Below are 57,671 nucleotides of genomic sequence, written 5' to 3'. Positions count from 1 at the left end.
CCACCCGCTGTTTCATGCCTCCGGAAAACTGGTGGGGATATTCATGGATGCGCTCCCGGGGTATGCCCACGAGTTCCAGCATGTCTCCCGCGATGGCGAGGGCCTCTTTCTCCGAGACCTTTCTGTGGAGTTTGACGACCTCCGCGATCTGTTTTCCCATGGTCATCACCGGATTGAGGCTGGTCATGGGATCCTGGAAGATCATGGCGATCTTGTCCCCCCGGATGGCGCGCATTTCCGCCTCGCTCTTCTCCAGGAGATCCTCGCCTTCAAAAAGAATCTTTCCCGATTTGATCACTCCCGGAGGGGAGGGAATGAGGCGCATGATGCCGAGGGCCGTGGTGGTCTTTCCGGCTCCCGTTTCTCCGACGAACCCGAGGGTCTCGCCCCGCTTGAGCCGGAGATCCAGGTTTTCCACGGCGTGCACCGTGCCGTCGTCGGTTTCGTAGTGGATCACGAGGTCCCGGATTTCCAGAAGAAGACGTTCCTCGGGCGCGGGAATGCGGTCGTTTTTCGCTGTCGGCTTCATCTCCGGGTCTCCTTAACGTTTGAGTTTGGGATCGAGAGCGTCCCGAAGACCGTCCCCCAGGAAGTTGAGCGCGAGAATGGTGATCATGATGGCAAGCCCGGGGTAGAGGGTGAGGTGCGGGTAATCCCGGATGTACTGGCGCCCTCCGGAAAGCATGGCGCCCCATTCGGGATAGGGGGGCTGGATTCCCAGCCCGATGAAGGAAAGCCCTGCGGCGTTCAGAATGGCGAAGGCCACTCCCAGAGTCGCCTGCACGATGATGGGGGCCATGCTGTTGGGCAGGATATGCTTGAAGATGATGCGCATGTCCGAAGAGCCCACCGCGTGGGCCGCTTCGATGAACTCCATGCCCCGTATGGAGAGCACCGAGCTTCGGACGATCCGGGCATATTGCGGCATGGAGGAGACCCCCACGGCGATCATCAGGTTGAAGAGCCCGGGACCGAGAGACGCCGCGATGGCGATGGCGAGAAGGGTCTGCGGAATGGAGAGCAGCACGTCCATCACCCGCATGATCGCATTGTCGATCCACCCTCCGTAGTACCCCGAAATGGCCCCAGCACTCCCCCCGCCAAAAGGGCGATGCTCACCGCGATGAAGCCCACCATGAGGGAGATGCGCGCTCCGTAGATGAGGCGGCTCAGGATATCCCGGCCGAACTCGTCCGTCCCCAGGAGAAAGTTCTTCGACGGGCCTTCGAACATATGCGTCAGATGTTGTTTCGAATAGCTGTAGGGAGCCAGGACGTTCGCAAAGAGCGCGACGACGACCAGAAGGATCACCACCAGGAGCCCCACCATGGCGAGGGGGCTTTTCTTCAGGCGAAAGAGCACCTCCATGAGGGGAGTTCGTTTCTTTCTTTGTTCTATGGCCGTATTCATCTTTTTCCCCCCTACTTGTACTGTGCCTTGATCCGCGGATCCAGATAGGCGTAGACGAGATCCACGAAGAGATTGACCAGGCTGAAGGTTATCGCCACGAAGAGCACGCCTCCCTGTACGACGGGATAATCACGCATTTTGATGGATTCCACCATGAGGCGCCCTATGCCGGGAATGGCGAAAATGGATTCCGTGAGGATGGCTCCCGCGAGGAGCACGCCGAATTGGAGGCCGCAGACGGTCACCACGGGAATCAGGGCGTTGTACAGCGCGTGCACCCAGATGACGACGGATTCCTTCTGACCCTTGGCGCGGGCGGTGCGTATGTAGTCCGCCCGGATGACTTCGAGCATGGAGGAGCGGGTCATGCGGGTGATGATGGAAATGGCCTGGGCGGAAAGGGCCAGGGAAGGCAGTATCATGGCCTGCCACGTGTCGAATCCCGATGAGGGAAGCCAGTGAAGCTGCACGGAGAAGAGGAGGATCAGCAGGAGCCCCAGCCAGAAAACGGGCATGGAGAGCCCTATCATGGCAAAGATCATGGTGACCACGTCAAAGATGGAATATTGTCTGATGGCGGAGAGAATGCCGCAGGGGATGCCGATGAGAATGGAGATCAGCATGGACAGGGCTGACAGCTTTATCGTGTAGGGGAAGGCCGTCAGGATTTCCTCCATCACGGGGCGTTTCGTGATGTAGGAGCGCCCGATGTCCCCCTTGGTCGCCGCTTTGTAGACGTAGCTTCCGAACTGCACCAGAAAGGGATCGTTCAACCCCTCCTTGTCCCGGAATTCCTGCACGGCCTTTTCCGTCGCCAGATCCCCGAGGACCATTCGTGCGGGGTCTCCCGGAGTGAGATAAAGCAACGTGAAAACGCAGAACGTCACCCCCAGGAAAACAGGTATCAAAAACAGGATGCGTCGAACGACGTAGCGTAGCACGAAGTGTCCCCTCCTTTGTTCTTTTTACGACTCGGGAAACGGCGAGGGGGGTTTCCCCCCCCTCGCCGTAAAACCGCACCCTCCCGAAAACGGAAAGGATGTGCGGAACAACGTGCGTCGCAGGTGCGTTACTCCTCGATGGAGGCCTGCCGGAAAGAGTGCACCTCGTTGCCGCGGATCTCGAAGCCCTTCACGTTTTTCTGGGCTCCCGCGATGGATTCGTCGTTGTGGATGTACACCATGGGATGCAGCTCGTTGATGTAGAGCTGGAGCTCCTTGTAGATTTTGGCGCGTTCCTCTCCGTCCGGCGTGCCGCGCCCCTTGGCGAGGTATTCGTCGAGCTTCGCGTCACTGGTGAAGGTGAAGTTCGTTCCCGAGGTGGACTCGAGAAGCCCCGAAACGGCGAAATTGGGATCCGGCACGGTGGAAACCCAGCCGAGCAGGAACATGTCATGCTTCTTCTCCTGCAAGCCGCTGAGGTAGGCTCCCCACTCCAACACCTTGATCTCCGACGTGATGCCGATTTCCTGCAGCTGTGCTTGGATGATGGTGGCGGAATCCACGCGCTCCTTCCGCTCGTTCGTCCAGATTTCCATGCGGAGATCCTTCATGCCCGCTTCTTCCAGGAGCTTTTTGGCCGCTTCCACATCCTGCTCGTGCTTGGGAAGCTCGGAATCGATGGAGTATTTCACCGCTCCGGGGACAAGGGACGTGGGCACTTTGCCGACTCCGCGATACACCGCCGCCTGAATGCCCACGGTGTCCAACGCCAGATCGATGGCCTTGCGGACGCGCACATCGTCGAAGGGCTTCTTGGAGAGGTTGAACCCCATGTAGGTCACGGACGTCTGGGGTACCCGGTAGAGCACCAGGTTTTTATTCTCTTCGATACGCTTGATGTCGTTCGTGGTGATGGGGTAGGCGATATCAACTCCGCCGGTTTCGAGCTCGATGGCGCGGCTCGTGGGTTCCGGTATGGAGCGGACTTCGAGCTTCGCGACCCCCGCCTTGGGACCCCAGTACGCGTCGAAACGCTCGAGAACGTACTTGTTCCCCTTCTGCCAGCTCACGAACTTGAAAGGCCCGGTTCCCACGGGCTGCATGCCGTAGTTGTCCCCCGCCTCCTCCACGGCCTTCTGGTTGAGGATGGAACCCCAACTGTGGCTGAGGGAGGGGAAGAAGGAGTAGTCCGGGTGCTTCAGGTGAATGATCACCGTGTAGTCGTCCACGATCTCCACGTTGTCGAGGTTCTGGGAGTAGGTCTTGATGGACGCTCCGAGATCCGTGGTGGCCCGCTCCAGGGAGTATTTCACATCCTTGGCGGTCATCTTCTCTCCGTTGTGAAACACCACGTCCTTGCGAAGATGCATCTTGTAGGCCGTGTCCGACGGAAATTCCCAGGATTCCGCGAGTCCGGCGCGAACCGTCCCGTCACTGTTAAGGAAGACCAGCGTGTCGTAGATGGAATGGCACGCTCGGGCACTCGGCATATCGTTGTGACGGATGGGATCCATGGTCGTGGCATCGTACTGATCCGCCACGACGAGGGTGTCCTTGGCCCACCCGATGCTGCAAAGACCGAAGACGAGAACAGAGACCAGTACTGCGAAAACGCTTTTCTTCATTCCGTTCTTCATTCGATTCACCTCATCATCTCTCCACAATCGGACTTCGTTCGACACCCCTACTTTCCAAAGACAGCGTGCCTTCTCAAGAAAAGGCCCTGCTCGCGAAAATTCCTTTCCGGGCATCCCCCCTGTCGCAGGCAACGTTCCGCCGCGTCGCACCCACTCAGGCGTTTTCGCTCCGGCGAACGTAGAGTTCGAGAATCTTCAGCACCATCTCCGTGGCTTTCTCCATGGACTGCACCGGAATGAATTCGAAGCGTCCGTGGTGATTGTAGCCCCCCGCGAAAAGATTCGGCGTGATCAGCCCCCGCCAGGAAAGCGCGGCTCCGTCGGTACCGCCCCTCATGGGAATGATCCGGGGCTCCACCCCGATCTCTCTCATGGCATCCATGGCGGTTTCCACGATGTCCATGCGCTCCTTCAGTTTCTCCCGCATGTTTCTGTACTGATCCGACATGGAGAGCGAAAAGCGCTCTTCTCCGTATTTCTCGTTCATCCAGCGTATCGCTTTTCTCATGAAGTCCTTCCGGGCCTCGAACTTCTCCGCGTCGTGATCCCGGATGAGGTATTTCAGCGTCATATGTTCCACTACCCCGCGCATTTCCATGCAATGATAATAGCCTTCATAGTTTTCCGTGGTGCTCGGGGTCTCCGCGGGGGGGAAAAGGGCATTGAATTCCTGGGCCAGGGTGATGGCGTTCAGCATCAATCCCTTGGATTTCCCCGGATGCACCGCCCGCCCCCGGATTTCCACGGTGGCGTTGGCGGCGTTGAAGTTTTCGTAACAGAGTTCCCCCAGAGGTCCTCCGTCAAGGGTGTAGGCAAAGTCCGCACCGAACGCCTCAATGTCGAGCAACTTCGCCAGGTGTCCCACCTCTTCGTCGGGAGTGAACGCCACCTTCACGGTGCCGTGTTCCACCTCGGGATGCGCGACGAGATAGTCCAGCGCGCCCATGATCTCCGCGATTCCCGCCTTGTTATCCGCTCCGAGCAGGGTGTTGCCGTCGGTCACCACGAGATCTTTCCCCACACAGTCCTTCAGAAAGGGAAAGTCCCGCGGCGAAAGCACCTGTCCTTCCGCCTCGTTCAGAATCACGTCTCCTCCGTCGTAGCCTTTCACTACCCGGGGTTTCACGTTCTTTCCCGTCACCTCCGTGGCGGTATCGAGGTGCGCGATGAAGCCGATGGCGGGCACCTTTTTCCGCTTGGCGGGATCCGCGATGTTGGAGGGAAGAGAGCCCGTGACATAGGCGTTCTCCGTCACCACAACGTCCTGCACGCCGAGCTGCTCGAGTTCCTTCGCCAAAACCTCCGCCAGCACCATCTGGCCGGGAGTGCTGGGCACCCCCGCAGCTTCATCCGTGGACTGGGTATCATACGTAACATAGTTCAAAAAGCGCTCCAACGTAGAATACATCCGACATCACTCCTTTTCCATCCTCATGCTCATCTTCGTCCTCAGCTTCATCCTCGTCCGAACGCAGCCTTTCCGCAACACTCCCCTGAGGTCCCTTTTCGCATACCCCGACGGCCGTCGCAATCGCAGCGACCACCGCAACGGTCACCCTCACCACCACCACAAAACGGCTGCGAAAAAACCGCGACGCCCGGAGCAGTTTTTTCTGAAATGCCGCTTCCACCGGGCCTCTGTCGCCGGCAGGGAGCGGCACGCTTCCTCACCGGTCCGAACGATGTCCCGGCAAACGTTCCCGAACCCCGATCCGGAACGTCATGTCTTCAACACACCTGCGCAAGCCCTCCCGTGCATTGCCCGAAGAGAGCGCAACACATCCCTTTCGCCCTGACGGAACGGAATGTCCTAATCCGGCCAGGAATTGGCCTCGATCTCGGTGACGGCGTCGCGGTAATACCGGATCACGAGGTTCGTGTAGCCGCTCTCCGTCTCGTAGAGGAGCACTCCCTCGTCCTCGCCGGTGGGCTCGCCGAGGAGAGCGCGAACCTGCGACAGGGACGAACCCACCCGGAGCCCTCCCGGAAGCGTCATCTTCGGCGAAAAGACGCGCACCGTAAGGGGCAGCTCGCCCCCGGCCTCCATGCGATAGAAAGAAACCTCCGCCTCGGAATAGAGAAGGGTCACCACCACATCCGTGAGGGAGGCGTCGTGGCGGTTCTGCTGCTTCCGTTCTCGGACCAGCCGGGGCTCGCCGAGTTTTGCCCGCACCGCCTCCTCGTTACCGCCGAAGAAGGTGAGCACGCCGTTGATGTAGGCCTCCGTGTCCGCAGCTCCCGCAGCGGCGGGAGGAGAGAGGAATCCCGCCCCCAGGGCCAGGCAGAGCACGCAAAGCACCGCCGCACGCCACGCCCCCGGCGGGACATTCCGCCGGAATGCGCACCCTCCGGTCTCTTCCGATCCGAAGCGTCCTTTCCTGCGACCCGTCCCCGTCATGTTCTGAACACCGCCTTTCGCCCCGACTACGTTCTGAACACGCCCCGACTGCACTGCCCTGCGGCAAACCCCTGCTCAGTATAGCGCGTTTCCGCAAGGGACGCACAGGCCTCCACGGTGCGCCGCCTCCGGCCCGACCATCTGTGCAGAAACAGGCATAATGGTCGTTGACAAGGTGGAAAACGAAGCGTAAAATTGCGCCTCGCAACCCTTGGTCATTTAAAAAAACATCGGTCATTTTCTTACGGCGACGTGCGGCGAAGATGTGCCGCGACCGGAGCGCCGGTACCGTTGAGATTCTCGATACACCGTGAGGGGAGGAAGAGATGGCGCGTCTCTCGGAGAAGAAGAAAGCTCTTGTGGAATCCATGATGCGGGAGTCCCTCCTGGCCGCCGCGGAGGAGTTGCTGACTCAGGAGGGGTGGAAAGGGGCGACCATGGAGCGCCTCGCCCAGGCGGTGGGCATCGCCAAGGGCACGGTCTACAACTATTTTCGGGACAAGCGGGAGCTTCTCTGGGCCGTGGTGGAGCGCAACACCGCGAATCTGCGGCACCTCGTGGCCTCTCTGGACGTGGAGAAGGGCGACCCCGTCGCGCTCCTGACCCGGGTGCTGGAGGAGACGCTCTCGGGCTTTCACCGGGACCGTCACGTCATCGCCGCGCTGATCCAGGCCTATCACGAGGATCGGGAACTCGGCCATGACTGTGCCGCGCACCATCCGCCCCTGACGGAGGTGCGGACTTTCATCCGGAAGGTCATCGCCCGGGGTGCCGCGGAAGGCATTTTCCGCCCCATCGACCCAACGCTGGGCGAGGCGGTGGTGAACGCCACCATCGTGGGACTGGCGAAGCAGCTCGTCTTCGACAAACTGGACATTCCCGGAGAGGGGTTCGCCGAGGCCGTGAAAACCATTCTGCTCCAGGGACTCTGCGCGCACGGCGCCATTGCCGCGGAGGCGCCCGGAACAGGATGTGGCGCCTCTTCCGAAAACCGCGGAGATGCTTCCCGCAAAGCGACACGCCACCGGGCCCAGGACGGCGGAACGGAACACCACGACGCAAGAACGAACGCGACGACGGAGGCTCTCCGGAGCGACGCGACGAACCGACAGGACGACAGGAAGGGAAGGTGCACCACAGCATGACAGCGCCGGAACAGCACAGCGGACACGGAACGAACGGCACCAGCGGAACGGGCAGGCCGAAGCGCAGAACGGGAAGAACGCTCTTCCTTCTGATGCTTCTTCTCGCGGCGGGGATTTACTTCGGGAGACCCTACCTCGAACCGTACCTCCCCCCCCAGCTCAAGAGCGCTCTCGCGGTGCTCCCCGGCGGCGACAAGGCGGCGAAACCGCAGGCGACCATGCCCATGGCGCCTCCGGCGCCCACGGTCATTCTCCACACCGTGGAGAAGGCGGACCTCGCGGTGGGCCGGGAGTACGTCGGGCGGGTGGAGCCCATCCAGACGGTCTCCCTGCTGCCCCAGATCAGCGGCATCATCGAGGAGGTTCATTTCAAGGAAGGCTCCATGGTCAAGGCGGGGGATCTCCTCTTCACCATCGACAGCAAAGAGTACCGGACCACCGTGGCGCTCCGCAAGGCGGAACTCGCCAAGGCGGAGGCGACGCTCGACCGGGCGTCCAAGTACCTCAAGCGCCTGAAGGCCGCGGACGCACGGAGCGTCTCCGCGACGGATCTCGACCAGGCGGAGAGCGACGTTCTCCAGAACCGGGCCGCGGTGGAACAGGCCAAGGCGTCGCTCCAACTGGCCCAGATCGACCTGGGCTACACCCGGATCGCCGCGCCCATCTCGGGAAAGGCCGGCAAGGTCAACTTCACCAGGGGAAACTACGTGACGCCTTCGAGCGGCACGCTCACTTCCATCGTGCAGATGGATCCGGTGCGCGTCACCTTCTCCCTCCCCGACCGGGACTATCTCGACCAGTTCGAGGCGTTCCGCTCCGCCGAGAACGTCTACGACGCGGCGATCCGCCTTCCCAACGGAGACGCCTACCCTGAAAAGGGCACCCGGGATTTCGAAGACAACGTCATGGACGCGAAGACCGGGACGATTTCCGTGGCCCTGCGCTTCAAAAACGACCGGGGGGCCCTGGTTCCCGGCAGCATGGTCCGGGTGAGCGTCAAACCCGTCACCTCCCGCACCGTGCCCGTCATTCCCCAGGAGGCGATCCTCGCGGACAGCGCGGGGGACTTCGTCTACGTGGTGGACGGAGAAAACGTGGCACACAAGCGCCCCGTTCGGCTCGGCGCGGCCTTCGGCCGGGTGAGCGAAGTCGCCTCGGGGCTCGAACCGGGCGAGCACATCATTCTTCTGGGGCTGCAGTCCGTCCGCCCGGAGATGAAGGTGAGTCCCGCCCAGGTGGCGACGAACGGAAACGGCACCAAGACACCCGCGGAGCGCGCCCGGGAATCGGACTACGATCCGCAGACGGTCTCCGCCGACGTGAGCGGTGACAAGACCGCCTCCGCAGAGGGGAGCGACTGATCCATGTTCTCCAAATTCTTCATCGAACGACCCCGCTTCGCCATGGTCATCGCGGTGGTCCTCGCTCTGGCGGGGGTCATCGCGGCGTTCAATCTTCCGGTGAAACAGTATCCCGACGTGGCGCCCCCCCAGGTCACCGTCTCGGCGAGCTATCCCGGAGCCGATGCGGAGACACTGGCCAACACGGTGGGCATCCCCCTCGAAGAGGCGATCAACGGCGTTGACGACATGATCTACATGAGCTCCACGTCGAGCAACACCGGGGATTACTCCCTGACGGTCACCTTCAAGACGGGGACGGACACGGACATGGCCCTCGTGAAGGTGCAGAACCGCGTCCAGCAGGCCTCACCCCTGCTGCCCGGAGAGGTGACGTCCCGGGGGATCACCACGGAGGCCCGTTTTTCGGACATGCTGGGCTTTCTCGCGGTCATCTCCCCCAACGGCACACGAGACGCCCTCTTCCTTGCGGACTACGCCTACAACAACGTGCGGAACGCCCTGAAGCGCGTTCCCGGCCTCGGCGACGCGGAAGTCCTCGCGGCGAAGTACAGCATCCGGGTCTGGCTGGATCCGGAACGCCTCGCCTCCCTGGGACTCGGGACCTCCGACGTGGCCGACGCCATTTCCAGCCAGAACCGGCAGGCCTCTCTGGGCGCCATCGGCGCCGCGCCGGCCGGCGAGTACACCCCCCTGATCTACACGCTCACCACCCGGGGGCGTCTGGAAAACGTGCGGCAGTTCGAGAACATCGTCCTCAGGACCACCGCCGACGGCGGCATGGTCAAGCTGAAGGACGTCTCCCGGATCGAGCTGGGAGCGGAGAGCTACACCTTCGAGGCCGCCTTCAACCAGTCTCCGGCGGCGCTCATGTCCCTTTCCCAGGCGGCGGACTCAAACGCCCTGGAGACCATGGCGGCCACGGAAAAGATGCTCGCCGAACTGGAGAAGAGCCTTCCCGCGGACACGCAGTTCGTCATCGGCTACGACTCGACGGACTACGTGAAGGAGACCATCCACGAGATCCTCTTCACCCTCGGCCTTACCTTCTCGCTGGTGGTGCTGGTCTGCTATGTCTTTTTGCAGGACTGGCGGGTCACGCTGGTTCCCGTGGTGGCCATTCCGATCTCGCTTTTGGCCACCTTCATCGGGCTTCTGGTGCTCCGCTTCAGCATCAACATCCTCACCCTCTTCGCCTTCGTGCTCGTCATCGGCACGGTGGTGGACGACGCCATCATCGTGGTGGAACGGGTGCTCTACATCATGGAGCGCGACCGGGTGAAGGCCGTGCCCGCCACGATCCAGGCCATGAAGGACGTGACGGGGCCAATGACAGCCACGACACTGGTCTTTCTCGCCATTTTCGTTCCCGTGGCCTTCATGGGGGGCATCACCGGCGAGATCTACCGCCAGTTCGCCGTGACGGTCGCCTTCTCGGTGGTCTTCTCCCTGGTGGTGGCCCTGACGCTGAGCCCCGCCATGTGCGCCCACATGCTCGAGGGCGTCCGCCCCAAGACGCGGGGTCCTCTGGCCTGGTTCAACCGGGTGGTCTCCAGCGCCTCCAGCGGCTACGTGGCGGGTTCCATGTGGATCGCCCGCCGGACCCTCGTCACTCTGCTCTTCTTCGGCCTGGTGGTCGCCACGGCAACGGGAATCATGAAGACCACCCCCACGGCCTTCGTCCCCGACGAGGACCAGGGAGCGGCCTTCATGATCGTGCAGCTTCCCGAAGGTGCCTCCCAGGCACGGACCCGGGCCGTCATGGAGAAGGCCCTTCCGCCGCTCCGGCAGATCCCGGGGGTCAAGTTCGTCATGGACATCGTGGGTTACAGCTTCATGGGAGGCTCGGGAGAGAACGTGGCCTCGATCATCGTCGCCCTCGACACCTGGTCCGAGCGAAGCACCCCCGACAAGAGCCTCCAGAGCATCGTCGGCAAGATCCGGGGTATCGCCGCCTCCATTCCCGAGGCGAACATCAACGTGTTCACGCCTCCGGCCATCCAGGGGCTCGGCATCGCGGGCGGGCTGGACGTGCGGCTCCAGTCCAGGCTCGACAACGATCCCCAGCGGCTCGCCCAGGTCCTGAGCGAGTTCACGCTGCGGGTCATCCAGTCGCCGGAGTTCCTCTACGCCTTCAGCCCCTACACGGCGGACACGCCGCACATTCACCTGGATCTCGACCGGGAGAAGGCGGAGATGCTGGGCGTCTCGGTGCAGAACGTCTACAAGACACTTCAGACCTATTTCGGCACTGCCTACGTGAACGACATCAACATCGGCACCACGGTGAACAAGGTCATCCTCCAGTCCGACTGGCCCTACCGGAACCGGGTGGACGCCATCGGCAGCATCTACACCACCGGCGCCGCGGGGGACCGCGTGCCGGTGCAGAGCCTCGTGGCGCTCCACAAAACCCTGGCACCCCGGGCGGTGAGCCGCTACAACCTCTTTCCCAGCGCATCGATCACAGCCTTCCTCACTCCGGGCTTCTCCTCCGGGCAGGGCATCGCGAAGATGGAGGAGCTTGCACGGACGCTCCCCGAGGGGTACGCTCTCGAGTGGTCCGGCGTGACCTACCAGGAGCGGGAGGCCGAGGGACAGACGGGGCTCATCATCGCCATCGCCATCCTCTTCGGCTACCTCTTCCTCGTCGCCCAGTACGAGAGCTGGTCCGTGCCGCTGGGGGTCATCCTCTCCCTGCCGGTGGCACTTCTGGGAGCGCTTGTCGGCATCTTCGTCATGAAGATCTCCCTGAGCATCTACGCCCAGCTCGGCATCCTGCTGCTGGTGGGGCTCGCGGCGAAGAACGCCATCCTCATCGTGGAGTTCGCCAAGGAGCAGCACGACGAACACGGCAAATCCATCCTGGAAGCGGCGGGAATCGCCGCATCGGAACGGTTCCGCTCGGTCATGATGACCGCCCTGACCTGCGTCATCGGCATTCTGCCGATGCTCTTCGCGAGCGGCGCCGGGGCGGGAAGCCGTCTCCACGTGGGAACCACCATGTTCTTCGGCATGAGCCTGGCCACGGCGCTGGGCATCTTCCTGATCCCCGGGCTCTACGTCTTCCTCCAGACCTTCCGGGAGAAGATCAAGGCGGGTGTGCGCCGCGCCTTTGCGCACCCCGAAGCCACAACGGAAAAAGAGGTGTAGGGTCATGAAAAAACCGGTGCTTTTCCTCACATCCCTGGGGCTCCTTCTCCTGCTCGCCTGCGGCGCCTGGGCCGCGTCGGTTCCGGCCGCCTCGGGAGACGCGGACCTCGCGGCGGGAGCCTGGACGAAGCTGGCGAAGCGCTATCCCATGCCCTACTTCGCCGCGACGGAAGCGCCCGAAGCCCCGTCCCCGGAGGTGCTCGCGGGCTGGTGGGAGGCCCTGGGGGACGAGACGCTGACGCGGCTCGTCCTGGCGGCCCTGGAGAACAACCGGAGCCTCCTCTCCGCCAGGGCCAAGTTCACCGAGGCCCGGGCGGCGCTGGGGATCAGCAAGTCCGCCGTCCTGCCCTGGCTCGACAGCGGGGCCGCGATGACGCACTCCCAGACGGGAGAGGACGCGTCGAGCACGGGCAGGAAGATCGGTCCTTCGGACTACTATCGGCTCGGCATCGACGCCTCCTGGGAGATCGACCTCTTCGGCGGTCAGGCCAAAAAAATCAAGGCGAGCGAGGCGGACCTGCAGGCCCAGTACGGAACGCTGCACAGCACCTGGGTGAGCCTCTCCGCCGAGACGGCCCTGAACTACATCAGCCTCCGCACGCTGCAGAAGCGCCTTTCCGTGGCGGAGCACAACCTGGCGCTGCAGCTCGACACGCTGGAACTGCTCCAGTCCAAGGTCGATTCCGGCCTGGCGGACGAGCTGGCCCTGAACCAGGCAAAGTACACCATGGAGCGGACCCGCTCCTCCATTCCGCCCCTTCAGGCGGGCATCGAGGAGGCGCTGAACCGGCTGGCCATCCTCGTCGGCCAGGTTCCGGGAAGCCTGCGGGACACCCTGGGGGTCTTCATGCCCCTGCCGCAACCCAGGCCCGTCGATCTGGTGGGGATCCCGGCGAACGCCCTTCGCCAGCGTCCGGACATCTACGCGGCGGAACGCCGTCTGGTCGCCCAGGTGGCCCGCAAGGACGCGGCGAAGAAAGACTTTCTTCCCAAACTGAACCTTCTGGGCTCCGTCGGCCTGGAGTCGCTCTCCTCCACCCGGGGACTCTCCGCGTCGGACGGCTTCGGCTTCAGCTTCGGACCCAAGATCGTGTGGCCCATCTTCCACGGCGGCGCCATCCGGGACAACATCCGGGTGCAGACGGCCAGGCAGGAACAGGCCCTGGCGGAGTACGAACAGACCGTGCTGGATGCGGTGGCGGAAGTGCGCAACGCCCTGACCGCGGAGACCCAGGAGCGGGAGCGCAGCCTCTCGCTGCAGCGCGGCGTGGAGGCGGCGCGGACGGCCCACGAGGTCGCCCAGGACCAGTACAGCAACGGCCTCACGGACTTCAACAACGTCATCAGCGCCCAGAGCGCCCTGCTGGCCCTGGAGGAATCCCTGGCCATCAGCGAGGGGGAGATGCTCGCCAATCTCGTGCGCCTCTTCAAGGCCCTTGGCGGCGGCTGGGCCCCCCTGACGGAGGGCGATCTCTCCCCCGGCTCCGGAGGCGCCGATGCCCCCACACCTCTTGAGGCGAACCTCTCCGACGAGAGCCGGGCCTATCTGGAGGAGATCAAGAAGGACCTGAAAAAACCGAAGGACCTCTAGCAGCCTGTGTCACGTCCCCGCACGGAGGAGGCGCATCTTGTTCCGAGAGGGCAGTGTTTTCCGCACCGCCCTCGGAACGGGATGCGCCTCCTTCTGTTTTTCGCGGAACGTGACAGGGACATCACCATGGTTGAAGCAGGGACGAAGGAATGCACCTCCCGCCGTTTTCGCGAAACGTGGAAGGACGTGCTTTTCACGATTCCTTCCTTCCACGGAACTGTTCCTTCGAGGCAATTCCGGAAACGCTTCGAAAGCCGGCACTTTGGAGACGTCAAAAGAGTACACAATTGACCCCTTCGAAGAAGTGTGCTATGGTCCTCTAAAGAGGCACAGGAGAAGGTGGACGGCGACAGGGTGCTGCGCGCCCTCCGTTTTTTCCGATGACCCGTTCAGACACCACACCGCCTTCCTCGTTTCGTGGAGAAAAAAGGGGGATCCATCGTGACGGGAAACGGTTTCGACCCCGAACCACCGTCCCGCGAAAACAACCAGGACACGCCCTTTCAGGGAGAAAACCAAGACCGTTCGCTCTCTTCCTCATTGACGGAGCGCCTCTTCTTCCTGGAGGAGACACCCCGTTTCCTTCTGGACGCCCGGGGACATTTCGTCCTGGCGAACAACGCCTTCGCCGCTCTGGGAGGCTTTCGCGCCAAGGACCTGACGGGCAGGCCCGTTTCGGTGCTTCTGGGCTCCACCGAGACGATGCACTGGCGACGGCACCTCCGGAAGCTCTTTACCTTCCGGGACTCCCTCGCCTTCGAGTCGGAGATCTTCTGCGCGGACGGCCAGTGCCGCACCTTCCTCGTCTCTCTGAGCATCCTGGAGGATCTCCTCCCGGAGCCCCTCGCCGCGGCGACGTTGACGGACATCACCGGCCGCGTCATGGAGGAGGCCCGACTCCGCCACATAAACGCCCAGCTTTCGACCATCTACGCCATCTCGGAAAGCCTGCTGAAACATCTGGAGCCGGACGCCCTGCTCGACACGGCGTGCCGCCACCTGGGCGACCTGCTCAACACGGAACACGTCTCGGTCTGCGTCTGGGACCGGGAAACAAAGCGCAATGTGATCCGCGCCGCCTCGGGAATCCTGCGCCCCTTCGTCGGTCTGTCCTTCTCCGAACACGACGGCGCCGCAGGACAGGTCTTGCGCACGGGAGAACCCCTCTACGTCCGGGACTATCCCCATTCGCCCTATTTCGTCGATCTGCCGGGGACGAATCGCATCGCCTCGGCGCTGGTCTACCCCCTGGCGGACCAGGAGCGCATGCTGGGCGTGCTGTTTCTGGCCTTTCTCGACGTGCCGCGTTTCCTCGACGCGTACACCCTGCACGAGCTTTACCGCCTTCTCGGCACGGTCTCCCTGGCGATGCGCAATGCCCTGCTCCGGGAGGAACTGCAGGCTCGGGAGAGGACCTACCGCACCCTCTTCGACCTGGCCCCCCTGGGCATCGTGCGCGTCATCGCAAAGGACGGGCGCACCCTCGACGCCAACGACGAGGCGGCGCGCATCTTCGGCTACGAGAACCGGGAACATTTTCTCCGGGAGTTCGACACGCTCGCGAGCTACGCGAACCCCGAGAATCGTGCCTTTTACCTGAAGGAGCTGGAGGAAGGGCGGAACCGCAACATCGTCCTCGAACGGCGGAACCGTTTCGGCAAGCCCCTCTGGATCTCCGTGAGCGGGCGCGTGGACCGGGAGAGGGGCGAACTGGAGAGCTTCTTCACGGACGTGACGGCGGAGAAGACCCTGGAGCGGGCACTGCAGGAATCGCTGGCGGAGAAAGAGACACTTCTTCGGGAAATCCATCACCGGGTGAAGAACAACCTCGCCGTCGTGGGAAGCCTCATCTCCCTCCAGATGGGGAGCGTGACGGACTCCCAGGCCCTGGAGGCGCTCAACCAGACCCTCTCTCGGGTGCGGACCATGGGACTTCTCCACGAGCACCTCTATGGCCGGAAGAACCTCGGCGCCGTGGAGATGGGGGACTACCTGGACGAGCTGGTGCGGCTCATCCTCTCCATCGCCCAGACCCGTCCGCCCCGGGTCTCCGTCACCGCCGCTTCGGTGCGGCTTTCCCTGCACCGGGCCGTTCCCTGTGCTCTCATCGTCAACGAGCTGGTCACCAACGCTCTCAAGTACGCCTGGCCATCCCCGGAACCCGGGATCGCCCCGACGGCAGAGGACGGAGCGCCGGGGGCGGAACCGCGGCTAAAGATCCACCTCGCCGTGGAAAACGGATCGGTGCGGCTTTCCGTGGCGGACAACGGCGTAGGGCTCCCTCCCGGCATCGACACTGGCCGAATCCGCTCCGGCCTGGGGTTCACCCTGGTGCGGGGGCTCGCACGACAGCTCGACGGCACGGCAACCTTCACAAGTGACGGCGGCTTTTCCGCCACCGTGGTCTTTCCCGTGGAATCACCCCGCCGGGCTCAGTCGTCCGGATAGGCTCGGAAGACCGCGAGGATCTCCTCAAGGCTGGCGAAGAAGCAGTCCACCACCTGGGGATCGAAGTGCCGCTCCTCCTCTTGCCGCAGAAAAGCCAGGGTTTCCTCGAGCGACCAGGCCGACTTGTAGACCCGCCGGTGCGTGAGGGCGTCGAACACGTCCGCCACGCAGGTGATGCGGGCGAAAAGATCGATCTCCTCCCCCCGGCGCCCTTCGGGGTATCCCCTGCCGTCCCAGCGCTCGTGGTGCTGCAGCGCTCCGTTCGCCGTCATCGAGGGCGAGGGACGGCACGGCAACCAGACAGCGCGGTCAGCGCACAACGTCTTCATACAGAAAGCGCGGTGTTTTTCCGGGTAACCCCGAAAAAACACCGCGCTCGTCGCTCGTTCCGCCTTGTCTTGCACGCGCTTCCGCCTCCGGGGCCGGAATCCCGAAACCGGGAGCGCCCGGGTCCCTCTCCGGGCGCGCCGGAGAAATCCGTCGTCAGACGAAGATTTCCTTGGCGAGAAACACGAGGCAGAGCCCGATCATCAGGGGGCTCGCCTCCTTCGTCTTTCCCGTGGCGAGCTTGAGCACCACGAAGGAGATGATGCCGAACTCGATGCCGTGGGCGATGCTGTAGGAGAAGGGCATGACCAGCAGCGCCACGCAGGCGGGAACGAAATCCGTCCAGTCGTCGAAATCGAGTTCCCGCAGGCCCATCATCATGAAGATGCCCACCAGGATCAGCGCCGGTGCGGTCGCGCAGGCGGGGACGATGGAGACCAGGGGAGAGAAGAAGAGCGCCGCGAGGAAGAGGAGTGCCGTCACCAGAGCGGTGAGCCCCGTGCGCCCTCCCTGCTCCACGCCGGAGGCGCTCTCCACGTAGGAGGTCACGGTGGAGGTGCCGAGCACGGCTCCGGCGGTGGTGCCGATGGCATCCGCGAGAAGGGCCTGCTGCGCCCGGGGGAGCTGTCCTTTGGCGTCGAGCATGCCCGCCCGGTTCGTGACACCCACGAGGGTGCCCACGGTGTCGAAGAAATCCACGAAGAAGAAGGAGAAGAGGACGATCCAGAAATTCGCGTTCCCCACCATGGAGAAATCCATCTTGCCGAAGATGGGCGCGATGGAGGGCGGCAGGGAGACGATTCCCTCCGGGGCCTTGCTCACGCCCAGAACCACCGAGAGGGCCGTGATGGCCAGAATTCCCAGCAGGATGGAGCCGCGCACCTTCCGCGCCTCAAGGGCCACCATGAGGAAGAACCCGAGAAAGGCAAGGAGCACCGGCGTGCTCTTGAGATCCCCCAGCCCCACGAGCACCGCGTCGTTCTTCACGATGATCCCCGCGCTCTGAAGGCCGATGAAGGCGATGAAGAGCCCGATCCCCGCGGAGATGCCGATCTTCAGGGACTTGGGAATGCCGTTGACGATGCTCTCCCGCAGGCGGGTCATGGTGAGAAGGATGAAGAGCACCCCTTCGAGGAAGATCGCCGCCAGCGCCACCTCCCAGGAGATGCCCATGCCGAGCACCACTCCGAAGGCGAAGAAGGCGTTGAGTCCCATGCCGGGGGCCAGGGCGATGGGATAGTTGGCGAGAAAGGCCATGCAGAGCGTGGCCAGGGCGCTGGCCAGACAGGTGGCCACCATGAGCGGGCCGAAGGGCATGCCCGTGTTGGAGAGGATGCTCGGATTCACGAAGATGATATAGGCCATGGTCATGAAGGTGGTGATGCCCGCGAGAATTTCCGTCTTGCCGTCACTCCCCGCCTCACGGACGGAGAAACGGCGTTCGAGCCAGGACAGCATGCGATTCCCTCCTCAAAAAAATGTTTTTTCAGAAGATGTTTTCAGAAAATGTTCTCGGCCTGCGGCCCGGATTTCCCGACACGTTCGGTTCTTGCGGTTCCCCCGGCTGGCGTCCGCTGTGCACAGCCGTTTCCGCGCCGGGCGCCATTTTTCAAGCGCGGTTCTTCCGCCGTCCGTGCCCTTTTTCGGTGCATCCGTGGTCCGGACGCGCTTCAGGGCATGTCTTTGCACCGTGCGCACCATCTCCGCGTTCTCCCGCGCCGCTTCCTTCGCGTTCCATGCCACGCTCGTCCTCCCCGCCATTCCTCTCCGCGGATGCTCCTCACGCTCCTTCCACGAAGAGCGACTGCGCTCCGCCCCTCGACAAATCCACGTATCCCGTGTCGGCGAGCTTCAGCTCGGGAATCACGGAGAGGCAGAGAAAGCTCATGGCCATGAAGGGGTGATCGAGGGGCGTTCCAAGCCGGGCCGCCGCGGCTTCCACGGCGTCGAGCCCCGCCACGACCTCCTCCGCCGTTCCGGCGTGCATGAGCCCCCCCACGGAAAGCGACAGCGACGCCAGCACCTCGTCCCCCCGCACGGCAACCAGGCCGCCCCCCGCGGCGACGAGTGCCGCCAGGGCGCGCCGGACGGATCCCGCATCCATGCCCGCGGCGACGAAGTTGTGCGCGTCGTGGGCCACGGAGGATCCCAGCGCCCCCTCGCGAAGCCCGAGCCCCTGGACGAATCCGAGGGCAAGACGCCCCGTTCCCCGGTTCTTCTCCAGCACGGCGAGGAGCGCCAGATCCCGCGCCGCCTCCGGAACCGCCCGTCCGTCCCGGACCGACGGCTCCACGACGCGGTGCTCCGTCACCACCTGCCCGGGGCGGAGGCCGATCACCCGGAGCCGTGCACCCTTCGGCACGGCAGGGGAGAAGGCCTCTTCCGGCGGCAGGGCGACCCGGAGGGGGACTCCTGCGGGAGGCATCGCCCGGGGCACGGCAAGGGCGGCGAGGCGCCCTTCCGCCGCCACGAGGCGCCCGTGCTTCCACACCCGCCGGACCCGGCAGGATTCGAGATCGTCCACCGCCACCAGGTCCGCCACATATCCCGGCGCCACCGCGCCCCGGTCCCGATGCCCGAAATACGAGGCGGGAGAGAGGGTCACCATGCGCAGCGCCGCCAGGGGCGAGATGCCGTGCCGCACGGCGAGGCGGATCTTCTCGTCCATGTGCCCCCGGTCACGCAGATACCGGGCCGTCAGGTCGTCGCTCACCAGCATGCACCGGCTCGACCGGGCCTCGTCCGCCGCCACGAGGGGAGCCAGCTCCTCCAGGTTGTGCTCCGTCGCCCCCTCGCGGATCATGAGCCACATGCCCCGGCGCAGTTTTTCCAGCCCCTCCGCGGCGGTGACGCTCTCGTGGTCCGAGTCGCAGCCGCTCGCGCAGTAGGCGCAAAGCTCCCCGCCGGAAAGCCCCGGCGCGTGGCCGGACTTCACCCGGGACCCCGCGGCGAAGAGCTTGCTCCACAGCTCCGGGTCCCCCGACGTCACCGCGGGATAGTTCATCACCTCTCCCAGGGAGTCGCACCACCCCCGGGCGAAACAGGTCGCCAGGGCCGCCGCGTCCAGGGTCTCGAAGGCCGTCTCGAAGGGTGACGCGGGCACGCAGGATGGAGCCGCGTAGAAAAGCTCCACCGGGCAGCCCAACCCCTCGCGCCACATGTACTCCACTCCGGCGAGGCCGCAGGTGTTGGCGATCTCGTGGGGGTCCGCCGCCACCGCCGCCGTGCCCCGCACCGCCGCCAGCTCCGAAAAGGCCGCGGGGGTGAGGAGCGTGCTCTCGATGTGGCAGTGTCCGTCGAAAAACCCCGGCGCCAGCACCAGCCCCGAGAGATCCTCCTCCACCGCACCCCGGTATCCCTTTCCGACGCCCGCGATGCGCCCCTTCCAGAGCGCCACCTCCGCCTCCTCGTACTCCAGGGTGAAGACATTCGCGATCCGAGCCCCCCGAAGCACGAGGTCCGCGGGATGCTCCCCCCGCGCCACCGCCAAAAACGTCGCCATCGTCATCGCGCTTCCCTCCCGAAAGTCGGCTGCCCCGCCGTGGAAAATCCCCAGAGTCCCCGGGCCGGACGGGCCGGGCCGGAACACACGAGGGCGCCCCAGGCGCCGGGCATCACGAAAAGTATAGCACCCGGCGACGGGCGGAGACAGCAAAAGCACCGGTGTCACGACGCCCGAACGAGACCTTCCACCCCTGAAGACAGCCCCGGGCGCACACGCGCCGCCCAGAGGCCGGAGCGATTATGCTCTAAAGAGTGTGCAAAAAGTGCTTGCGGAGGGGGATTCAAAAAAAGAAGGTCATGGTGTAGGTTGTCTGCAGCGCACAAGCAACCCTAGCCCTTAGGAGGCGATACACCATGACCGGAAAGAAGCATAGCAGTCGTTTCGCTGGAATGAAAGCCCTTTTCGGGAACGAAACGGACGCCCTGAAGACCCTGATGAAGGAAGTGCTGCAAGAAATCCTTGACGGGGAAATGACGGAACTCCTTGGAGCCGAACGACATGAGCGCAACACAGAACGTACGGGTTATCGGTCAGGCTACTATACCCGAAGTCTGGTCACGCGAATCGGCAAGCTGGAACTGCGGATTCCCAGAGACCGCAACGGAGAATTCTCCACGGCACTGTTCGAGCGTTATCAGCGCAGTGAGAAGGCATTGGTGGCGGCTCTGGCGGAAATGTATGTGCAGGGCGTGTCCACGCGCAAAGTGACGGCGATCACCGAGGAATTGTGCGGACATCGTTTTTCCGCGAGCAGCATCAGCGCCATCAACAAAGGTCTCGATGAAGCCCTGTCTCGTTTTGCGAACCGTCCCCTTGACGAAGAGTACCCGTATTTGATTCTGGATGCTCGCTACGAGAAAGTTCGCGAGAACGGAGTTATCCGTTCCCAGGCGGTACAGATCGCCATCGGAATCAACCGGGAGGGGCAGCGGCAGATCTTGGCGGTGGAATTGGCTCCCCGTGAAACGGCAAGCAGTTGGAAAGAGTTTCTTCTCGGGCTCAAGCTACGGGGTTTGCGCGGTGTCGAATTCGTGGTATCCGACGACCACGCAGGACTTCGTTCGGCCATCGGAGAGACCCTGCTCGAAGCATCTTGGCAGCGTTGCTACGTCCATTTTCTGCGGAATGCTCTGGATCATCTGCCCCGTAAGGCCGATGACGATTGTCTCCAGGAACTCCGCTGGATCTACGACCGCCGGGACATTATGGAGGCCCACCGGGATCTGACGTCCTGGATCACCAAATGGCAGAGGAAATATCCGAAGCTTGTTGACTGGGTGGAGGAGAACATAGAGGAGACGCTGACCTTCTACCGGCTTCCCAGAGCACATCACAAGCATCTGAAGTCAACCAACATGCTGGAACGGCTCAACGAAGAGATCAAGAGAAGGACCCGGGTCGTCCGTATCTTCCCAAACACCGATGCATGTCAGCGCCTGATACGGGCACTTTGCGTCGAAACCCACGAGGCGTGGCTGGAGTCCAGTCGCTACCTCAACATGGACCTGTTGATCGAACACAAAAAGGCACTCTTGGAAAAGTGTGGCTAATCGCCGCAGACGGCCGCCAAACACCATGAAAACCTTTTTGCACAACTTGACGCACACAACTGCCGGAGCCCGAAGCGGCAAGGATGCGCCGCTTTCTTCGCCCGCACCCCGCTCCGGCGAAACGCTCCGCGCCCTTGGGGCAGGCAGGGGCGGCGAAAACGAGATCCCCGCGGGCGAATACATGCGCCTGCGGGGATCTCATCAGTCCGCGTTGCTCACACAGGGAGCGCGGGTCCCGGAGATGTCACGCCTCTGCGGGAGTCGCGCCGGTCCCGGAGATGTCACACCTCCTCGGGAGTCGCGCCAGCCCGCGTTGCTTCCTCTTGTCTGTCCTGGAGCCTTTGCACCGGAGCCGCGAAGGACGCTCTTCTCACCGGCAGCGCAGCAGGAAGAGCGGCAACGCGAGCAGGAGCGCCGCTGTGCCCGCACCCGCCGAACCGACGGAACACCCCGACCCGGAATCACCCTTCACCGGCACGAAGACCGTCGCCGTGTTGTCCTCGGGAGGATCGCCCACCTTGGGCACCACCCGCAGAAACACCCGGCGCGACCCCGGCGTTTCGAAGGTGTGGGGCACCGTGAGGGAGTACGTTTCGTTCGGTTTGATCCCAGGGATCAAGGGGCTGGCGAAGGCCGCTCCTCCCCGGTCGGGGTCCCCGTCGAAGAAGAAGAGCACGATGTCGCTCGTGGGCACATCGCCTTCGTTCCGGACGCTTCCCCGAAGCAGGACAACCTCCTCGGGATCGAAGGAGTGTCCGTCCTCGGGGGTGTTCGCGATCTCGAGCCCCGCCACGAGGTTCGGAGCCGCCTCGTCGAGGTCGCGTCCCTTTTCGGCGAACTCCGCGGCGAGAACTTGCTGGTTGCGATGCAGGAAGACCTCGTACCATCCGCGATTGTTGTCGAAGGGCTCGTTCAGGGCGCGCCCCGGAAGCTCCTCCACCGCCCTTTCGGGATTCACGGTGACGAGGACCCTGTAGTTGCCCTCGGCGAAGGAAGCGGTGTTCCACTGGAACGTCGCCTCCTCCCAGTTGGCCCTCGACGTCCCCCAGCGGTTGATCGGAGGCGTCCGGAAGCTCTCCAGCCGGACGGGATCACCCGTGGTCTTGCTGGTCTGCGGATCATAGGGAACGACCTCCGCACGAACCTCCACGGACGGACAGTCCTTCAGGCTGAAGTTGTGAACGCGCACGGCGACGACCGCGACTTCACCGAGGGGAATGGAGGTTCCGAGATCGGTCCCGTTCTTCCTCCGGAAGAAGATGCCCCGGATCTTCCGCGCCTCGGGATTCGTCCCGTCGCCGTCCTCCAGCCACGTCCAGGTATCGTTTCGATACTGCCAGAGGCGGGGAAGATTGAGCGCCGGATCGGGAGCCGCACCGTAGCGCGCGTTCCAGGCAGTCTGCCCGGCGATGTTTCCCGCGAGGTGCGGCGTCTTGAGAACTCCTTTGTCGGTCCTGTACATGAGCGGCGTGATCGTGTAGGCAAGGGGCGACGAGAGCGCTGGAACCTCCACCGCAAAGGCGTTCCGCTTCGTCACCGAGGTCTTGGACGAACTGGTGGTGGTGGTCCGCTCATCCATGTGGAAAGTCGCCGTCGCCGTGACGTCCCCCTTGAAGATCTTCACCTTGGCGCTGGCACTGCTTTGCACCTCAAGGTCGAGGCCCATGAAAACGCTCTGTGACTTGAGCTTCTCCCGAGCCTGCTCGCTGTTCCACTCGATGGTCCGGACGGAGCGGTTGCCGCCGCCGACGTCGAGCGTGACGAGCCCGGAGAGCAGGTTTTCGCTTTTGTAATCACCGATCTGCCCGCTGGCCGACGGATAGGAGAGGACGTTGCCGTTCATGTGGGTCGGGTGATACCAGCCCACGTTGCGTCCCGAGATGAAGTACACCGCCTGGTCCTCCGCGCTCGACTCGGGGACGGACACCTGATAATAGGTCTGCCCCTCCCTGGTCTTTCCCTCGGGCACGCTGAACCATCCGAGGATGGGATAACGCCAGAGGTGCACTCGGTGGCAGCGATAGAGGACGAAGTCATCGCGATTGGTCTCCCCCATGAGGGACGTGGACTGGGCCAAATAGCTCCTCGCCATGTCCTGTTCCTTTTTTTCGACGGAAGCATTGATGGAGGCTTTCACCTTCGCCGAGGCCGTCACCGCTCCCAGATCGACACCGCCTTCCACCTCCCTGCCGAGGGATCCCCCGAGATTGCTCTCCACGGCGAGCGTGTTGGTGGTCTCCAGGGACTCGGCCTCGCTCTGGGCGTACTGGATGAACAGCGCGTCCTGGCGCGTGTAGTTCGTCACGTTCCCCGAGGTGTCCCGGTCGATGTGCTTCGGCGGCTCGTTGAGAAAAAGAATCGGCGACACCTGGTTCTCCAGCGTGATGTGCGTCGGATAGCCGAGAAGCATGCTGTCGCCGTCCAGATCACCCACGAGGAGGTGGGAACTCGATCCGTAAGACGAGAGGATGGTCCAGGACTGGGTTTCTATCGACGCCCACTGCTCCTGCCGTTTCAGTGAGAACAGCCACATCCAGTTGCCGTGGAGGACGACCGCCTGCCCCTTGTTCTTCGTCGCCGCCGTGGGGTGCAGCTTTCCCGAGAAACTTCCCGTCTCCAGAGCCATATCTCCCCAGCCTATATCACTCAGGCCCGAGAGAGTCGTCTCGGCGAGAGCATGGCCTTCTCCGGCGTGGTAGAAAACGGCGACCTTCACCCCCTTGACGGGGCTAGAGAGGACAGGAAAGGCGATGACCGGTTCGTCCCTGCCGTCACCGTCGAGATCGGCCGCCCTGAGCCGGAAGGGTCCTGACAGCCACGACGAGAACGACGATACCCATATATCGCGCGTGAAGACCGTCGAAAAGGTCGCCCCTGCCTCGCCCTTGTCCACGCGCAACAGATGGACCCTTGGAGTGTCGTAAGAGGAGATGGAGAGGCAAGCGAGCATCGCCCGCCCGTTTCCCTCCCAGTCGGCGAAGGCGAGATCGAAGCCGTTCGGCCCGTAATAAAAAGACTGGGGCTTGCTGTCGAGCTGGTGCACGCCGAGAACGCGCACGCTCCGCCGGGCTCTGTCCACATCGAAAAGCACCACCACCGGATATCCCGACTCCGCCACGTACATGGCCGCAAATTCGTCCTTGCCGTCGCCGTTCACATCGCCGGCGGCAAGACGGATTGCCGATCTGGTGTCCATGCGCGGAATCGACGACGAGACAAAGGAGAAGGGGCTCCCCCACGGAAGAGACGTGGACAGAATCAGGAACTCCACGTTGTAAGTGCCGCCCGTGGCGTGGCCGTAGCCCACGATCAGCTCCTTCGCCCTGTCTCCGTCGAGATCCCCTGCGGCGACCCCAACCGTGTTGGGACGCACCGCTTCGTAACCCCGGTATCGTCCCGCCTCGGCCTTGTAGCCGTGCTGATCGACCGGCGTCAGCGAGAGAAGAAGATTGACATAGGAAACACCCGGCACCGATGCAGGAACCTCCCAGACCTGCGCCAGGTATTGTGTGTTTTTGTCGTCCCGCACCAGAATCGCCGCCTTGCCGATCTTTCCGTCCTGGCGCGGCGGCGGCGGCGTCCAGGAGGTATGTCGGTCGTTCAGGTTTCGCCATTCCCCATCCCTGAAGTTATCGTTGTTCGGCAGAAAGACGTCGGAATAGGGTGCGCTTCCGTAGAGCTGCCGAAGGACAATCATCTCCTCGTCGAGCAGAAGAGTATGTCCGTCGGAAAAAGGATCCGTGCTCCCCGACTCCTCCGCCGGAGCGGGCCGTACCGGAATCACAAGCATGAGGAGAAGGAGTGCGCACGACAGGATTCGCCCGCCCCTGCGGCGCAGCAGCTTTCCTGTCCCGGCAGGCACGACGACGCATCGGCTCATCCGATTCGGCAAGGCTGCCGCGCTCTCTCTGTCGCACCTGGTTCTCTTCGCAGATTCAGTCATGGATGCGCACCTCCCTGGCGGTTTCTCTCCGGGCTCCCGTCGGGAACGTTCCGGACACGCTCTTCAGCTCTCTTTCGTGGACTCTCTCCGACCATTCCTCGAAAAAACGGCACAAACCCCGGCGAGAGAGACATTTTCCCCGGGCAACTCGTGGAACAGCGAAGGCCGGCGAAGCTCCGCGTCGAAAAAAATGCGAAAAATCCCGAAGGAACGCAAAGAAAACCATAGGAACCTCTGATCAAGGAAGAATTGCCCTCTCTTGATCTCGATCGCCTCGCGTTTTTCCGAGGGCGGCGTGGTGTTTTTTAGAGCTTTCCATACACATGAAGAATAGCAAACTATCGAGGTGATGTCTAATCTCAACAGAGCATACATTTTGCCGTCCCGGCCCCTACTCGGATCGTCCGCATCGTCGGGCGTCGTCTCATCCCTGCGGCCCAATCCTCCCGTCAGGGGGTCCGGGCAGACCGCACCCGCACCCTCCGAATCCGCTCCGCAGGGACGTCTTTCTCCGACGGTCCGTCCTCCTGACCGTGCCGGGGAAATGCGCCTCCGCCGCCCCGCTCCTCCGAAGCACCCTGCGCCCTTCCGACATGTGCGCACTCCGACTTGAGTTCCGACCCGCCGGCGCCCGCCTCTCCTTCGCCATCTTCCCCGGAGGACGCCGAAAGAAACTCGAAGATCGGATCCCGGTCGTCGAGAAGGACAAAGAGCGTGTCCACCACATCCGGGTCGAACTCGGTCCCTCGGGCCTTTTCGAAAAAGTCCCGGATCTCCTCCAGCGACCAGGCGTCCTTGTAGGTGCGCTCGCTGGAGAGGGCATCGAACACGTCCGCCACGGCGAGAATCTTTCCCGCGAGGGAAAGTTCCTCGCCGGCAAGTCCCCGGGGATAGCCCCGGCCGTTCATCTTCTCGTGGTGCTCCTCCAGCGCCCGGAAGACCACCGGCGAGAAGGGCACCGCGGCGAGGATCTCCCTTCCGCGCACAGGGTGGGTCTTCACGAGGTCGTACTCCTCGGGAGTGAGCCTGCCCACCTTCTGGAGCACCGCGTCGGGAATGGCGATCTTGCCCACGTCATGCAGCAGGGCGCCCACGGCGAGCCCCTGCAGCTCCAGATGCGAGAAGCCCAGCTTCTCCCCGAGGCGGCAGGTCAGCGCCGCCACCCGCTCGGAGTGGCCCCCCGTGAGATGATCCTTCGCGTCGATGGCGTTCGCGATGGCCCGGGTCACGCCGTCGAGGAGGCGCAGGCGCTCTTCCTCGGCGGCCCGGTTGAGACTATGCAGCCGGGAGAGCATCGCGGTGGGGAAAAAAAGGGTGCATCCGAGGAGGGGCCACACGGGGGAGAGCCAGACGCCGAAGAGGCGGGCGCGCAGGGCGGAGAAGACGAGCAGAAGGACGAGCCCTCCCGCCGCCGCGGCGTTTCGTTTCCAGCCGGCCGCAAAGAGACCCGTCGCGAGAAAGAAGAGCGCGGCGACGAGAAAGAAAAGCGCCCCCAGGAGCGCGGCGTCGCTGTGCAGCGCCTTTCCGAAGGATTCCGACGCGGAGGAAAGGAACACGTCCATGCCCAGGGCCAGAAAGACCGATCCGGCCAGGTGCTCCACCCGCCCCCGCCGCGAGACGGGAAGGATGTCCCGGGCCAGAATTCCCGCCGCCTCGACGCCCACCACCACGAGTCTGTCCCGGAAGGCGTCCTCCGGCACCCGCCCTTCGAGCACCCGGGAGAACTCGAACACCGGAAAAAGCCGCTCGTCCGTCTCGGGAACGAAGAAGAGCCCCTCCGAATCCACGGCCACCCGCCGCGCACCCACGGACACCGTCCTGTCCGCCTCGTCCCAGGCGACGGGCTCGCCGGTGTGCGTCGCCACAGCCGCGAGGAACAGGGAGGGAAAGGCCCGCCCGCCGTGGCGCCACAGGGGAACCAGCGTGCGGTACACACCGTCGATGTCCGGCGCGACACCCGCCACGCCGAGAGCCGCCGCGGACCGGGCCAGTTCTTTGTAGGGAAGAAGCAGCGTCGCCCCGCCCTCTCCGGCATCCTCCGCGAGGTGGGTGGCGAAGACGCACCGCCCGTGGGCCTGTGCCGCCCGGGCGAGCAGTGCGTCCGCCTCGGCGTCGCTCGTCTCGGGAAAGAGAATGTCGTAGACGATGGTCCGCGCACCCAAAGCAGCAAGGCGCTCGATGAGCCCGGCGTGAATCCGGCGGCTCCAGGGCCATTGCCCCAGCGCCGCCAGAGACGTCTCCCGGGCCAGAACGAGAACGATCTCCCGCGAGGGGGCCGACGAAGGCATCCACAGGTACCGGAGATCGAGAAGCGAGCGGTCCGTTTTCTGCACGAAAAGAGGGGGATGCGTGAAAAGCAGCGCCGCCGCGCACACCGCCAGCGCGGCGAGAGACACCCCCCGCAGCAACAGCGCCGTGCGCACCCGCGCCTCCGCCGTCCGCGCCTCCTCAGGAATCGCCTTCGGAAGCACGACGCCACCGGAAGGGCGCTTGCGCCGCAACCGCCTCCTCCGTTCCGAGATCGAGAAGGATGCCCCGGATGGCGGCGGTCTTCGTGATGATGGTCACGTTGCCGGGAATCCGAAAGTCGTAGGAGTTCTTTTCGATGAGGTCCGCCATGTCGTCGGAGATCACGAGCGCGCCGTCCGCGGCGAGGCCCACGCCCTTGACGACAAGAACCGCTTCGTCCGCCCAGGCGGGAAGGGAAAAACCCAAAAGGACGCGGGCGACGTCGCAACGCGCTCCTGCTCCCGCCTCAGAAAGCGGTCCGTCCCGGCGCGGCACCCCAAAACGCGACGACTCTTCCTCCTCCTTCGCCACGTAGGCGGCCATTCCCTTTTCAAGAAAGGCGGTCCGGTCGATGAACTCCGGGCCGTACACCCTTCGCCCTCCTTCGCTCCGGACCCGCACCACCAGAGAGGGGCGAAAGGCAAGGGAGCGGGCGTCGAGAACCAGCTCGCGAAACCCCTTTCCCTCGTAAGCCGGAAGGGGCCTCCGCTGCACCTCGGGAATCTGGGACACCGCGGCCCTGCGCAGGGAACCCATCCGGACGCCTCCGTACACGGTGTAGATGCCGTCGCGCCAGTCCGAATCGTAGATTTCCACCTGGGCGATCACGCCCTCCACGGAACTTCTGACCACGTCCTTCGCCATGAAGTTCTCCAGCGTGGTGGTCGCCTCGATCCGGACCCCCTTGACGAACTCCAGAAGGTTCCGCTGCAGATCCGTCACCGCCGCCCTTCGGGCCAGGAGCTTTCCCTGGGGCGTGTCGCCGGAAAGGGGCGACACGCCCTGCCCGATGGCGCAGACCCGGTCCTCGTTCCAGACCACGCCGACGGCGCCGAAGAACGCCTTCTCACCCGAGAGATCTCCGGACTGCGCCGCCGTACTCTCCGCCGCAGAAGCGGCAGAGGCAAAACATGCGCACAAGGGAAAAAGGCCCGCGACGGAAGATGCCTCCCAAGGCGCACCTGTGCCGGTCCCTGCCCCGCCGAGGCCGACGCCGCCGAGGAACAAAAACAGGGCCGCCGCGAGCCCGCCCAGACGCACCGCGACACCGCGACCACAAGCACCACGTCCGCCCGAAACTTCCGGGCCCACCTCTCTCAGCCCCGGGGCCCGCACCCCCGTGGCACGCTCTCCGGCGGTGCACCTCCCCGGGACGGATCGGACCGAATCGCCCCTTGCAAAGGCTTTCCACACGATCCCCACCTCCTCGCAGCTCTCCACTCTTTCTCATGGAATCTCTGAATAAGGGTACGTCATCCCCGCAAAGCGCCTCGAAAAACTCGATGCAACCTAAGTTCAAGGGAAAGCGAAAATTCTTTCTTCAGAGGTTCCCTATAGAAATCTCTGAATAAGGCTGCGTCAGCCCCGAAAGTGCCTCGCAGAGCCTGATGCGACCCGAGCCAAGGAAAAGCGAAAGGCCTTTATTCAGAGCTTTCTATATTTTATAAAACATAAAACCTCTGAGGAACGCCGAATCGACCTCTTCGCTCCGGGAATCCCGACAACCCCGGAGTTCCGGACAGCGGCCACCTCCCGTTCTCTCCGCCCGCCATGCCGCCTTGAGATCCGGACAAAACCCCGTCACGAAAAAAGCGCGGAAAAGAGAAGCCACTCGCCGCTGCGTCACAGCGCCACGACAAGAGAAAAACGCGACTTCATCATACCCCAGGGAAACCGGTGGAACAACTCGCACACGACAGGGTGACACATACCGGAGCGAACCGAGCGGAAACAGCGCCGTTCCGCTGCGACGAACGGGGCGTCTTTTCCCCGTTTCGCGTCTCACAGACGAGGGGGGAGTTCTCTCACGACACCTTGATACACAGACGAACCCGTCGCAACCTCTCTTGACACCATCACATCAAAGCACAGAGAGAAAAACGACCTTCTCCGGAAAGGCCTGGAAATAGTCAGGATTAAGCAAACTCTTCTTCCCCTTTTTCGCACGGAATTTTCCTCGACCGCGCTCGAATTTCAATCGACACCCCACTGCGAACACAACAGGATTCGCGAAGCGACGCGAAAGAAGACGCCGGGCGCGTTACGTCTCCGTTCGCGCTCCATTCCATCCGTACACCGACATCAAAAATGGTGTGTGCGGATGAACACGAGAACGTCGGGGATGTTCCGGAAAAGGCGTTTCCTTTGCACACGACAAGGAAAGGACTATACTCATGTCCGGCAACATGATGGAAAATCAGGGGGAAAGGGCATGGACATGCACCGGCTCTACGTCTATTCCGGAACGGGAAACACGCTCCACGGAGCGGAGCGCATCGCCGAGGCTCTGGGCGGCGGAACGGAACTGATAAACATGGCGGGATGCCTGGGCAAGGCCACCGTCGGCGAGGGCGAGACCGTGGGCATCGCCTATCCGGTGCACGCCTTCGGGGCGCCGCTGGTGGTCCATCGTTTTCTCGAGACCTTCTCCGCCTCGCGGGAGAGCTGGGTCTACCTGTTCCTGACGAGCGGAGGCATGCCCCTCAGGGCGGCGGTGCAGGGAGTTCGTCTTCTGGCAAAGCGGGGCGTCCGGGTGCGAGGGGCATTCCACCAGCGAATGCCCGGAAACTATCCTCCCGTGTCCAATCCTCCCTCGGGAGCGAAGCTGGAAAAGATCGTCGCCGAGGCGGAGCAGGGGCTTGCGGCCATCTGTGACGCGGTGCGCTCCCGGCGGGAGACGCCCCCTTCGGGAGGGCTTTTCGCGTGGCTTTCCACCTTCGCGAATTCCCACGCCACGGCCAAGGTGGGACCGAAGGACCGGCGCTACCGCGCCACCGACGCCTGCACCTCCTGCGGCGTCTGCGCGACGGTCTGCCCCGTGGGGGACATCGCCCTCGACGAGCGGGGGCGCCCCCGCTGGCTCGGCGCGTGCACGGGGTGCATGGCCTGTTTCCACTGGTGCCCCGCCAAAGCCATCGAGTACAGCGCCACCTCGGCCTCGAAAAACCGCTACCACCACCCCGCGATCTCCCGGGAGCGCTATCTCGCCTGGAGTGCGGCGCACCGGAGCGCATAGCGCGGCGTGCGGACATCCGCACAGCAAGCGGGCCGGATCCCTGAGGATCCGGCCCGCTTCATCTCAACCCGACCGGGCATTGCGGCAAAGCGCCGCGTCGCCTCGGTCTCCGTTCCGGTTTAGAACGTCTGCACGTTGTAGGTCTTCTTCAGCTCCGCGAGCTTTTCTTCGTAGACCTTGCGCTGCCGCTCCCCGGCAAGAATCTGCCGGATCTGCTCCTTCACGTCGTCGAGGGATTTCTGGGCCGAATCCTTGCGCTCCGTGAGCCTGATGATGTGCCAACCGAACTGGGACTGCACGGGATCGCTCATGTCACCGCTCTTTTTCAGGGCGAAGGCGGCGTTCTCGAACTCGGGCACCATCTGGCCTTTTCCGAAGAAGCCCAGGTCGCCGCTCGCCTCCTTGGAGGGGCAGCTGGAGTACGCCACCGCGGCGGCCTCGAAGGTGATCTTGCCGTCCTTGATCTCCTTGACGATCTCCTTCGCCTTGTCCTCGCTGGCGACGAGAATGTGGCTCGCCCGGATGCTCTCGGGGACCACGAACTCCGTCTTGTGTTCGTCGTAGTACTTCTTGATCTCCTCGTCGGAGATCTTGATCTCGTCCAATGCCTTCTGGAGGGCGAAGTGGCTCATCATCTCGCGCTTGATCTTCTCCAGCTCGGCCTTGAACTCGTCACTCTGGTCAACCTTGAGTTCCTTGCCGTAGAGGTAGAAGAGGTTCCGGTTGACAAGCTGCTCCACCACCTTGCCGCGACCCAGAGGGCTGTTGAAGAACGCCGCCCGCTGAGGATCCAGGGAGGCGATGACCTCCTCCACGTCCTTCACCTTGATCTCCACGTCGCCCACCTTGGCGAGAACCCGCTCGGGATCGGTCATGTCCTGATCGGAGACGGAGCCCTCGGGAGCTACGTCGGGGGACGCCTTGGTCTCCGCGGCGAATCCTCCGGACGCCAGGAGCAGCAGAGCACAGACGAGCATGAACGAAACCTGGAAAAACCTTCCTGCCTTTGACATATACGAATTCCTCCCACCGATATGTGTTGGAGACGCCTTGTTTCCGAAGCCGTCCCATGATACCCGCGTTGTTGCGGCACGACATCGGATATCCTACCGAATCCGGAGAAAAATTACCACAGGAGGTTCGACGGATTTTTCGACAGATTTCCGAGACCAATTCGTCATTTTTTCGAGGTATAATGATCATTTGTCGGATTCCGGCACGCGGCGCGACCGCCGGAACATTTCGCACTTCCTACGAAGAGAAGAAAGGCAGGAACTCCCATGGATTCGACATTTCCCCGAGCGGAAGGCATCCGCAATGTAGCCATCGTGGCCCACATCGACCACGGCAAGACCACTCTCATCGACGGCATCTTCCGCGCCGCCCACGTCTTCCGGGACAACGCCCGCGTCTCCGAGCGCTTCATGGATTCGGGCGACCTGGAACGGGAACGGGGTATCACCATCCGCTCCAAACACTGCACCGTGGAATGGCAGAACTACCGGATCAACATCGTGGACACGCCGGGACACGCGGATTTCTCCGGCGAGGTGGAGCGGGTCCTCTCCATGGTGGATTCGGTGCTCCTTCTGGTTGACGCCTGCGAAGGCCCGATGCCCCAGACCCGCTACGTGCTCATGCGGGCTCTCGCCCTCGGCTACCGCCCCCTGGTCATCGTGAACAAGGTGGACCGCCCCAACGCCTCCCCCGACGACGCCCTCAGCCGCACCTTCGACCTCTTTCTCGAACTGGGCGCCACGGACGAGCAGGCGGATTTCCCCGTGCTCTACGGATCGGGGCTGCACGGCTGGATGGTGCGCGACCTCGACAAGGACCCCCGGAACGGCATGGACCGCCTCTTCGAGGCCATCGTGGAGCACGTGCCCGCCCCCCGGGCGGATCTGTCGGCGCCGTTTCTGATGCAGGTGAGCACCCTCGAATGGAGCGACTACATCGGCCGCATCGGCTGCGGCAAGATTCTCCAGGGATCCATCCGGAAGGGAGCGGATTTCCTGCGCTCCGCCGTGCGCTGGAAGGACCCGAAGCGCACCGCCTGGGAAAAGGTGAGCACCTCGCCGGAGCGCTGCGTTCACCTCTGGGGAACCCGGGGACTGGAGCGGGTGCCTCTGGAAGAAGCGAGCGCCGGGGACATCGTCTGGATCGCCGGATCGGAGGAGATCGGCATCGGCGACACCTTCGCCGCGCCGGAGACGCCCGAGGCGTGCCTCCCTCCTCTGGAGATCGAGGAGCCCACGGTGTCCATGTTCTTTCTCGTCAACTCCGGCCCCTTCTCCGGGCAGGAGGGGAAGGCGGTGACGCTGCGCCAGATCCGGGAACGCCTGGAACGGGAGCAGAAGACGAACGTGGCCCTCCGGGTGGAGGATCTGGGCCGCGCCGACGGGCTCAAGGTGTCGGGGCGGGGCGAACTGCACCTGGGCATCCTCATCGAGGAGATGCGCCGGGAAGGGCTCGAACTCTGCGTCTCCCGCCCGGAGGTGATCACCCGCACCGACGAGGAGGGAAATCTCCTGGAGCCCATGGAACAGCTCGTGGTGGACGTTCCCGAGGAGTATCAGGGCGTCGTCATCGAAAAACTCGCCCGCCGCAAGGGCGAACTCACCAGCGTGGCCATCCTCGGCACGGGGACACTGCGTCTGGAGTTCACCATCCCCACCCGAGGGCTCATCGGCTACCGCAACGAATTTCTCACCGACACCCGGGGACTGGGGATCATGTCCTCCCGGGTCATCGGCTACGATCTGTGGCGTGGCGACGTGACCGGGCGCACCCGGGGCTCCCTGGTGAGCATGGACACGGGAGAGGCCACGTCGTACCAGCTCGAGAACCTTCAGCCCCGGGGTGTGCTCTTCGTCGAGCCGGGAGACCGGATCTACGAGGGAATGGTGGTGGGCGAACACAGCCGCGGCAACGACCTTCCCTGCAACCCCACCAAGAGGAAGGCCGCGACGAACATCCGCTCCGCCACGAAGGAGACCACGGTGGTGCTCAACGTGCCGCGGAAGATGAGCCTCGACGCGGCACTGGAGTGGATCGCCGACGATGAACTCGTGGAGATCACCCCCCGCTCCATTCGGATCCGCAAGGCCGTTCTCGACGCGGAGACCCGCAAGAAGATCGAGCGCAAGCGGCAGCAGGAAGAGGGGCGCACCGCCTGAACGAAATAAGCCGTGCACATCGCCCTGACCCTGCGCACGAGACACGGTAACGGCTTATCCCGCCTTCGAAGCCCCTCTTCTGCGAGGGCCTTGCCAAAGGGGTTGAGCATGTTCCCTATAAGGCTGCGTCAGCTCCGCAGGGCGCCTCGCAGAGCCTGACGCGACCGAGTCAAGGGAAAGTGAAAGGCCTTTATTCAGCGCTTCCGAAAGGAAAAGAGGCGAGGACCATGAGCACATGGGCCGGACACCGCACTGAAAATTGCCCGTCCTTGGCGACGCCGGGGGGAGAAGCCCCATGACGACGTTCCCGTCGTCGCAGGGGACGTTCCCCGCCGCTCCGGCGGCGGTGCTTCTCGCGGGAGGGTTTTCCTCCCGCATGGGGCGCTGCAAGCTGCTTCTGGAACTGGGGGGCATCTCCGCCCTGGCCCAGGCGGTGACGCGGCTCCGTGCCGCGGGGGTGGAAAACGTGGTAATCGTCACGGGACACTGGCGGCAGGAAGTCGAGGCCGAGGCGGCCCGCCTCGGCGCCCGCACCGCGCACAACGACCGCTACGAGGAGGGGATGTTCTCCTCCGTGCAGACCGGTGCGGCGGCCCTTCCGGAGGAGACCGGGGCGTTCTTCCTCCTCCCCGGCGACACCCCTCTGGTGAAACCCGTCACCTATCGGGCGCTCCTCGCGGCCTTCGCCGACGCGACACACCGGGCGGGAACACCCTTGGAGTCTCTTTCCCTCGTCGTCCATCCTCTCTTCGCGGGCGAGCGGGGACACCCTCCTCTTCTGGCGGGCCCGCTGAGGAAAGCCATCCTCGCCCGAACGAACGGAACACTCCGGGACGTGCTCGACGGAGCGGACGTACAGACCTGCTCCGTCCCCGATGCAAGCGTCCTCCTCGACATGGATACCCCCGAGGACTACCGGCGCCTCGCCGCCTACGCCCTTCGGGAATCCGCCCCCACGGACGAGGAGTGCGAGGCCCTCTGGAACGTCGCGGACACGCCCGAGCGGGTGCGCATCCACTGCCGCACCGTCGCGGCGGTGGCGACGCGACTCGGCGAGGCTCTCGCCGCCTCGGGGGTGCCGCTGGACCTTCCCCTGCTCCGGTCGGCGGCGCTGCTCCACGACGTGCAACGCCTCGAAAAGCACCACGCCGAGGCGGGCGCGGCCTTTCTGCGCGCCCACGGCTACGGCGCCGTCGCGGCTCTCACGGCGGTGCACATGGAGCTGCCCGCCTCCCTGCCTCCAGTCCTGGACGAGGCGAACCTCCTCTATCTCGCGGACAAACTCGTGGACGACCACCGCGTGGTCTCCTTAAAAACGCGCATCGCCGGCCTGGAGACGAAATACCAGGGCGACCCGAAGGCGCTGCGGCGTGGCCGGGAGCGGCTCGAACGGGCATCCTCCGTGGCGCGTCTCCTGGAGGCGACACTCGGAAAAAGCCCCGAGGACCTTCTTGCCCCGCTCGAAACACCCGAGAACGCGCCGAAAGAACCAGGAGGTGCCTGAAGCCCAAACAAACGCCGGACACGTCTGAAGGACGCTGAAAACGCGCCAAAGGGACGCTGAAAAACACTTCTCGCGGAGAGGACCTTCCGACCCGCGGAAACGACCACGCCGCGATCCGGCGGGCCGCTCCTCCCCGTGGAGGAATTCCGGAGAGGAACTTCCCGGACATCCCCGCCTCGGATCCCGGAGGATCTCCTCAACCATCACGACTCAGGAGGCGATGCAACCATGACCATCCGAACGACCGCACGGCGAGGTGGGGCACAAGGTCCTCCGGGAACAGTCCGAACGTTCCGGCTTTGGGTCCTCCTCGGGTTTGCGATCCTTCCGGGACTCCTCGGAACCTTCGGCGCACTTCCGGCCCTGGCACAGACACCTGTGCCGACGGAGGAGGCGCGTCCGGAGAACGCCCTCCGCATCGTGGACGACGCGGGGCGGACCTGCCTTCTGGCCGCTCCGGCAGCGCGCATCGTCTCCCTCTATGCGGGGCACAGCGAAAATCTCGTCGCCCTCGGTGCGGCGGAACGTCTCGTGGCGGTCTCCCGAGCGGACGATCCGGCGCTCTTTCCGGAGCTTCCCCGCCTTCCCGCCAAGATCGACGCGGAACGCATCCTCGCCCTGGCGCCCGACCTGGTGCTTCTGCGCCCTCTCGTGGAGAGCCTCTCGCCCGGAGCGATTGCCACGCTGGAGCGGGCGGGCGTGGCGGTGGTCTCCCTGGCGCCTCCCGAGTGGGAGAGCATGCCGGCCTACCTGGAACACCTCGGCCTGCTTTTGGGCGTTCCGGAAGGGAGCGCGGCGTGGCGCAAGACCCTCGCCGAACTCGCCCTCGTCTCGGAGGAGGCATCCCGCAGGCGGGGGGCGGCGCCGCCCGTGCGGGTTTTTCTGGAGAGCACGGGCCGGGAGCTGCACACCTGCGCGCCCCGCTCCTGGGCGGCCCACCTTCTGGCCGTGGCGGGAGGGGAGAACGTCGCCGCGGATCTCACGCCCCTCCGGGAGGGAAGCGCCCTCGCCGCCTGCGGTGTCGAGCGCCTGCTGGGCTACGCCTCCCGGGGACTCGACGTCTATCTGGTGCAGCGGGGCCCCATGAACGACGCCACGGAAGAGGAGGTGCGCGCCCGTCCCTGGGCGGCCGGACTCGGAAACGCCCGCATCGCGACGATTCCCGAAGAGCTGGTGAGCCGCCCCTCCCTGCTCCGGGTCACAGAGGGGGCGAGGGTGCTTCTCGACCTCTTTTACCCAAAGACCTCCCAAGAATGAGCACGGGCCCCGGAGGCGCCACGTCTCTCCGGTATCCGGCAAGCTTTCGGGCACGACATCTTTCGAACGTTTGCAAATCACGAATTGTTTTCGAACCACAAAGCGCTTCCGTCCGGCACTCGCGCACGGGGATTCAGAGCAAGGGAAGCCCTGAGGAAGGGAAGCCCTGATCAAGTGAGATTTGTCCTCTCCAAATCGCAGTTTGCATCGCATTTTTCCGAGAGCGGCGCAGCATTTTTCAGAGCTTCCGAAGCTCTGAATAAAGGTCTTGCGCTTTCCCTTGACTCGGGTCGCATCAGGCTTCGCGAGGTGCCCTGCGAGGCTGACGCAGCCTTATTCAGAGGTTCCCAAGCGCTTCCACACAAAGGCTTCCACAAGGCAACGAGCCGACGCCGTCAATCCAGCGTCGGCTCGTTTCGTGCTCCGCTCCCGAAATCCGCAAAGGGCGCGCCCTCCCGCGTGCGGCGCGTCTAGCGCGGGCGCTCCGCGTCCCGGTAGTCCTCCCGCACGGGGGCGAAGAAATCCATGACGAGGCACGGACGGAGCGCCTTTCCCATGTGGGGCGTGTCGGAGGGAATATACGCTCCCTCGCCGGGGCGCAGCACCCGGACCTCTCCCTCCACATCCAGCTCCAGCGCTCCCTCCAGCACGTAGGTGAACTGCTCGTGGGGGTGGGAATGGAGCTTCAGAACGGACCCCTCCTCGATACGCCACAGAGAATGGGTGGCCTTCTCCCCGTGAACCATGCGGGCATGGAACCCCTTGGTGACCTCTCTCTCGGGCAACTCATTCCACGAAATGAACGGCATCGTCTTTTCCTCCTCACTCCGAACGTCTCGCTCCGTTCCGGCGAAGGCCGGTGCACGCCTTCCACCGAGCGGAGTCGGAAGCGGAAAGGCCCCTTTCCTCCCGAGGCGTCGCGCCTGCAACGAAGATCGGCCCCCGTTCCAATATCTCCAATATCTCCAATATCTCCAACATCTCCGTCGTCACGCTCTGTTCCCGCTTTTGTTTGCGCTCCTGTTTCCGCCGTTGCGCTCCGCTCGTGTCTCCAACGCTGTTCCGGGCGCCCTGTTCCGCCGCCACCAGTCCGGTTCCCTTGCATTCCCACGAACTCCGCCCTACAATGCGCAGGAACAGTTTTCTCACTATACCCCCAACCCCTTTTGCAAGGAGAAATGACATGACGCTGACTTTCGAACCAATCTCTCTGGAACGCCAGGCGGCTTACCGGGCTCTCTTCGAAAAATGCCCTCTCCACCCCGCCCTGGAATCCTTCGTCTCTCTCTGGGGATGGATGGACACCTACGTTATGGAATGGGCCTGGGACGATTTCCTCGTCTGGCCTCGCCAGACCGGCCCGGTGCCACTCCTCTTCGCCCCCGTAGGCGAATGGAACCGGGTGGACTGGAAAACGCTTCTCCAGCGGGAATTTCCTGAGCCGACGGAGTTCTTCGCCGTTCCGGAGGAACTGGCGGACCTCTGGGCGAAGGCGCTGCCGGAGCGGGTGGTCCGGACGGAACAGCGGGGACAGTGGGAATATCTCCACCGCGTGTCCGACCTGGTGCATCTTTCCGGAAACTCTTTCATGAAGCGACGGCAGAAATACAACCAGTTCCTGCGCCACCACGAAGGGCGCTTCCACTACCGCCCCTTGACCCGGCAGGAGATCCCCGCGATCATCGCTTTTCAGGAACGCTGGATGGAACGGTTCGGCGACACCTCTCCACGGGATCTCGGAGCGGAACACAAGGCCATCCTGCGGGTTCTCGGCGCCTGGGAGAAGCTCGACGGACTGCTCGGGGGCGTCCTCGACGTGGACGGTGTCATCGTGGCCTACACCGTCGCGGGCGTTCTGGACGCGACGACGGTGGCCATTCATTTCGAAAAGGCCTGCCCCGACGTGCCCGGAGCCTACCAGGCCATCAACCGTCTGTTCCTCGCCGCCGAAGGAGCCCCCTTCGTCCTGGTGAACCGCGAAGAGGATCTGGACGATCCGGGCATCCGCCAGGCAAAACTCTCCTACCGCCCCGTGGCGTTTCTCCGCAAGGAGACGGTCCTGTTCCGCTGACGGAGCCCGCTCCGGTCACGGCGGCGTTCGTCACCCCGCACGTCTTCGCGAAAGCCCTCCGCGCACGCACACGTCCTTCGTCCTCGCCCATGCACCGGAATGCACCGGGTCCCCGCATAGGGGCGATTCCTTGCCTCCGGGCTCCTCTCTCCGGCCTCTCGCACATCTTCGCACTCAGAGGAGGCGGCGCGCCACTCCGTCCGCAAGGGCCGCCACCTCGGCGTGGCGGAAACAGGACACCAGATGATCGTTCACCATGCCCACGGCCTGCATGTGGGCATAGCAGATGGTGGGTCCCACGAAGGAAAACCCCCGGGCCTTGAGATCCCTGCTGAAGCGCTCCGCCAGGGGCGTGACGGCGGGAACGTCCTCGTTGCGCTCCCACCTGTTCGTGATCGGGACTCCCTCGACGAAGCGCCACATATAGGCCGCGAAGGAGCCGAACTCCGCCTGCACGGCGCAGAAGGCCCGTGCGTTGGCCAGGGCGCCCCGCACCTTGCTGCGGTTCCGCACGATGCCCGCATCGGGATCGGCGAGGATCGCCTCCACCCGCCCCTCGTCCCAGCGGGCCACCTCCTGCGGATCGAACCCGGCAAAGGTTTTCCGGTATCCCTCCCGCTTGCGCAGAATGGTGATCCAGGAAAGCCCCGCCTGGGCGCCCTCGAGGAGAAGAAATTCGAAGAGGAGGCGGTCCTCCGTGACGGGGACACCCCACTCCCGGTCGTGATAGGTCCGGTAGAGCGGGTCGCTTCCCGCCCAGGGGCAACGCAGGCGCTCCGGCGACACAACGTCCTCCCTCACCGGATGTAGGTCACCGTCCCCTCCCTGCGGGCTGGGGCGACGAGGGGGACGCTCGGGTCGGGGTATCCGAAGCTCACCGCATAATACGGTGTGTATGCCGAGGGGAGCTGCAACGCGCCGAGTTCCTCCCTCTTCGCGAAAAGATGGCGCACGAGACCGATCCAGCAACTCCCGACGCCGACGGCCTCTGCGGCGAGAAGCATGTTCTGGATGGCGGCGGAGCAGTCCACCAGGGGCGACATGGCGTCATCCCTGCCGGACACCACGATCACCGTGGGCGCGTTGTAGAAGAGATGATATCCCTCCCGGGCGGCCATCTTCCGAACCCACTCCAGGGGACTTTGCGCCATGAGGGCGATGGTCTTCCGGCTCAGTTCGTCGAGGAGTTCCTTCTTCTGGATCACCGTGAAATGCCAGGGCTGATCGTTGTGCGCGCTCGGAGCAAAAGCCCCCGCCTCGAGAATGGCCTGAAGCTCCACCTCCTTGATCTGTCCGGGCAGATATTTCCGCACGCTCCGCCTGTTCCGTATCGTTTCGAGCACTACGTTCACGAAAAACCCCTCCTTCATCCGGCATACGAATTTCACTTCGCCTTCCAGTGCATCATACTCCAACCGCTCCGATGGTGCGAAACGCCATTTCTTGGATCGGAAAAACGCCCCTACCGGAAACGGTCTCCTCCTGCTCTACCGGGGAGGAGCCGGAACCCTTGGGACATAGACGTTTCTGCACCGCGTCTCCGGAACGAAGAACGCGCAGACGAACCCCGCCGCCACTGCGAGAAAGCAGACCCAGAAGCTTCGCTGGTAGGCGATCTCCAGGGGCGCACCAGCACTGAAGTGGTCCAGGAGCACCCCGATGGCGGGAGAAAGGAGCGCCATGCTCAGAAATCCCCACACGTTGAGCACCGACACGGCCATTCCGGCGAAGCGGGGAGCGTTGACCTCCTTCACCACCGCGAAGGAAATCGCGAAGGACATGCAGGAAAATCCCATGGCGAAAAGGTAGGGCTTCAGGATTCCTTCGGGAAGCCTCCCCCCGGGCCAGAAGATCAGAAGCGCCCACAGGACGAGGTAGATCCCCCCGAAGAAAAGGATCGGGGGCCGTCGCCTGCCGAGGCGGTCCGAGAACCACCCCAGGATGATGCCTCCGAACATGGCCCCCAGAATGAGCAGCACCACGTGATTCGCCGCCCGGGTTTTGTCGAAACCGTACACGGCGTTGAGAAAGGGAACGCCCCAGGCCCCGGCCAGGGCGAAATAGGTGCCCACGAACATGGCATTCACCATGGAGGAGGCAAAGAGCCCCCGGCTCCGAAAAACTTCCGCGAGGGCCGGCAGGAGATCCTTTGCGCCGCCTCCTTTGCCTCCTTCCTCGACCAGAGGAGGCAACCCCACGTCCTCGGGGGAGTTCCGGATGATCCGGTAACAGCAGAACGCCAGAACCAGGGAGAACACTCCGATCCCCGCGAAGGTGCCACGCCAGGTGAAGAGCACCACGAGCCACGCCAGGGGCGTCTGGGCGAGAAGCCCTCCCAGGTTGCCGAGAAAGTTCGTGTACCCTGTCATGGTGGCGAACTCTTCGGGAAGAAACCATTGGGAGATGATCTTCAGGATGGACACGAACACCGTGGCGACGCTCAGCCCCACGAGAAAGCGCGCCGGATAGAGCCATGCCTCCGAGGGCGCGAAGGCGAAGAGCAGCGACCCGACGCCGGAGAGCGCCACCCCCGCGGAGACGATAACCCGTGCGCCAAGGCTGTCCGCGAGCATTCCCACGGGAATCTGCATGAGCATGTAGGCGAAGAAATACATCGACGCCAGCGTGCCGAACGCGCCGTCGGAGAGCCCGAAGGACGCCACGAGATCGTCCCGCACCACCCCCACCGCGAGCCGGTGGAAGAACACCACCATGAAAGCGAGGGCCATGATGCCCCAGATGGCCCATCGCCGGGAATATCGTTTTTTCACACTCTCCCTGTCCTGCTCCACGTTTCGTTCCACTCCTTCTCCGCGTCATTCCGCGGCAGTTTTCCGGCGGCGCAAAAAAATACCCCGCCCCAAGGCGCCTTCGGTACACAACACAAAAGCCTTCTCGCAGCGGCCAGTCCACGAAGCGTCCCGCAACGTACCACAGCTCTCCCGCGATGCGTTCCCCTTCCCTCGCTCCGGACCGCCCGGGCCGGGCGGCACAAAAACCGCACACCTCTTCGTCCGCGACGGAACGACCTGGACCGTTTCCGCAAAATGACCCTTGCGACGCGCCGGATCGAATGGTGTACTATGTACCTCTGAGAAAGAGACGCCGTACGCCGCCGAAAATCCCCGAAACCCTCCGGAACGTTCCTTCCTGCCCAGGTCCTGGCCGGATGGAACCGACCGGTCCCGGTTCGGTCGCATTCGGGCGAGCGTCTCCCGGAAATCTTTTCCAAGGCACGACGCTCCGTCCTTCTCCGCCGGAGAGGACGCAGAACGCGTCGAAGACGAGAAAACGGAGGAAACCACCATGTTCCGAAAATCGCGTGAGCGGGACGACGACATCATGCTCAGCCGCGCCTACCGGGTCCGCGACGAGTGGCGGAGCACCTTCAAGAGCATCGTACTCCTCGGCGCCGTCATCGGCGTTCTCTCCTTCGCCATCCTCTCCCTGCACCCCAAGGCGGAACTGCCGGCGAAGCTCTCCGAGACGCTCTCTCCCGCCGCACCGACCGAGGCTCCCTTCCCGGAGGATCCGGCGGCGCAGCCCCTGGAGGCAGCCCACCCCGGAGGCGAAGGGACTTCCGTCGCCGCCGGCGGAAGCAACACCCCGACGGGTGCCACAAGCACCGAGGAAGTCGTGGCCGTTCCGGTCGGCTCCGGCACAAGTGCCGCCGCGCCGACCCGGGCACCCTCCCCCCAGACGTTCCGGGAGCACACCGTCGCGGCGGGAGAATCCCTGTCCGTGATCGCCCGCCGGTACGGCACCACCGTGCAGGCTCTGGCGGACGCGAACGGGTTGAAATCCCCCTATCCCATCCGGATCGGGCAGGTCCTGCGGGTTCCCGTTGCAGCGGGAAGCGCTTCCGCTCCGACCGCGACCACAACTCCCGCCGCAGGCGCCGCCGCCTCTCCGGGAATGGCCCAACCCGTGCGCACCGAGACGCCTGCCCAGGCCCCGGCCCGCCCTGGGGCGCCGCGCACCACCGTCCACACCGTCGCCGCGGGGGAAACCCTCTGGTCCATCGCCACCAAATACGGCGTGACCGTCGCCACCGTGCTGGGCTCCAACGCGCTCACCGACCCGAACCGCCTCCAGCCGGGAATGAAGCTCCGCGTTCCCGACCGGAACGGTGTCTTCCACACCGTGAAAAGCGGCGAATCCCTCAACGCCATCGCCTCCCGCTACGGCGTCGCCGCATCGGCCATCGCGGGGGCGAATCCGGATCTCCAGGGAGAGACCGTCGTGGCGGGAAGCGAACTCTTCATTCCCGGCGCGAAGCCCTGAGATCCCGCATCGGCAGCGCGAGCGCGGAGGGACACAGAGAAAGCCCGCCCCGGGCGGTGCAGCGCAGCTCCGCCGGAAGCATGGTCCCCACGGCGTACACCGCGTCCACCGTCTCGTCCAGGGGAATGGCATTGACGTAGCCTCCGGCGACGAGATCCGCGCAGACAAAGGCCGACGCGGCGGCCACGGCATTCCGGGTATGACAGGGGATCTCCACACACCCCTGCACGGGGTCGCAGATGGACCCCATGGTGTTCTGAAACGCCACCGCCGCGGCATCGCAGGCGAGTTGCGCGCTTCCTCCCCAGGCATCCGCCACCGCCGCCGCGGCCATCGCTCCGGCGGCGCCGATCTCTACCTGGCACCCCGCCACCTCCGCGGCGAAGGTGGCCCGAAGGGCCACCACCAGCCCCACTCCTGACGCGGCGAAGAGGCTCCGCACCACCTGCTCCTCCGGAAGCCCCCACTCCTCCTCGAGCGTCACCGCCACCGCGGGCAGCACCCCCGCGGAGCCCGCCGTGGGCGCCGCCACGACCACGCCCATGGCGCTGTTCTCGTGCATGGCCGCAAGCGCCCGGGCCGCCGTCCGGGTGTGAAGCCCTCCCTGAGGGAGGCGCCCCTCCCGCTCCGCCGCGAGCACCTTGCCCGCGGAGCGGTCCAGAAGGCGCATGGGATCTCCCTCGGTGCAGAGCCCCCGCTCCACCGACGCCCGCATGATCCGGTAGCGGCGGGTCATCTCGGCGGTCACTGCCTCCTCGGAAAGTCCCAGGAGCTGCGCCTCGTAGGCCCGGGAGATCTCTCCGAGCCCGCATCCCCGCTCCTCCGCAAGGCGGATCGCCTCCGCCGCGGAGGTGAAGAGAGGCTCCCCGGCGGGAACGAAGAAGACGGGGGTTCCCACGCGGAGCACGCTTTCGGCGAAGCCGCTTCGGGCGCGCTCCTCCGCGAGGAGCGCCTCGAGAGCCCTCCGAACCTCCGGCGAGGGCGCACGGCGGCAGGACACGACCAGGTGCACCCCCTCTTTCGCGTCGGAGAGCACCATCTCTCCGGGGCACGCCCCGTCCCGCTCCAGGGCGGCGCACACCGCCCGGGCGCACTCCCTGGATGGCACGAGAGCCACCACGTCGTGGGCGTCTCCTTCAAGGTGCACGGGGTGTCCGTCCATCTCGGTGAGAAGCACCGCTCCACCCCCAACGGAACGAGCACGGCAACGGAGTTCACCGCCGTTCCGCCCGCGAAGGCGCACATCCATGTCGTTGGGGTGCTCCGCTCCCGGCAGGGTCGTCACGGAAAACGCCACGGTCACGCCCTGGCGGCGCGCCGTCTCCAGCGCCTCAAAGAACCGCCCGTCGTCGATGGGCCATCCCAGCACGCCGCAGGCGAAGGCGAGATCGCTCCCCTGCTGGGCGTACACCTGCCCCCAGGAGCCGTTTTCGTCGAAGGCGACGTGCGCCTCCACGGGCTCTTCTCCCAGAAAGGAGCGCACCAGCGCCGCGATGTGGTACGCCGCGGCGGTGTGCGAGCTGGACGGCCCGTGCAGAACGGGGCCAAGCACGTGGTTGAAGATGCTTTGGGACATGTGCGAACCTCCTCCGTAAAGTGGACTCCGGAGCGGAAAACCGTTCCGCAAGGACCATTCAAGCCCCCGTTCTTTCCGCTGCTTTCGTGCTTTTCGCCGCGCCTGTCGCCGCTTTCGTTCTTTGCGTCCCTGGACTGCCACGTCAAACGCAACGGAGTGGGGTCGGTCGTCGATAGCGGACACCAAAACATGTAAGCAACCTACCGCTCTTTGAAAAATTGTTTCTCATAGGAGACAGGGGAGCACGTGGTTGAAGATGCTTTGGGACATGTGCGAACCTCCTCCGTAAAGTGGACTCCGGAGCGGAAAACCGTTCCGCAAGGACCATTCAAGCCCCCGTTCTTTCCGCTGCTTTTCGTGCTTTTCGCCGCGCCTGTCGCCGCTTTCGTTCTTTGCGTCCCTGGACTGCCACGTCAAACGCAACGGAGTGGGGTCGGTCGTCGATAGCGGACACCAAAACATGTAAGCAGCCTACTGCTCTTTGAAAAATTGTTTCTCATAGGAGACAGGGGAGAGAGAAGAAATCTCTGAATAAGGCTACGTCAGCCCCGCGGGGCACCTCGCAGAGCCTGATGCGACCCGAGTCAAGGAAAAGCCAAAGGTCTTTATTCAGAGCTTCCATAACCAAGCCTCTTCTGCCGTCGCTGCCGATTGTAAAGATTTCGATGTACGTCGTGATCTGCCGTATAGCTTCCTGCCGGGTTTCGTAACGGCGATGATGAACGAGTTCGTTTTTCAGCACACCCCAAAAACTCTCAATGGGCGCGTTGTCATAGCAGTTCCTCCGGCGGCTCATCGATGCCCGCATTTTGAACTGGTCAAGGAGTTTTCGGTAGCCCGCGGCGCAGTACTGACTGCCACGGTCGGAATGATGAATCAAACCAGCCGCTGCCATCGTCCGTGTTGCCGAGCCCTCTCGCCCCGCCGCGTTTTCCGGGGCGTGCCCGCGGCGGCGTGCGCGGCGGAGCGGACACGTTCATCTTCCCAGATGGCGCACGCCCCGTCCAGAGACCAAGGCGGAAGAGGCGCACCATTCCATTTCCATTTCCATTCCCATTGCCATTGCCATTTCGAACAATCGCAAACATTTCCATGCAGTATACGACAAACCACGGAAAGCCGTTCTTCTTGACATTCTCCGGGTGTTCCCCTAGGATGGCATCCAAACAAAGGACGATCACGCCACTCCCCCCAGACGAAGAGCGGGAGCCCTTTTCAAGGGCTCCTTTCTTTATTTCCGAAATCCGTCGAAAAGACGGGAAAGTGTGGCCTTTCGCTCCGTGGCGACGCAAACGCGAGGGAAATCGGCGGCGGATCGACACGAGACGGATCGGAACAGGGCGGAACGGGGCACGGCGCGCACGACAAAACGGTCCTGTACGGCACGGGGCGGAAGGGCAAACGGACGAAAACGGAAGAAAACAGAAGGGAAAAGAGCGGCAGAAACGGAGAGGGGGATCTTTGCGTGAGCAAGAGACTGACCGTGGCGAACCGGGACCAGTGTGTGGGGTGCTTCAGTTGCATGTACGCCTGCAGTCGCACCTTCCGCAGGGCGGGAAGCACCAACAAGGCGGCCCTGCGGGTGCGAGTCTATTCCGGCGTGGAGGGGGCCTTTTCTCTCCGAACCTGCCTGCGGTGCGCCGAACCGGACTGCGCCGCCGCCTGCCCCGCGGGGGCGCTGGTGGTGCAACCCCAGGGAGGCGTAAGGCTGGAGAAGGAACGCTGCATCTCCTGCGGCGCCTGCGTCCGCGCCTGCGTGCTCAAGGCGCTTCAGTGGGACGAGGAGGAGCGCATCCCCCTTCCCTGCGTGCACTGCGGCACCTGCGCCCGCTTCTGTCCCAACAATGTCCTGACCCTGACGGAGGAGGCCTGATCCCATGCAGGAGAATCTGCTCTTCGTCGATCTTTCCGCGCAAACGTCCCGGCTCGTCCGGGACAGGGAGCTTTTCGACACCTGGCTCGGCGGCACCGCCGCGGGAACGGAGCTGCTCTTTCGGCACTGCCCGCCCGATTGCGACCCCCTGGGGCCGGACAATCCGGTGGTCTTCGTCATCGGTCCCCTGAGCGGGCTCTATCCCGTGGCGACCAAGACGGTGGCGCTTTTCAAGTCTCCCCTCACGGGAGAACTGGGCGAGTCCCACGCGGGAGGTCGCCTCGCCGCGGCCCTGCGCGAAGCGGACATCGACGCCCTGATCATCACCGGCAGAGCGCCACACCCCATCTTTCTCACCATCGACAACCACGAGGTGCGCTTTCACTCCGCCCGCACCGTCTGGGGCAAGTCCGCCCTCGCCACGGAGCGCATTCTTCGGGACTTCGACCCCCAGGAGGGGCGCAAGAGTTCCGTGGTCCGCATCGGCCCCGCGGGAGAACGCCTCTCCCCTCTCGCCTGCGCCACCGTGGACTCCTCGCGTCACTTCGGGCGCCTCGGCCTCGGGGCGGTGCTGGGGGCGAAGAACCTCAAGGCGATTCTCGTGAGCGGCAGCGGCGCCTTCGTTCCGGAGAACCTCAAGAGCTACCGCGACACCTACCAGGGCATCTACGACAAGGTGGTCCACTCGGGGGAGATGCGCAAGTACCACGACCTCGGAACGGCGGGGAACATCCTCACCCTCAACGCCATCCGGGGGCTGCCCACGCGCAATTTCTCCCAGGGGTACTTCGAGGGGGCGGAAGCGCTCTCCGGGGAGAGCTTTGCCAGGGACTGGCTCGTGCAGCACACCGCCTGCGCACACTGCCAGTGCGGCTGCATCCACGTGGCGGAGATCCGGGAGGAGTTCAAGCCCTACCACTACCGCACCACCAAGGTCCCCTACGACTACGAACTCATCTACGCCCTGGGAACGCAGCTGAGCCTGGGCTCCCCGGAGGACGTGCTGCGCCTCATCCTCGCCGTGGAGAAAGAGGGCTGGGACGCCATGAGCATGGGGTGCACTCTCGCCTGGGCCTCCGAGGCATTTCTCTCGGGCGTCATCGGCCTGGACGTCACGGAAGGGCTCCCCATTCAGTTCGGCGACGCCGGAGGCTATCTGGAGGTTCTGCACCGCATCCGCACCGGAGCGGGGCAGTTCTACCGCGACCTCGAGAAGGGAACGGCCCACTGTGCCGCCGTCTACGGCGGCGAGCGGTTCGCCATGCACTTCGGCGGGCTGGAGCCCGCGGGCTATCTCACGGGCGAAAACGCCCTTCTGACCTGGATCATGGGGGTGCGCCACTCTCATCTGGACGACGGCGGCTACGGCATCGATCAGAAGCTTCTCGGCAAGCCCCAGCCCCTGCGGGAACAGGTGGCGGCGCAGGTGAAGGACGCCCAGTGGCGCATGGTCACCAACTCTCTCGTCACCTGCCTCTTCGCCCGGAGCATCTACGACGGCGAGACCATCTCGGCGGCCCTGGCCGCCCTGGGCATTTCCCGCACGCCCGAAGAGCTTCGCCGCCTCGGAGAGGAGACACTCCGGAGAAAACACGCCTGGAAGAGGGCCTGCGGATTCTCCCCGGAAAAGGTGGTCATTCCGGAGAAACTCTTCTCCGTGCAGACCAGCAACGGCCCTCTCGACCGGGAGCGCTTGGCCGAGCGGGTGCGCCTCTATCTGGAGCTGGCGGACATCGCCCCCGCATCCCCGGAGACAACCCAATAGGGCATCTTTCGCGGCGCAGGGGCGTTCCCTCGCCGTGCGCTCATCGCACGATCAAGGAGAGCGCCCCTGCGCCGGCAGATTCAGCAGAACTCCTCGGGGCCCTCGCAGAGAGGGCGCCGGAGCGAACAGGATTTTTCAGCCACGCCGGTGATCATGAAGAGAATGCGCTCCGCCAGATTGGTGGCGTGGTCGCCCGCACGCTCCAGGTTTCTCGCCACGAGGAGAAGCCGCGTGCCCTGGGGAATGGTCCGGTGATCACGGGTCATGAGATCGATGAGATCCCGTATGATCCGCTTTTCCAGATCGTCCACCTCGTCGTCCAGAGGGCAGATCTCCCGGGCGGCCGCGGCGTCCCGCCCGAGAAACGCGCAGAGCGCTCCGCCGATCATCTCGCGCACCCGGGTCGCCATGCGGGGAATGTCCACCAAAGGCTTCACGAAGGGTGCGTCGCCGATCTCGAGAGCGATCTTGGCGATGTTCACGCCGTAGTCGGCGATGCGCTCCAGATCCACCGCCATGTGGAGAACCGCGGAGACGATCCGGAGATCCTGCCCCATGGGACGGTTTCGGGCGATGAGCTGGAATCCCTGGAAATCGATGCGCTCCGCCAGAAGATTCGTCGCCTCCTCGTCCTGAAACACTTCCCGAGCCAGGGAGAGATCCCTCTCCTTCAGCGCCCACGTGGCGTTGGTGAGCGCGTCCTGGGCGTTTCCTCCGAGCCGGACGAGATCGGACTCGAGCATCTTCAGCTCCACGTGAAAATTGTTCCGGGACGAATATTCCGCCATGTCTCCCCCTCCAAGGGAATTGCCGCCGTCGCCAGACCAGACAAAAACAGCCCCGGGCACCCCGATCTTCCGCTCGTTCGTTCGTTCCGTTACGCCCGCCGGTTCCGTCGTTTTCTCCGAGTTTTCTCCGAACGCCTCTTTCGGATACCTCTTTCGTCTCCCCTTGAGAACCTCAACAACCGCCTCTTCGCGACAGGAAAGGCGCCTCTTTCGAATTCCTCTTCAGAGTACACGCGATTTGCGGCCCTCTGTCAAGAAAACGGAGGTCACAGGTCGGTAAAAACGGCCACACAGAAACAGCCGGCGACGAAGACGACGTCCGCGCCGCGCCGGAATCCCTACACGTACATCTCCCGCAGCATCTCCGCCACCGAGGGATCTATCTGCTCGCGGCGCTTGATGGCGTCGAAGCGGTCCAGCAGGTCGCCGGGGCGGAGGCGCTTCTTCTCCGACCCCGAAATGTCGGCCACAATGCGCCCCCGGTGCATCATGATCAACCGGTCGCCCAGACTCACCGCCTGCTGCATCGAGTGAGTCACCATCAGGGTGGTGAGTCTTCCCTCGCGCACCAGATCGTCGGTGACGCGAATCACCATGTCCGCCGCCCGGGGATCGAGGGCCGCCGTGTGCTCGTCGAGCAGCAGCAGCTCGGGACGGCGCAGAGTGGCCATCAGCAACGTCAGAGCCTGCCGCTGCCCCCCGGAGAGCGAACCGATCTCGTTTTCCAGGCGGTTCTCAAGCCCCATCCCCAGAGAGCGCACCCGCTCGGCCAAGGCATTCCTGGACCCGGGCAGGGCGAACGCGTTTGGGCGCAGCGTGCGCCGCAGACCACGCCGGGCGGCGAGAGCGAGGTTTTCCCCCACGGTCATGTTGGGAGCCGTGCCGCTGAAGGGGTTCTGGAAGACGCGCCCGATCAGCGACGCCCGGCGATGCTCGGGCCACCGGGTGATGTCCTGACCGGCGAGCAGAATGCGCCCCGCGTCGAGGAAGAAGCTTCCCGACACGGCGTTCTGCAGCGTCGATTTACCCGACCCGTTGGTGCCGATGACCACCACGAAGGAGCCGTCCTCCACCCGCAGCTCCACTCCCTGCAGGGCACGCACCTCGTTCTCGGTACCGGGATGAAAGGTCTTGACCGCGTTCTGTATATCAAGCATGGCGCACCGTCCCCTTCCGCAGGCGCCCCAGGAGACCGGGCAACACCAGCGTGGCGAGCACGAAGAGCGCCGTGATCAGCTTGAGGTCGTTGGGATTCAGCCCCCAGCGCAGGGCGATGGAGACCAGGAGGCGGAAGAGGACCGACCCCATGACCGCCCCGGCGAGGGAGATGCCGATGGAGCGCGTGCGCACCAGCGCCTGCCCCATGATGACGCTGGCGAGCCCCAGCACCAGCGTGCCCACTCCCATCTGCACGTCGGCGAAGCCCTGATACTGGGCCAGCAGCGCCCCGGTGAGGGCCGAAAGCCCCCCGGCGAGCATCAGGCTGAAGAGCAGCATGTTGGAGGCGCTCACACCCTGCGCCAGCGCGGACTGGCTGTTATCACCCGACGCCCGCAGCGCGATGCCGAAATCGGTCCGCAGAAAGGCCCACAGCGCCACACCGAACAAGCACGCCAGCAGAAAAGCGCCGCCGAGCACCGCCAGATCGCCCACGGAAACCTGCCAGATGGAGATCCGCACGCTGTCGAACCCCGTCAGGCGCCGCACCGCATTTCCCACGCTGTCCACCAGTGTGACGGTCTGCGACAGAGGAACATTGCTCCCCCCCATGATGCGCAGGTTCACCGAGTAGAGCCCCGTCATCACCAGAATGCCCGAGAGCAGATTGTTGATGTGGAACCGCGTGTGCAGCACACCGGTGACGCCGCTGGCCAGCATGCCCGCCCCCACGGCGGCCAGCGTGGCGAGCGCCGGCGGAACGCCGCCCGCCATCAGCACCGCCGCCACGGCGGCTCCCAGGGTGAGAATGCTGTCGGTGGCGAGGTCGGCGAAACCGAAAATGCGGAAAGTGAGGTAGACCCCCAGGGCCATCAGCGAAAGGAGAAAACCCATGGTGAGAGCCCCGATAAGAAGACTCACGCCCGGCCTCCTTCCAGCCCCGCCAGGGCGCCCGCCCACAGTGCCCCGCTCAGGAAGGCGCTCTCTCCGGCGCCGGAGATGGGGCGCCGGTCGTGCAGCAGATGCAGCAGCCCCACGGGATCCACGGCATCGAACAGTTTGGCGAGCACCGACGGCAACTCCACCCGGCCCTGCGGAATGGCCTTGAAGGGAAAGACCGCCGCGTGAAAGTGCCCCGAAAGCGCCTCTCCTCCGGCGAGGGGCCGCACCTGAGGGGCGAGGGCTCCCGCGTCGCCCCGGACCGCCAGACCCACCACCACCGCCAGATGACGGTCGAAACGCTTTTCGGGACGGTAGTCCAGATGCTCGCGCACCGCGGGAAAGGCGAAAAATCCCTCATCCGGCAGGGCCTCCGGGCCGGGCACGCTCAGACTTGCCCCGACGAGCCCCGACGTTTCGGCCACCAGCGCCAGGGCCGCCGCCGGCGCTCCCACGGCATCGAGGGCAAGAGTCACCAGCTCCGACAGGGGCATTCCCGGCAGACTCTCGGAAAAGCGCAGACAGCACGAGGGCGCGCCCTCCAGCACCACCCCCGACGCAAAGTGCACCGAGGGGACGAAATCACCCGAGGCGGCCATGAAATCCGGCGTCTGCCCGTCCCCCGGCGGGAGCATCAGGGCGAATCCCTCCGCCGCCAACACTTCTCCGCTGTCGCGCCGTTCCTTTTCAAAGGAACCGATGCCGAATCCCCAACTGCCGGACCCGAAGGAGCGCGCCTCCCCCGCTCCCAACAGTTCCGCCCGGAACGACCCGGCCCCCAGATCGAACCGGGCGATTTTCTCCGCCGCATGAGCGGGCGCCGTCGCATCTCCCTCGACGAAGAACGCGGTCATCCCCACCATGTTCAGAATCTCCCGCACGAACTCCGAGGGCCGCCGGATCGCCAGATCACCCCCGAGCGCCGTCAGCGTCCTCTTGTAGCGCAACAGGCTGCGAATGCCCGCGGAACTGAGAAAGAGCACCTCGTCCATGTCGAGCACAATGCGATGAAAACCCTGCCTGATGGCGTCTTCCAGCTCGTCCTCCAGAATGCGGCAACGTCCCGCATCCAGCCGCCCCCGAAGCAGCAGCGCCAGCCCGTTCTGTTCTTCCCGCCGTTCGATCTGCATGGTCCCTTCTCCTTTCGCTACTCGCCCGAAACGATGTTCGCCCGCTGCCGAAGCGAGGCGGGAATGTCGAGCCCGTAGCGTGCCGCGTTTTTCTCGTTGATGGTGACGATGGTCCTGCTGATGGGGGAAAAGGGAATCGCGGCGGGTTTTTCGCCCCGCAGCACGCGCAGGGCCACGCGCCCCATGTCCTCACCCCCGGCAACGTAGTCGCGCGCCACGGCCACCGCCGCCCCGCCCTTGACCGCAGTGGCGGTGTCAAACCCGAAGAGGGGCGTCTTCGCCTCCAGACATGCCTTCGAGATGGGAGCGAAGGAGGAGAAGAACAGATTCCCCGCCACCTGCAGCACCGCATCGACGTTCATCGAAAGGAGAGCCCGGACGCCGTCGGGAATCTCCGTGGGCGTCGAGACGGGAACGGAGACGAGTTCGACCCCCTTTGCAGCGAAGACCGCCTTCAGTTGTTCGAAGTTGTAGACGCAGTTCGATTCCGACGGGTTCACCAGGGTTCCCACGCGCTTCGCCCCCGGCAGGCACGCGAGCAGCGCCGCCGCGCCCTCGTCGTAGGCCGACGCCGAGGAGATGCCCGTCACGTTGGGCAGATGGTCGGTGTCGCTCGTGCCCGCCCCTGCCAGCACGGGATTCGCCACCACACCGAAGATCACGGGAATGTCACGTACCTTCTTCACCGCCGTCTGCAGGGTTGGGGTGGAGGTGAGCACCAGCATGTCCGCGTTCTGGGTCAGCACGTTGTCCACCATGGCGGCAAGCGTCGGCATGTCCCCCTGAGCATTTGACACCGTCAGCGTGTATTCCTTCCCCTCGGTCCAACCCTCGTCCCGAAGCGCCTTCAGAAAGCCGCGGAGCGTCTCCTCCTGCGGCGCGGAGTCCACGTAATTCAGATAATGCAGGTTCCATCGGCGAGCCCCAGGAGCGGCGCCCGCTCCCGCCTTCGGCACCCCCAAGGGCGCGGGAACCTCCTGCGACAGATGCCGCGTCCCCGACTCGTCCACGATGATCGCCGCCTGCGCCTCCACCTCGGGAGGAATGCGCCAGGGATCGCGCAGCTTCTTCAGCACGTTTTTGTTCAGCGACAGCTTGAGCGGCATCACGTTTTCCACGGGAATGTCCGCGGGAGAAGCGCCTCCGAGGATATCCGCCGCCACCTGCGCCTGCATGCGCCCCACTTCCACGTAGTTCGCTCCGAGACCAAAAAGCGCCCCCTTCTCGGCGTACATGGAGGCGTAGCCCACCACGGGAATGCCCGCCGCATCCGCCGCCCGCACCACCGAGTCGAAGGCCGACTCCACCGAATTGTCGCCCCCGATGGCGAAGGCCTGTACGCCCTGCGACGCCAGCGCCGACGCCGCCTCATACACCGCCGACGAATTGTCGACCGTCACGGCGACCAGCTCCACTCCCAGTTCGGCACAGGTCTTTTTCGCCAGCTCGTAACACGCCTGGGAGCATGCCTCCGAGGGGTTCATCACCGTCCCGATGCGCGTCAGGTCAGGGTAGAGCCTCTTCGTCAGCTCCAGCGCCTCGCGCACCGGCTGGAAGGTCCCCACCCCCGTGAGCCATGCGGGATGCTCCCGGTGATTTTCACGGCTGATGCCCACTCCGGCGGCATAGGGATCGGTGACCGCCCCGAAAACGTGCACCACCTTCCCCTCCTTGTTGGCCGTAGCCCCCACCTGCAGCATGGGCGTGCTGATGGTGAGCATCAGGTCGTAGTCGCCTCCGCAGGCGTTCTGGGCCATGCTCACGGCGGTGGGCATGTCTCCCTCGGCGGAAAACTTTTCCAGCGTCACGTTTTTGCCATGCTCGAAGCCGCGCTCCGCCAGCCCCGCCACCAGCCCCTCGTACGTCTCGTCGGTGGTCACCGAAGCCGTCCATTTGAGCACCGCCACGCGAACCGGACTGCCCGCCCGAACCTTGCCGTGCAACGCCGCCGCCGGGCCATCGGCAGCCAGGCCATTGGAAGCCGAGCCACCAGGCGTTCCGGACATGTTCTGCACCCGCCCCCGGTAGTCGGAAACCAGCAGCACCGCGCTTGCGGCGACGATGAGAAAGAGGCCGAGAAACAGACTCTTCATAAGCCGGACCATGTCAGCACAACACCTCGCAGTCGATAGCAGCCGATAGCAGTCGATAAGAGAGCTAAAACCGGACGGTATACGAATTTACCGGAACATGTCAAGGGGGATGACACGATCTGGGGCGCGGGACAACACTTTTCACTGTCGGGAGGGAACTTCGTTTCAATCCACGCCCCCGCGCAGGGGGTGACCAAAAACTTGACGCGCATAATAATGCGCGTCATGCTATGAGCATCAGGGAGAGGCAATGAAATCCAGCGAGATAATCAGGATTCTCGAAAAGGATGGCTAGTACTGGATAAAAACGGTCGGGAGCCACCATCATTTCAAGCATCCGACAAAACCCGGAAAGGTCACGGTCAAACACCCCAAAAAAGCGTTCCGCCGAAAACCTTTGGAAACATCATGCAACAGGCGGGGCTGAAATAGCCCCACTTTTGGAAAGGAGACGAACTGGGATGAAAAAGGATGTCCGCATATACCCCGCACTGCTCTCCGAAGATGGAACGCATGTCTGCGTCCGCTTTCCCGATCTTCCGGGCTGCAATACCTTCGGGAAGGACTACGTCGACGCCATCGCCAGCGCCAAGGATGCTTTGGGAGGACATTTACTCTGCATGGAAGAAGATAACGATCCCATCCCCGCCCCCACCCCGATCAACAAACTGCGACCGGAAAAAGACGAAGTCGCCGTCCTGATCGACGTGCGCATGGACGTTCTCCGCAAAGAGGAAGCGAAAAAATCCGTCAGCAAGAACGTTACCCTCCCGGCATGGCTCAACGAGATGGCCGTGGAACACAAGATCAACTTCTCCAGCACCCTTCAGGAAGCCCTCCGAGAGAAGCTTGGAGTATAACGAGGGGTAGAAAAAAACGGACACCAAAGTGTACCCTATCAGCGGAGGAAGGCTCAAAACGTCGAAGGATGTCGACAGCATCCGTGCGGGTATCGTGTTTCCATCCCTCGTAGGAAGGCTCACAACCTGGGCCGGTTCAATCAAGGATGTGCGGTATTACAAGTTTCCATCCCTCGTAGGAAGGCTCACAACGGACACACCTCAAGATGCTAGCATTTTACACTTGAGTTTCCATCACTCGTAGGAAGGCTCACAACCACATCGCTGATACACTGATGCAGCGTGACGACATGTTTCCATCCCTCGTAGGAAGGCTCACAACAGAGGGGCAAAAAATTCCTGTGCAGCCGTGGTAATTGTTTCCATCCCTCGTAGGAAGGCTCACAACCCTATAAGGTTCCTTATGTTGCGCAGTGTATGCGTGGTTTCCATCCCTCGTAGGAAGGCTCACAACCTGTCGAGACGAAAAACATGGAACCGGACATAGAAAGTTTCCATCCCTCGTAGGAAGGCTCACAACAAAGACAAGAGCTTAAAAGACAAAGCCTTAAAGACTGTTTCCATCCCTCGTAGGAAGGCTCACAACTTCGTCGGAGATAAAATCTATTCGCCAGATTATTAGTTTCCATCCCTCGTAGGAAGGCTCACAACCGCTGGATGGCGGTCCGACGCGGCGTTTGTTTTTGGTTTCCATCCCTCGTAGGAAGGCTCACAACCCGTGGCTTCGGTCCCGGTGTGCTCCGGCGCATCACTGGGTTTCCATCCCTCGTAGGAAGGCTCACAACACATCGAAACAGTTGCTCAAAAAAGACGGGACCGAGGTTTCCATCCCTCGTAGGAAGGCTCACAACCCCTACCGGGCTTCATTCTCTCCACGACGACGTTGGTTTCCATCCCTCGTAGGAAGGCTCACAACGGTGATCTCGATGAGTGAACGGCACAGGATGTTTGAGTTTCCATCCCTCGTAGGAAGGCTCACAACGGCTCGTGATTGAAGCACTTGAGAACGACGACGAGGTTTCCATCCCTCGTAGGAAGGCTCACAACTCGAGCGGAAGTGCGGGAAACACCTCGTTTTCAAGTGTTTCCATCCCTCGTAGGAAGGCTCACAACCCAGCAGATTTTAGCGCCTTGTCAAGTGCCATCTTATGTTTCCATCCCTCGTAGGAAGGCTCACAACAAAGGAGAGTGTAGGTATGACGTACCGTCAGATACTGTTTCCATCCCTCGTAGGAAGGCTCACAACTCCCTGTTGCAGCGGCTTAGATTCCGCCGCTCGTCGTTTCCATCCCTCGTAGGAAGGCTCACAACAATTACCCCCTTCTTGGAGATCGTTTTGGATATTGAGTTTCCATCCCTCGTAGGAAGGCTCACAACTCATGGTGGAGCAGATGGAGATATGTGTGAGGCAGTGTTTCCATCCCTCGTAGGAAGGCTCACAACTTGCGGCACGGGGAAGCCCCCATCCCTTGAGCAGGGTTTCCATCCCTCGTAGGAAGGCTCACAACGAAGACGAGCCGCTTCTCGATGTCCCGTACTCTGTGGCGTTTCCATCCCTCGTAGGAAGGCTCACAACGTGGTCAGCGGCAATGGTGCTGTTAGAGACACTAGTGTTTCCATCCCTCGTAGGAAGGCTCACAACGCAGAGATCCTTGGCTCTGCGCCGTTTGTCCTCGGCGGTTTCCATCCCTCGTAGGAAGGCTCACAACTGTCATGATTCGGCCACCGCCTCTCTCAGCGATTGCGGTTTCCATCCCTCGTAGGAAGGCTCACAACCAGGAAGAGGATAAATCTATCGAGCAGGTATAAGTTAGTTTCCATCCCTCGTAGGAAGGCTCACAACTTCCGCTTTTGTCCGGAATAGAGACGGACGACACGCTGTTTCCATCCCTCGTAGGAAGGCTCACAACGGAGGTCCCCTGGGAGCCTCCGTCACTGGCGGAGCTGTTTCCATCCCTCGTAGGAAGGCTCACAACCTTGGTTTACCTGTTTTTGAAGCATTGTTTTGTCGTGGTTTCCATCCCTCGTAGGAAGGCTCACAACCTGAATCCCTTGTGGATGCGGTTCTTTCCTGCCTCAGTTTCCATCCCTCGTAGGAAGGCTCACAACGGTTCGAGGCCCTCCAGCTCGGCCTCGATGAGCCCCGTTTCCATCCCTCGTAGGAAGGCTCACAACCGATGCTGCAAGGACAGACGCAGAGCGGATACTCAAGTTTCCATCCCTCGTAGGAAGGCTCACAACCCGTTCCGTCCACGAGGTGCGCG

Annotated in this window: 38 protein-coding genes, 2 pseudogenes and 1 CRISPR repeat array (1 of these 41 running past the window's edge); of the genes and pseudogenes, 16 read left to right on the top strand and 24 right to left on the bottom strand. The window is 63.7% G+C overall.

What is annotated here, in order from left to right:
* The 6 genes and pseudogenes from K349_RS0100220 to K349_RS17540 form a co-directional block, all read right to left on the bottom strand.
* Positions 1–529 carry the 5' portion of an ABC transporter ATP-binding protein gene (locus tag K349_RS0100220; protein WP_025745583.1) on the bottom strand. It extends 524 nt beyond the left edge of the window, so only the first 529 of its 1,053 coding nucleotides appear in the window; it begins with the start codon at positions 527–529; its stop codon lies beyond the left edge, outside the window.
* A gap of 12 nt (positions 530–541) precedes the next feature.
* A pseudogene (locus K349_RS15820) lies at positions 542–1,368 on the bottom strand (ABC transporter permease).
* 53 nt (positions 1,369–1,421) lie between these two features.
* Complete coding sequence (locus K349_RS0100210; protein ID WP_025745581.1) at positions 1,422–2,351, bottom strand: ABC transporter permease; 930 nt, start codon at positions 2,349–2,351, stop codon at positions 1,422–1,424.
* A 128-nt stretch (positions 2,352–2,479) separates the two neighbouring features.
* The gene (locus tag K349_RS0100205; RefSeq protein ID WP_245587978.1) at positions 2,480–3,988 is read right to left on the bottom strand and encodes an ABC transporter substrate-binding protein; all 1,509 of its coding nucleotides are present in this window, start codon (positions 3,986–3,988) and stop codon (positions 2,480–2,482) included.
* A gap of 154 nt (positions 3,989–4,142) precedes the next feature.
* Positions 4,143–5,396 (bottom strand): peptidase T, encoded by a 1,254-nt coding sequence (gene pepT / locus K349_RS0100200; RefSeq protein ID WP_025745577.1) that lies wholly within the window; start codon positions 5,394–5,396, stop codon positions 4,143–4,145.
* A gap of 402 nt (positions 5,397–5,798) precedes the next feature.
* Entirely contained in the window at positions 5,799–6,386 is a 588-nt protein-coding gene (locus tag K349_RS17540; protein WP_157367208.1) for a hypothetical protein, read from the bottom strand.
* Between the two features lie 326 nt (positions 6,387–6,712).
* On the opposite strand from K349_RS17540, the gene K349_RS0100190 reads away from it, so the two are divergent.
* The 5 genes from K349_RS0100190 to K349_RS0100165 all read left to right on the top strand — a co-directional run bounded on the left by K349_RS0100190 (position 6,713) and on the right by K349_RS0100165 (position 16,084).
* On the top strand, positions 6,713–7,531 hold the full coding sequence (locus K349_RS0100190; protein WP_025745573.1) for a TetR/AcrR family transcriptional regulator: 819 nt from the start codon (positions 6,713–6,715) through the stop codon (positions 7,529–7,531).
* Entirely contained in the window at positions 7,528–8,892 is a 1,365-nt protein-coding gene (locus K349_RS0100185; RefSeq protein WP_025745571.1) for an efflux RND transporter periplasmic adaptor subunit, read from the top strand. The genes K349_RS0100190 and K349_RS0100185 overlap by 4 nt, the downstream gene beginning before the upstream one ends.
* A gap of 3 nt (positions 8,893–8,895) precedes the next feature.
* Complete coding sequence (locus tag K349_RS0100180) at positions 8,896–12,045, top strand: efflux RND transporter permease subunit (protein ID WP_025745570.1); 3,150 nt, start codon at positions 8,896–8,898, stop codon at positions 12,043–12,045.
* Between the two features lie 4 nt (positions 12,046–12,049).
* A complete protein-coding gene (locus K349_RS0100175; RefSeq protein ID WP_025745568.1) occupies positions 12,050–13,636 on the top strand; it encodes an efflux transporter outer membrane subunit in 1,587 nt (528 codons plus the stop codon).
* Positions 13,637–14,077: 441 nt separating this feature from the next.
* The gene (locus K349_RS0100165; RefSeq protein ID WP_025745564.1) at positions 14,078–16,084 is read left to right on the top strand and encodes a PAS domain-containing sensor histidine kinase; all 2,007 of its coding nucleotides are present in this window, start codon (positions 14,078–14,080) and stop codon (positions 16,082–16,084) included.
* Here K349_RS0100165 and K349_RS19815 read toward each other — a convergent pair.
* From K349_RS19815 to K349_RS0100145, 3 genes are all read right to left on the bottom strand, one after another.
* Positions 16,069–16,488: an HD-GYP domain-containing protein gene (locus tag K349_RS19815; RefSeq protein WP_025745562.1), complete on the bottom strand. Its 420-nt coding sequence runs from the start codon at positions 16,486–16,488 to the stop codon at positions 16,069–16,071. The genes K349_RS0100165 and K349_RS19815 overlap by 16 nt on opposite strands.
* 79 nt (positions 16,489–16,567) lie before the next feature.
* Positions 16,568–17,869: an NCS2 family permease gene (locus K349_RS0100155; RefSeq protein WP_025745559.1), complete on the bottom strand. Its 1,302-nt coding sequence runs from the start codon at positions 17,867–17,869 to the stop codon at positions 16,568–16,570.
* Positions 17,870–18,191: 322 nt separating this feature from the next.
* Positions 18,192–19,919: an adenine deaminase gene (locus tag K349_RS0100145; RefSeq protein WP_025745556.1), complete on the bottom strand. Its 1,728-nt coding sequence runs from the start codon at positions 19,917–19,919 to the stop codon at positions 18,192–18,194.
* 386 nt (positions 19,920–20,305) lie between these two features.
* Here K349_RS0100145 and K349_RS0100140 point away from each other — a divergent pair, with 386 nt between their 5' ends.
* The gene (locus K349_RS0100140) at positions 20,306–21,466 is read left to right on the top strand and encodes an IS256 family transposase (protein ID WP_420834450.1); all 1,161 of its coding nucleotides are present in this window, start codon (positions 20,306–20,308) and stop codon (positions 21,464–21,466) included.
* A 370-nt stretch (positions 21,467–21,836) separates the two neighbouring features.
* Here the strand turns inward: K349_RS0100140 and K349_RS0100135 are convergent, their stop codons facing one another.
* The 3 genes from K349_RS0100135 to K349_RS0100120 all read right to left on the bottom strand — a co-directional run bounded on the left by K349_RS0100135 (position 21,837) and on the right by K349_RS0100120 (position 29,111).
* Positions 21,837–25,409, bottom strand: coding sequence for a hypothetical protein (locus K349_RS0100135; protein ID WP_025745552.1), 3,573 nt, complete (start codon positions 25,407–25,409; stop codon positions 21,837–21,839).
* 449 nt (positions 25,410–25,858) lie between these two features.
* On the bottom strand, positions 25,859–27,910 hold the full coding sequence (locus K349_RS17535; RefSeq protein WP_084460075.1) for an HD domain-containing phosphohydrolase: 2,052 nt from the start codon (positions 27,908–27,910) through the stop codon (positions 25,859–25,861).
* On the bottom strand, positions 27,858–29,111 hold the full coding sequence (locus K349_RS0100120; protein WP_025745546.1) for a hypothetical protein: 1,254 nt from the start codon (positions 29,109–29,111) through the stop codon (positions 27,858–27,860). Before K349_RS0100120 ends, K349_RS17535 begins: the two co-directional genes overlap by 53 nt.
* Positions 29,112–30,129: 1,018 nt before the next feature.
* Between K349_RS0100120 and K349_RS0100115 the strand changes: the two genes are divergently transcribed.
* Positions 30,130–30,933: an EFR1 family ferrodoxin gene (locus K349_RS0100115; protein ID WP_025745544.1), complete on the top strand. Its 804-nt coding sequence runs from the start codon at positions 30,130–30,132 to the stop codon at positions 30,931–30,933.
* A 119-nt stretch (positions 30,934–31,052) separates the two neighbouring features.
* Here K349_RS0100115 and K349_RS0100110 read toward each other — a convergent pair whose 3' ends face one another.
* Positions 31,053–31,946: a peptidylprolyl isomerase gene (locus tag K349_RS0100110; RefSeq protein WP_051464147.1), complete on the bottom strand. Its 894-nt coding sequence runs from the start codon at positions 31,944–31,946 to the stop codon at positions 31,053–31,055.
* Positions 31,947–32,213: 267 nt separating this feature from the next.
* Here K349_RS0100110 and typA point away from each other — a divergent pair, with 267 nt between their 5' ends.
* The 3 genes from typA (at position 32,214) to K349_RS0100095 (ending at position 36,870) form a co-directional block, all read left to right on the top strand.
* Positions 32,214–34,109, top strand: coding sequence for a translational GTPase TypA (typA, locus tag K349_RS0100105; protein WP_025745540.1), 1,896 nt, complete (start codon positions 32,214–32,216; stop codon positions 34,107–34,109).
* Positions 34,110–34,404: 295 nt separating this feature from the next.
* Entirely contained in the window at positions 34,405–35,613 is a 1,209-nt protein-coding gene (locus K349_RS0100100; protein WP_025745539.1) for a DVU_1551 family NTP transferase, read from the top strand.
* 228 nt (positions 35,614–35,841) lie between these two features.
* A complete protein-coding gene (locus tag K349_RS0100095; protein ID WP_025745537.1) occupies positions 35,842–36,870 on the top strand; it encodes an ABC transporter substrate-binding protein in 1,029 nt (342 codons plus the stop codon).
* Between the two features lie 470 nt (positions 36,871–37,340).
* On the opposite strand, the gene K349_RS0100090 is transcribed toward K349_RS0100095, so the two are convergent.
* Positions 37,341–37,679, bottom strand: a complete 339-nt coding sequence (locus K349_RS0100090; protein WP_025745534.1) for a cupin domain-containing protein — start codon at positions 37,677–37,679, stop codon at positions 37,341–37,343.
* Positions 37,680–38,053: 374 nt separating this feature from the next.
* Between K349_RS0100090 and K349_RS0100080 the strand changes: the two genes are divergently transcribed.
* Positions 38,054–38,941, top strand: a complete 888-nt coding sequence (locus tag K349_RS0100080) for a DUF2156 domain-containing protein (protein ID WP_025745530.1) — start codon at positions 38,054–38,056, stop codon at positions 38,939–38,941.
* A 174-nt stretch (positions 38,942–39,115) separates the two neighbouring features.
* Here K349_RS0100080 and K349_RS0100075 read toward each other — a convergent pair whose 3' ends face one another.
* From K349_RS0100075 to K349_RS0100065, 3 genes are all read right to left on the bottom strand, one after another.
* Entirely contained in the window at positions 39,116–39,742 is a 627-nt protein-coding gene (locus K349_RS0100075; protein ID WP_025745527.1) for a DNA-3-methyladenine glycosylase I, read from the bottom strand.
* Positions 39,739–40,293 (bottom strand): nitroreductase family protein, encoded by a 555-nt coding sequence (locus tag K349_RS0100070; RefSeq protein WP_025745526.1) that lies wholly within the window; start codon positions 40,291–40,293, stop codon positions 39,739–39,741. Before K349_RS0100070 ends, K349_RS0100075 begins: the two co-directional genes overlap by 4 nt.
* A 135-nt stretch (positions 40,294–40,428) precedes the next feature.
* Positions 40,429–41,733 carry an MFS transporter gene (locus K349_RS0100065; RefSeq protein WP_157367202.1) on the bottom strand — a complete coding sequence of 435 codons (1,305 nt, stop codon included), beginning with the start codon at positions 41,731–41,733 and terminating at the stop codon, positions 40,429–40,431.
* A gap of 514 nt (positions 41,734–42,247) precedes the next feature.
* Between K349_RS0100065 and K349_RS15790 the strand changes: the two genes are divergently transcribed.
* On the top strand, positions 42,248–43,225 hold the full coding sequence (locus tag K349_RS15790) for a muramidase family protein (RefSeq protein ID WP_025745522.1): 978 nt from the start codon (positions 42,248–42,250) through the stop codon (positions 43,223–43,225).
* Here K349_RS15790 and K349_RS0100055 read toward each other — a convergent pair.
* Both K349_RS0100055 and K349_RS15785 read right to left on the bottom strand, forming a co-directional pair.
* Positions 43,203–44,801 carry an L-serine ammonia-lyase, iron-sulfur-dependent, subunit alpha gene (locus tag K349_RS0100055; protein ID WP_025745520.1) on the bottom strand — a complete coding sequence of 533 codons (1,599 nt, stop codon included), beginning with the start codon at positions 44,799–44,801 and terminating at the stop codon, positions 43,203–43,205. The genes K349_RS15790 and K349_RS0100055 overlap by 23 nt on opposite strands.
* 605 nt (positions 44,802–45,406) lie before the next feature.
* A pseudogene (locus tag K349_RS15785) lies at positions 45,407–45,687 on the bottom strand (IS3 family transposase); the annotation flags it as partial.
* Positions 45,688–46,266: 579 nt separating this feature from the next.
* On the opposite strand from K349_RS15785, the gene K349_RS0100040 reads away from it, so the two are divergent.
* Both K349_RS0100040 and K349_RS0100035 read left to right on the top strand, forming a co-directional pair.
* A complete protein-coding gene (locus tag K349_RS0100040) occupies positions 46,267–46,674 on the top strand; it encodes a 4Fe-4S dicluster domain-containing protein (protein ID WP_025745516.1) in 408 nt (135 codons plus the stop codon).
* A 4-nt stretch (positions 46,675–46,678) separates the two neighbouring features.
* A complete protein-coding gene (locus tag K349_RS0100035; protein ID WP_025745514.1) occupies positions 46,679–48,439 on the top strand; it encodes an aldehyde ferredoxin oxidoreductase N-terminal domain-containing protein in 1,761 nt (586 codons plus the stop codon).
* An 80-nt stretch (positions 48,440–48,519) separates the two neighbouring features.
* Here K349_RS0100035 and phoU read toward each other — a convergent pair whose 3' ends face one another.
* The 5 genes from phoU to K349_RS0100010 form a co-directional block, all read right to left on the bottom strand.
* Complete coding sequence (gene phoU, locus K349_RS0100030; protein WP_025745512.1) at positions 48,520–49,227, bottom strand: phosphate signaling complex protein PhoU; 708 nt, start codon at positions 49,225–49,227, stop codon at positions 48,520–48,522.
* 338 nt (positions 49,228–49,565) lie between these two features.
* The gene (locus tag K349_RS0100025; RefSeq protein WP_025745510.1) at positions 49,566–50,384 is read right to left on the bottom strand and encodes an ABC transporter ATP-binding protein; all 819 of its coding nucleotides are present in this window, start codon (positions 50,382–50,384) and stop codon (positions 49,566–49,568) included.
* Positions 50,377–51,306, bottom strand: coding sequence for an ABC transporter permease (locus K349_RS0100020; protein ID WP_025745508.1), 930 nt, complete (start codon positions 51,304–51,306; stop codon positions 50,377–50,379). Before K349_RS0100020 ends, K349_RS0100025 begins: the two co-directional genes overlap by 8 nt.
* Complete coding sequence (locus K349_RS0100015) at positions 51,303–52,454, bottom strand: STAS domain-containing protein (protein WP_025745505.1); 1,152 nt, start codon at positions 52,452–52,454, stop codon at positions 51,303–51,305. Before K349_RS0100015 ends, K349_RS0100020 begins: the two co-directional genes overlap by 4 nt.
* A 17-nt stretch (positions 52,455–52,471) precedes the next feature.
* A complete protein-coding gene (locus tag K349_RS0100010; protein WP_025745503.1) occupies positions 52,472–54,559 on the bottom strand; it encodes an ABC transporter substrate-binding protein in 2,088 nt (695 codons plus the stop codon).
* 289 nt (positions 54,560–54,848) lie between these two features.
* On the opposite strand from K349_RS0100010, the gene K349_RS19915 reads away from it, so the two are divergent.
* Both K349_RS19915 and K349_RS0100005 read left to right on the top strand, forming a co-directional pair.
* A complete protein-coding gene (locus tag K349_RS19915) occupies positions 54,849–54,974 on the top strand; it encodes a type II toxin-antitoxin system HicA family toxin (protein WP_338022285.1) in 126 nt (41 codons plus the stop codon).
* A 34-nt stretch (positions 54,975–55,008) separates the two neighbouring features.
* Complete coding sequence (locus K349_RS0100005) at positions 55,009–55,407, top strand: type II toxin-antitoxin system HicB family antitoxin (RefSeq protein ID WP_025745501.1); 399 nt, start codon at positions 55,009–55,011, stop codon at positions 55,405–55,407.
* 96 nt (positions 55,408–55,503) lie between these two features.
* A CRISPR array of direct repeats spans positions 55,504–57,648; the repeat unit is 30 nt; unit sequence GTTTCCATCCCTCGTAGGAAGGCTCACAAC.
* Positions 57,649–57,671: the final 23 nt, after the last annotated feature.

Source organism: Aminiphilus circumscriptus DSM 16581 (genome assembly GCF_000526375.1).
Lineage (GTDB): Bacteria > Synergistota > Synergistia > Synergistales > Aminiphilaceae > Aminiphilus > Aminiphilus circumscriptus.
The sequence above is the reverse complement of the archived record's forward strand: the minus strand, read 5'-3'. Positions and strand labels throughout refer to the sequence as shown.

What these genes read in the sequence shown, in the direction of transcription:
- typA (WP_025745540.1), top strand. Translation starts at nt 32,214, where the DNA reads ATGGATTCGACATTTCCCCGAGCGGAAGGCATCCGCAATGTAGCCATC.
- K349_RS0100180 (WP_025745570.1), top strand. Translation starts at nt 8,896, where the DNA reads ATGTTCTCCAAATTCTTCATCGAACGACCCCGCTTCGCCATGGTCATC.
- K349_RS0100010 (WP_025745503.1), bottom strand. Translation starts at nt 54,559, where the DNA reads ATGGTCCGGCTTATGAAGAGTCTGTTTCTCGGCCTCTTTCTCATCGTC.
- K349_RS0100135 (WP_025745552.1), bottom strand. Translation starts at nt 25,409, where the DNA reads ATGACTGAATCTGCGAAGAGAACCAGGTGCGACAGAGAGAGCGCGGCA.
- K349_RS0100095 (WP_025745537.1), top strand. Translation starts at nt 35,842, where the DNA reads ATGACCATCCGAACGACCGCACGGCGAGGTGGGGCACAAGGTCCTCCG.
- K349_RS0100155 (WP_025745559.1), bottom strand. Translation starts at nt 17,869, where the DNA reads ATGCTGTCCTGGCTCGAACGCCGTTTCTCCGTCCGTGAGGCGGGGAGT.
- phoU (WP_025745512.1), bottom strand. Translation starts at nt 49,227, where the DNA reads ATGGCGGAATATTCGTCCCGGAACAATTTTCACGTGGAGCTGAAGATG.
- K349_RS0100175 (WP_025745568.1), top strand. Translation starts at nt 12,050, where the DNA reads ATGAAAAAACCGGTGCTTTTCCTCACATCCCTGGGGCTCCTTCTCCTG.
- pepT (WP_025745577.1), bottom strand. Translation starts at nt 5,396, where the DNA reads ATGTATTCTACGTTGGAGCGCTTTTTGAACTATGTTACGTATGATACC.
- K349_RS0100185 (WP_025745571.1), top strand. Translation starts at nt 7,528, where the DNA reads ATGACAGCGCCGGAACAGCACAGCGGACACGGAACGAACGGCACCAGC.
- K349_RS0100145 (WP_025745556.1), bottom strand. Translation starts at nt 19,919, where the DNA reads ATGACGATGGCGACGTTTTTGGCGGTGGCGCGGGGGGAGCATCCCGCG.
- K349_RS15790 (WP_025745522.1), top strand. Translation starts at nt 42,248, where the DNA reads ATGTTCCGAAAATCGCGTGAGCGGGACGACGACATCATGCTCAGCCGC.
- K349_RS0100100 (WP_025745539.1), top strand. Translation starts at nt 34,405, where the DNA reads ATGACGACGTTCCCGTCGTCGCAGGGGACGTTCCCCGCCGCTCCGGCG.
- K349_RS0100115 (WP_025745544.1), top strand. Translation starts at nt 30,130, where the DNA reads ATGGACATGCACCGGCTCTACGTCTATTCCGGAACGGGAAACACGCTC.
- K349_RS0100090 (WP_025745534.1), bottom strand. Translation starts at nt 37,679, where the DNA reads ATGCCGTTCATTTCGTGGAATGAGTTGCCCGAGAGAGAGGTCACCAAG.
- K349_RS0100205 (WP_245587978.1), bottom strand. Translation starts at nt 3,988, where the DNA reads ATGAAGAACGGAATGAAGAAAAGCGTTTTCGCAGTACTGGTCTCTGTT.
- K349_RS0100035 (WP_025745514.1), top strand. Translation starts at nt 46,679, where the DNA reads ATGCAGGAGAATCTGCTCTTCGTCGATCTTTCCGCGCAAACGTCCCGG.
- K349_RS0100015 (WP_025745505.1), bottom strand. Translation starts at nt 52,454, where the DNA reads ATGCAGATCGAACGGCGGGAAGAACAGAACGGGCTGGCGCTGCTGCTT.
- K349_RS0100005 (WP_025745501.1), top strand. Translation starts at nt 55,009, where the DNA reads ATGAAAAAGGATGTCCGCATATACCCCGCACTGCTCTCCGAAGATGGA.
- K349_RS0100080 (WP_025745530.1), top strand. Translation starts at nt 38,054, where the DNA reads ATGACGCTGACTTTCGAACCAATCTCTCTGGAACGCCAGGCGGCTTAC.
- K349_RS0100190 (WP_025745573.1), top strand. Translation starts at nt 6,713, where the DNA reads ATGGCGCGTCTCTCGGAGAAGAAGAAAGCTCTTGTGGAATCCATGATG.
- K349_RS0100025 (WP_025745510.1), bottom strand. Translation starts at nt 50,384, where the DNA reads ATGCTTGATATACAGAACGCGGTCAAGACCTTTCATCCCGGTACCGAG.
- K349_RS17540 (WP_157367208.1), bottom strand. Translation starts at nt 6,386, where the DNA reads ATGACGGGGACGGGTCGCAGGAAAGGACGCTTCGGATCGGAAGAGACC.
- K349_RS0100110 (WP_051464147.1), bottom strand. Translation starts at nt 31,946, where the DNA reads ATGTCAAAGGCAGGAAGGTTTTTCCAGGTTTCGTTCATGCTCGTCTGT.
- K349_RS0100055 (WP_025745520.1), bottom strand. Translation starts at nt 44,801, where the DNA reads ATGTCCCAAAGCATCTTCAACCACGTGCTTGGCCCCGTTCTGCACGGG.
- K349_RS0100140 (WP_420834450.1), top strand. Translation starts at nt 20,306, where the DNA reads ATGAAAGCCCTTTTCGGGAACGAAACGGACGCCCTGAAGACCCTGATG.